This is a genomic window from Pollutimonas rozaliensis, assembly GCF_048751585.1.
Classification (GTDB): domain Bacteria; phylum Pseudomonadota; class Gammaproteobacteria; order Burkholderiales; family Burkholderiaceae_B.
Map to the genome: position 1 here is coordinate 1 of NZ_JAZHOB010000004.1, position 54,861 is coordinate 54,861.

The window sequence follows — 54,861 nt, forward strand, 5'->3', positions numbered from 1 at the left end:
AAACGAGATTATGAAGCAGTTTTTTAAGCTTGTCAAGTTGGGGTGTGTCGCGCTGGCCTCAAGACCTAAACCGCCAACCCCCTACCGAACCGCCGCTGCCGCATGATCCGCTGCGCCCTAAAACCCTTTCGGGTCGCTGCAGCCAAGCCCGTAAGCTTACCACAATTTAAGGCGCCGCATCGCTGCGCTTCGCACCACCCTTACCCCAACAAAAGACCGTGAAATCAAGGACTTGAACCGGGTGCGTCGCTAGGGAAAACCCTAGTGCCGTGTGCTGCGAAGAACAGAACTATAGCACCGCTTTTTAGCCCGCGCAAATCGAAATCGGCCCAAAACGCCCGGCCACGTCCCTCAGGGGCCCCACCCCGCGCGCAAGGCCTTGAAATCCCACTGAAATATTTTTTTAAGAAAAATGAAATAGTTTCCGCCAAACCGGGGAATCAGAGGGAAAACAATCCATATGCCCCCGCTTCAGCACGGCGAACACGCTGTTTTTCGTCCCGATCTTGTTCGACACAGATCCCAAAACAGCCAATGCGAGCCGCAGATGCGACGTGATCCGTAATCTCCGCTGTCCATTCCATCGGGAAAGCCTATCCAGCAACCATCCAGCCAGCGCCCACATTTATCCATCTGCCCACCTATATATATAGACATAAGGAAGCGCCCTCTATATGGAAACGGCATCCTTCATCTACAAGAAAGAAAGGGAGTCTCCGTACCTATCTATATACAGAAGAGCGGCCATCCTGGCTATAAGACCATGGATCATGGCACGCAGCCTACCTACGCGCCGGGCTCTGCGCCTGGTCCGGCGCTACACGGAGATGACCGTTGTCTCTTTAATGTGCTGCAAGGTAAAGCTGGACCGCATGTCGACCACGGCGGGATGCTGCATCAGCTTGTCCATGGCGAAGCGGGAAAATTCAGTCAGGTCTTTTACCTGCACTCGCAGCAAATAATCCATGTCGCCCGACATGGCGTAGCACTCCACGACCTCCGGCCAGGTCTGGACGTCGCGGGCAAAGTCGGAAACCGGCGAATGGCTGGCCCGAAATACCTTGTTGAGCCGTATGGTCACATAGGCCAGAAGCTTCAGGCCCACCTTGTCGGGATTCACCAGGGCCACATAACTGTCTATATAGCCTTCCTCCTCCAGCCGCCGGACGCGCCGCAAGCAGGGGCTGGGGGAAAGCGACACGCGGTCGGCCAGCTCCTGATTGCTCAGGCGGCCGTTACGCTGCAATTCCATCAGAATTTGCCGGTCTGTCCGGTCCAGATCATTTTGCGCCATGAAACACCCAAATTTATTTCAATGACGCTATTAAATTGCCGAATCAAGATAAATTCAAGCCATTTTCGCAATCGTCTGCCCGCGCTTATTTCCTACAATTTCCACATCTAAATCGATTATTGGCCCATATCAAAATTCTGGAGCAAAGACATGAGCACCCCTTTTCAGCCCTGGGACAATCCCATGGGCACCGCCGGCTTTGAGTTCATTGAATATACGGCGCCCGATCCCGTCGCATTGGGCAAGGTATTCGAAACGCTGGGCTTCAAGGCCATCGCCCGCCATCGCAACAAGAACGTCACCCTTTACCGCCAGGGCGGCATCAATTTCCTGATCAACGCCGAACCCGATTCCTTCGCTCAGCGCTTTGCACGCCTGCATGGCCCCTCGATCTGTGCCATCGCCTTTCGTGTGGACGATGCCGCCAAGGCCTATAAGCGTGCCATCGAACTGGGAGCGTGGGGCTTCGATTCCGGCAGCGGTCCGATGGAGCTGAATATCCCCGCGATCAAGGGCATCGGCGATTCGCTGATCTATCTGGTCGACCGCTGGCACGGCAAGGCCGGCCACGGCGGCATTGGCGACATCAGCATCTATGATGTGGATTTTGAGCCTATCGACATCGAGACGGCCCAGACCGACCTGGCGCACCGCGGGGCCGGCCTGTCCATCGTCGATCACCTGACTCATAACGTGCACAAGGGCCGCATGGCGGAATGGGCCGAGTTCTACGAGCGCCTGTTCAACTTTCGCGAGGTGCGCTATTTCGACATCGAAGGCAAAGTTACAGGCGTGAAATCCAAGGCCATGACTTCGCCTTGCGGCAACATCCGCATTCCCATCAATGAGGAAGGCACCGAGGAAAAAGGGCAGATCCAGGAATACCTGGACCTGTATCGCGGCGAAGGCATTCAGCACATTGCGTTGGCCAGCGACGATATCTATGGCACGGTCGAACAGTTGCGGGCATCCGGCCTGAAGTTTCTGGACACGCCCGATACCTATTACGAACTGCTGGACCGCCGCCTGCCCAACCATGGCGAAGACGTGGACAGGCTGCAAAAGAACAAGATCTTGCTCGATGGCGCGGCCGAAGGCGGCTTGCTGCTGCAAATTTTCACCGAAAACCAGATCGGCCCCATCTTCTTCGAGATCATTCAGCGCAAAGGCAATGAAGGCTTCGGAGAAGGCAATTTCAAGGCCCTGTTCGAATCGATCGAGCTGGATCAAATGCGTCGCGGCGTGCTGAAAAGCGCGGAGTAAAAGCCCCGGACGGGCCGCCTGCCGACAGACGGCCCGTAAGCAGATAGAATCCCTTCTTTATGCAAAGAAACGGAAGCGGAAGGGATACATCGATGCAGGCGTACATTATGGCGCTGCTACAGCGCAGCTGGCGGATGTTCGCCACCGTGACCAAAGTCATGCTGCCGGTCATGGTAGCCGTGCAAGTGGCCGAACAGTTCGGCCTGGTGGATGGGATCGGACGGCTGATCGCGCCGGCCATGGCCTTGCTGCATCTACCGCCCGAAGCCGGCATCATCTGGGTCACCACGCTGTTTGTCGGCATATATGGCGGCCTTGCCACGCTGGCGGGTCTGGCGCATACGCTGGATATGACGGCGGCGCAGTTCAGCGCCCTGTCCGCCATGATGCTGATAGCGCACGCCATTCCCGTGGAACAATCAATCGTCCGCCGCGCAGGGGCGGGCTTCAGCGTAACGGCCGCTTTGCGTATCGGGACCGCCATCGTCTACGGCGGCGCGGTTTCCTGGGGCTGCCACCTTACCGGTGTCCTGGCCGACCCCTTGTCCTTCGAATGGCTGCGCGGCTCGTCCTTGCTGCCCCAAGGCGGAACAACGGGCTATATCGGCTGGATACAGGCAACCGCGTTTTCCTTGATGCTGACCTTCCTGATCATTGCCGGCCTGGTCCTGGCTCTGGATGCGATGGATCGCCTGGGCATCACCCGGCGCATTACCGCCGCCATGATGCCGCTGCTGAAAGTATCGGGGCTGAACGCCCAGGTGGCGCCGGTTACGACCGTGGGCGTTTTGCTTGGGCTGACCTATGGCGGCGCGCTGATCATCGAGGAAGCGGAAAAGCAGAATTTCTCGGCGCGAACGCGCTTCCTGGCCCTGGCCTGGCTGTCGTTGTCGCACTCGCTGATCGAAGACACCTTGCTTTTGGTGGCCCTGGGCGCCGATGTCTGGATCGTCCTGGCCGGCCGGGTGGCCATAACACTGGCCATTGTGGCGATTCTTGCGCGGCTTACCGATAGAGGCAGCTGGCGCAGGACCGCCGTGACCGGACAGCAGTCCTAGCCTGCCAACAAAGACGCATAGCGCTTGCGGAATTTCGCCAGCTTGGGCGAGATCACTGCCTGGCAATAGCCCTGATAAGGATTGCGCAGATAGTAATCACGGTGATAGTCCTCGGCGGGCCAGAAGCGCTCCGCGCCCAGCAGGCGGGTGACCACGCGCTCGCCCGTCTCCGCTTCCACCTGGCTTATTACTTTCTGTGCAATGTCCTTTTGCCCTTCGTCCTGGCAAAAAATGGCCGATGCATATTGCGGACCGACATCGGCCCCCTGACGATCCAGCGTGGTGGGATCGTGAGTGGCGAAAAATACCTGCAGCACGGTTTCGAAGTCGATGACATCCGGGTCGAACTCGACCCGCACCACCTCGATATGGCCGGTGGTCTTGGCGCATACCTGCTCGTAGCTGGGATTATCCACATGCCCCCCGCTGTATCCCGGCTCGACCGAGATAACGCCGCGCAAGGATTGGAAGACCGATTCTGTGCACCAGAAACAACCGCCTCCCAGAATTGCAGTTTCAGACATGCTGGCTCCTTTATTGATTGGCCGCGGCTTTGCCGTCGGCCAACGACAGTATCCAAGCCGCAAGCAGCTTGGCGTCGGTGGGACTGACTTGTGGCTGCGCGGGCATGGGCACGGCGCCCCAACGGCCGCGCCCGCCATTGCGTATGGCGCCGGCAAGATAGGCATCGGCGCCCTCTTGCCCCGCGAACCGCTGGGCGATCACAGTGAACGCCGGGCCGACCCGTTTCTTGTCGACCTGATGGCAAGCCAGACAATTGTTGGACTTGGCCAGGTCAACGCCGGCAATCTGCCCGAAAGCCGCCGACGAAAAAGCCAGGCCAGCCAGGCAAAGCAGTGCGGGGAAAAACCTTGAATACATAAACCAGACCTGCGTGTAAATGAAAAAAACAGCCGTTCGGATATCGGCTTGCCGATGCGTGCATACAGGGTATTATCGACGATATTCCATCACCAAGACATCATCCCATGCTTCACTATCCCCAAATAGACCCTGTCGCTTTGCAACTGGGCCCCGTGGCCATCCATTGGTACGGCCTGATGTATCTCATCGGCTTCGGCCTTGTCTGGCTGCTGGGCCGATGGCGCATACAGCAAGGCAAGACCGATCTGTCCATGCGCGATCTGGAAGACTTGATCTTCTATTGCGTCCTGGGGGTGGTGATCGGCGGGCGGATGGGTTATGTGCTGTTCTACAAGCCCGGCGACTACCTTGCCCATCCCTTGGAAATTTTCTATCTATGGCAAGGCGGCATGTCCTTCCACGGCGGCCTAATCGGTGTTATCACGGTCCTGCTGCTGTTCGCACGCAAGCGCGGCAAGTCGCTGTTCGAGATCGGGGACTTCATCGCGCCCATGATCCCGCTTGGCCTTGCCGCGGGACGGCTGGGCAATTTCATAAACGGCGAACTGTGGGGACGCCCGACGACGGTGCCATGGGGCATGGTGTTTCCACAGTCGGGCGACGGCCTGGCCCGGCATCCATCGCAGCTTTACGAAATGGGCCTGGAAGGTTTTGTTTTATTCGCCCTGGTCTGGTGGTTTTCCAGCAAACCCCGCCCCAGCGGCCAGGTCAGCGCCGTATTCCTGATGGGCTACGGCGTATTCCGCTTTCTGGTCGAATTCACCCGCGAGCCCGACAACTTCCTGGGCCTGCTCGCGGGCGGCTTATCGATGGGGCAGTTGCTGTCGCTGCCCATGATTCTTGCGGGAGCGATTATTTTTGCGCTGAGCGCAAAAAGATCGAACCCTGGATCGACACGCTGACTGTCTCGGTGCCGCCTTCCAGCGGCACGCTGGCCTTGTCGGCGGCCATGGCCATCATGCGCGGCGCGGCTTCGTAGCGCGCTCCCGAGCCGCCCAGGTTGACTTCTTTGATGTCGTAGCCGGCATAGCCGAAAGCATCGGCCAAGGCCTTTGCGCGGTCACGAAACGCCTGGGCAGCCTGTGCCAGCAAGGCCTCTTCCTGTTTGGCCCGAAGCCGCGGAGACACTGAAAACCTGAGGTTGGCGATGGGCATGCGATCGCTCAGGGTGGAGGCCAGCTCGGACGCGGCGGCAAAATCGGTGGACTCCAGAAGGATTTCACCACGCCCCCGCCAATTGGATATCTTTCCGTCTTTGTCATTCATGGGCCAGATGCGGTAATTGCCGCTAGTCGCCTTGACCTTTTCATGGCCCTTGGCTTTTTTCATGACCTCTTCAAGCGTCTTGCTAAGCGCACTGGCCACCGCTGACTGCGATGCATCGCTGATTTCAGTGGCCAAGGTTATGGTGACGGTGTCCTGCGCGACCTCTGTCACGGCTTCGGCCTGTAGCTGCGCCTGCGGCCATTTTTCCTTATGCCGGCCCTCGCCGGAATCATGCGCCAAAGCGGGCGCGGCAAAGCTTGCGCCCGCCGCAGACAGGACCAGCGCTAACAGCCATTTACTATTCTGCTTGAACAGATACATGTTTATCCCCATAAAGGAAAAGCTCGTCCGAGGACGAGCTTTTTTTTAAATTGCCCCGCCTGTGCCGTCTAGGCCGGCATCCTGGAACCGAGGGTTCAAGGTGGTCGCCTTCAGTCAAGCTTCGGGTTTTCCAAGAATGGAAAGCACACCTACTTGTCAATCCAGCAACCTGCATGCCATAAGCATTGGTTCAAGGAATGTATGGCCAAGTCACGAACACGGCAGGGACTAACTGATGAACGCGCATTGCCTGCGCATCCGGAAAACTATCTTGCACACCTACCTTTGATTTTGAGCGGCAGGTCCAACGACTTGATCGAGCAAATCGTTCATGTCATCAATTTTACGCTTGAAATCGCCCAGCGCAACATTACTGAGTGGACCATCCGGCGCGCGCATGGAAAGCAGCTCTGCGGCGATCTGTATTGCAGCCATGACGGCAATGCGTTCGTTACTGGAAACCTTTCCCGATCCTTTTACACCGAGCATGCGCTGATCCACATGGCGCACGGCAGCCAGCAATGACTCCCGTTCGGCAGGCAGGCAGGCCAGGGAATAATCGCGTCCCAATATGGACACGTCGACGCGTTCCATGTTGTTCTACTCCCGAGGAGCGCCTGGCAGGCGCATTAATATTGAATCGATCTGTTCCTTGGCCTTGTCGGCAACCTGGCGCAGACTGAATGTGTCGGCCTGGCTGGCCGCCAGGCGCTGTTTGAAAGACTCCGCCTCGGCGCGATAGCGGGCCACATCGACTTCCAGCGTGGCCTGGGCCGCCTGCGCTTCGGCCTGATGGGAATGTATCCGGGCCTCGTCAGCGGCCGCGCGTTCGATGGCGGATGAGTATTCGGCTTCGCGGCGCTGCAGTTGGTCGCGCAGGGCGTCGCGCTCCTGTTCGAGGTTCTTCAGGCGAGCCTGCAACGCAGTGCGCTCGCTTTGCAATTGGCGAGTGAACTGCACCATTTGCCCGATGCGGGCAGCGAGAGAGTCAAGATCTTGCAACATGGGCGTTATCGTAAACCATCAAGCCATCAGGTGGATAGAGAAAAGTAAAAAGCGATGATAACCTTTCACGGCTCTTTCCAATTCCTTTCAGTATTCTTTCAATTCGACCTGTCGCAGGTCTGTCATGTCGCTGCAATATGTAATAAACGGAGAGTTCGCGGGTAAACCCTAGACAACTGAGGGGAAATCGGGGTTTTCAGCTTACCCCTCGTCCATTACCATTCCTCACCTTTTGGTAATACGAAAATGCTACGGCCCGGGCCGGTTCCAACCGCCCCCATCCATGGCATCTTTGAATTACTGGTTCCATCATGCTGTCAGGGAGATTTCGTCAACATGCAGCTCAAAAATAAACAGGACTTCTGGTCCGGTATTATGTTCGTCGCCTTGGGCGTCGGATTTGCGTTGGGCGCAAGCAACTATTCAATGGGCACCGCCGCCCGCATGGGTCCAGGCTATTTTCCATTCTGGCTCGGCGTCCTGCTTGCGCTGCTCGGGGCCGTCGTCGCGCTTGGCGCCATGTCACCAAAAGCCGACGACGTCGAGATGGAAAAATTCGATTGGAAGATTGCCATCATCATCATCGGTTCGGTGGTTGGCTGCGGCGTCATCTTCGATTATCTGGGCGTTTACATCTCGGTCTTCCTGCTGGTCTTCATCAGCAGCATGGCCAGCCATATATTCGACTGGAGAGTGGCTGGAGCTACAGGCATTGCCCTGGTTCTCTTCACCTGGCTCGCCTTTGTAAAAGGCCTGGGCTTGATCTTCCCGCTGTGGCCTGTCTTTCTAGGCAATTAAAGGAATCCCGAAAATGGAATTGTTTGATCACCTTGCTTTGGGGTTCTCGGTTGCCTTGTCGGTCGAGAACGTCGCGTACTGCTTGCTGGGCTGTCTGCTTGGCACCCTGATCGGCGTGCTCCCGGGCATCGGACCGGTGCCCACCATTGCCATGCTGCTGCCCATTACCTATGTGCTGCCTCCCGTGGCCGGCCTGATCATGCTGGCCGGCATCTACTACGGCGCCCAGTACGGCGGCTCGACCACCGCCATCCTGGTCGCCCTGCCGGGCGAAACCTCCGCCGTGGTGACCGTGCTCGATGGACACCAGATGGCGCGCAACGGACGGGCCGGTGCGGCCCTGGCCATTGCCGCCATGGGTTCGTTCTTTGCAGGCTGCTTCGCCACGATCTTGTTGGCCGGTTTCGCGCCGCCCCTGGCTGAAGTCGCCTTCAAATTCGGGCCCGCCGAGTATTTCTCGCTAATGGTCTTGGGTCTGATCGGCGCTGTGGTGCTGGCTTCCGGCTCCCTGCCTAAAGCCATCTGCATGATCTTGCTTGGCCTGCTGCTGGGCATGGTCGGCACCGACGTGAACTCGGGCGTGGCACGCTACGACTTCGGTATTCCGGAACTGCAGGACGGCATCGACTTCGCGGTCGTGGCCATGGGCGTGTTCGGCTTCGCCGAAATCATGACCAACCTGGAACTGAAGGACCAGCGCGTGGACATCACCGGCAAGGTGGGTTCGCTGTATCCCAACAAACAGGAGTTCAAGGAAGCCTGGCCGGCCAGCGTGCGCGGCACGGCATTGGGCTCGGCACTGGGCATTCTGCCCGGCGGCGGCGCAACGCTCTCCTCGTTCGCTTCCTACACGCTGGAAAAGAAACTGTCCAAGAACCCCGAGCGCTTCGGCAAGGGCCATCCGGCCGGCCTGGCTGGTCCTGAATCCGCCAACAACGCCGCTGCGCAGACGTCCTTCATCCCGCTGCTGACCCTGGGCATTCCGGGCAACGCCGTAACGGCCCTGATGATCGGCGCGATGACCATCCACAACATCCAGCCCGGCCCGCAGGTCATGACCAGCCACCCGGACCTGTTCTGGGGCCTGATCGTTTCGATGTGGATCGGCAACCTGATGCTGGTTGTGCTGAACCTGCCGCTGGTCGGCCTGTGGATCAAGCTGCTGAAAGTGCCTTACCGCATCCTGTTCCCGGCCATTCTGGTGTTCTGCACCATCGGTGTGTACTCGTTGAACTACAACGTGTTCGACATCTGGATGACGGCGGCCTTTGGTCTGGTCGGCTACATCTGGGCCAAGCTCAAGTGCGAAGGCGCTCCGCTGCTGCTGGGCCTGGTGTTGGGCCCCATGATGGAAGAAAACTTCCGTCGTGCGCTGCTGCTGGCTCGCGGTGACTACACCACCTTCGTGACGCGGCCGCTGTCCATGTCGCTGCTGATCGCCGCGGCGCTCCTGGTGGTCATCGTGGCCTTGCCATCCATCAAGAAGAAACGCGAAGAGGCATTCGTCGAGGAAGGCTAATACCTTTCGCCGCCGCGACGCCTCGGCAGACAGAAACCCACCGCAACGCGGTGGGTTTTTTAATGGCCTTCCTAATTGTTGTAATCTTATGGGCGGAGCACCACGCAAACACCAACCAACGGAGAATAAAGAGATGTCATCCATCAATGCCAGGCCCTACGAATCGCAATCCGCAACCGAAGTCGCCTTTCTTGGCCTGGGTGTCATGGGCTACCCCATGGCCGCCCACTTGGCCAAAGCCGGGCACAAAGTCACGGTATACAACCGGACCTTCGCAAAAGCCGAGGCATGGGTCAAGGAATTCGGCGGCACCGCGGCGCGCACACCCAAAGAGGCGGCCCAGAACGCACGTGTCGTATTCAGCTGCGTCGGCAACGACGACGATCTGCGCAGCGTGATGCTGGGAGAAAACGGCGCGCTGGCGGGCATGGCGGCCGGCGCCCTGCTGGTGGATCACACGACGGCATCCGCCGAGGTCGCGCGCGAGCTCTATGGCCTGGCCAACAAGAAAGGCGTCGGCTTTGTCGACGCCCCCGTATCGGGCGGGCAGGCCGGCGCCGTCAATGGCAAGCTGACCGTGATGTGCGGCGGCGAGCAGGCGCATTTCGACGTCATCCAGCCTTTGGCCTATAACTTTGCACAGGCTGTCACTTTGCTGGGCGAACCTGGAGCCGGTCAACTGGCCAAGATGGTTAACCAGATCTGCATCGCCGGCCTGGTGCAAGGGCTGTCCGAAGCCATCGCATTCGGCCAGGCTGCCAAGCTGGACATGAAGCAGGTGCTGGATGTGATCAGCAAAGGCGCAGCCCAAAGCTGGCAGATGGAGAACCGCGGCGCCACGATGGTCGACGACAAGTTCGATTTCGGATTCGCGGTCGACTGGATGCGCAAGGACCTGGGCCTGGTGCTGTCCGAAGCGCGCCGCAATGGCGCGCGCGTACCGGTAACAGCCCTGGTCGATCAATTCTATGCCGACGTCCAGCAAATGGGCGGCAATCGCTGGGACACCTCCAGCCTCATCAAGCGCCTACGCGGCAAATAAGCAGTCCGGATCAGGCCGTATACCTGGGCAGCTTCAAGGTGGCGCACAGGCCCACTCCGCCCCCCGCGGAGGGGTCGCCATCCTTAAGCACGATGGTCCCGCGATTGCGCTCGGCATAGGCCAGCGCTATGGCCAGCCCCAGGCCCGATCCGCCCCCGCGCATTCCCTTGCGGGCCGAGCCGCCCCGATCAAATCTCATGAACACGCTTTCGCGCAACGAGGGATCCAGCCCGACGCCATTGTCGCAAACGCTGACCCATGCAGTGTCTTGCGCAATGCCGGCCGACACCGTAATGGTGCAGCCTTCTCCGGCATGATTGATCGCATTGTGCACCAGGTTGGCGATGGACTCGTGGATCTCCGCATCGCTTCCCAGAACCCAGGCTTCCTGCGAGTCCTCTTGGGTATCGGCATCGCCGCCATCATCCACCCAGCCCAGATCCTGATGCCTTTCGCGGGCCAAAGGCAAATATTGCAGCACGACCTCCCGCGCAAGCGCATTCAGGTCCACCCTGGCCTGCGGCGCCATATCGTTGCGGCTGGCGTGCGCCAGGGACAGCAACTGTTCGGTCAGGCGCGAGGTTCGCCCCAATTGACCGATGATGGCTCCCAGCGTTTCCCGCATGCGCCCGATATCCGGCTCGCGCTTGGCGTATTGCGCCTGCGTCCGCATGATGGCCAGCGGCGTGCGCAACTGGTGGGATGCGTCAGCCAGGAATTGAGCCTGCTTGTCGAGCACCCGGCGGTACAGGTCGATGTGGTGATTGACCGCCTTGACCAGCGGCACGACCTCGTGAGGAACCTGGTCCGCGTCCAGCGGCATCAGGTTGTCCACCGCGCGCGCCTTGATTTCGCGCCGCAGCTCGCTAAGCGGGCGCAAGGCCCATTCAACGCTGAACCACACAAGCAGAACCGCCAGGATGAGCATGCGTCCGTCGCGGAACAGGCCCAGGCGCCAAGCCTCCTGCTGGGTGCGCAGGCGCATGTCTATGCTTTCGCCCACCAGCACGATGACTTGCCTGTGCACGCCCTCGTAGTGCAGGTCGCGCCATAGCGCGACCATGCGGACTTCATCGTTGCGGTACATGGCGTTGTAGAAAATGGGCATGCCTTCGTTGTCGGCCAGCGCCTCGGGCCTTGGCAGGCCATGCATGCCCAGCAAGGTGTTGCCCTTGATCTGCCTGGCAGGCGAGCCGGCCAGGCTGAGCGCGAGGGGCGTGACCTCTTCCACCCTGAAGTATTTTCGATTGCCGGCCCGCGATTCCAGCATGACCTGCGCATAGAAAGGCGGGTCGATGCGCAGCGTACCGTCCGGGTTGAACTCCACGCTGGTTTCCAGCACCTTGGCCGGCTCCAGCAAGGCGCTGTCGTAAACCTCTTCCGTGACGGCCTTCAAGGCATCGTAGTCGTTCCAGCTATCGATCAGCAGCAGCGTAATGATGCCTGGAATAAGCAGCGCCAGCAGCCAGAACCGTATGCTGCCTCGCGGCTTCTGTGTCACCCAGACCATGCGTCAGGCGTCTTCGCCGAGGCTTTCGAGCATATAGCCCAGCCCTCGGACCGTGACGATGCGCACATCGCTGCCCGCCAGCTTCTTGCGCAGGCGATGCAGCACAACCTCGATGGCGTCCAGGCTTGCGTCGCTGTCGTGGTCGAACACCCTGCTGTACAGTTGGTTCTTCTCTACCGGCAGGCCGCTGCGCGTGACCAGCACGGCCAGCGCCGCGTGTTCGCGCGGCGTCAGGTGCAGTATGGCGCCATCCAGGGAAAAAGCGCGGCTTTCGCTATCGTAGATCAGCGAGCCGCATTGCATGCGGGGCGCCTGCCGGCCGCGGCTGCGCCGCACCAGCGCGGTCAGCCTGGCTTCCAGCTCTTCGAGCGCAAAAGGCTTGGTCACGAAATCGTCGGCGCCCAGGTTCAGGCCGCGCACACGATCCTGCAAGGCGCCTTGCGCCGTCAGGATGAGCACCGGCGTCACGTCGCCCCGATTGCGCATTTCACGCAAAAGGACCAGGCCGTGCTTGTCGGGCAGGCGCAAATCCATGATGACCGCATCGTAGTCGGCCGCGGCCAGCAAGTGCTCGGCCGTCTGGGCGTCGGGAGCGTGCTCCGGCACGAAGCCGCTCTGTGCCAGGGCGCGCTCGAGCCAGGCGGCCATCTCGCGCTCGTCTTCAACCAATAGTACGCGCATGGCCCTTGCTGTCCAAAGTCGGCTGGGAGGCGCGCTGGTTCTGAACCCGCTGCCGGAGATAGCGGGTTTCCTGCCCCCGCTTGAACAAGATGCCCGCCAGTTCGTTCAGCGCCAGGGTGTAGACCTCGCGCTTGAACTCGATAACGGCTTCGAGCGGAACCCAATACGGGCTCCAGCGCCAGGCGTCGAATTCCGGGCTGTGGCTGGCGCGCAGGCTAACATCCGAATCGCGCCCAACAAGCCTCAACAAAAACCAGATCTGTTTTTGCCCCTTATAGTGGCCACGCGAATCGCGCCGAACAAAGTTGCTCGGCACGTTATAGCGCAGCCACTCACGCGTCCGGCCTAATATGCGCACATGCTCGGGCTGCAAGCCCACTTCTTCGTGCAGCTCGCGGTACATGGCCTGAATGGGACTTTCCCCATACTTGATGCCCCCTTGCGGAAACTGCCATGCATGCTCCCGAATGCGTTTACCCCAGAAAACCTCGTTTTTCTGATTTACGAGGATAATGCCGACATTAGGACGGTAGCCTTCACGGTCTAACATGGGCCACCCCAAAGCGAATTCAATACAATTACTGTTGATTATACGTATCTGTCGAGATCCTCACCATGCATGCAAGCAAGTATCACATCAATACACTGAAAGAAGCGCCTGCGGAAGCCGAAGTCAAGAGCCATCAGCTCATGACGCGAGCCGGAATGATCCGCAAGGCCGCCGGAGGAATCTACACCTACATGCCGTTGGGGCTGAAGGTTTTGCGCAAGATAGAAGCCATTGTCCGCGAGGAAATGAACCGGGCCGGCGCCATCGAGCTTCTGATGCCGGTTGTACAGCCCGCCGAGCTCTGGGTCGAGTCGGGCCGCTGGGAGCAATACGGCGCCGAGCTGCTGCGCATCAAGGACAGGCATCAGCGCGATTTCGTGCTGCAGCCGACATCGGAAGAAGTCATTACCGACATCGCGCGCAACGAAATACACAGCTGGCGCCAGCTGCCGCTGAACTTCTATCATATCCAGACCAAGTTCCGCGACGAGCGCCGGCCCCGATTCGGCCTGATGCGCGGCCGCGAATTCACCATGAAGGATGCTTATTCCTTCGACCGCGACGAGGCTTCCGCCCAGGCCAGCTACGACACCATGTACGACGCCTACATGCGCATCTTCAAGCGGCTGGGCCTGGAGTTCCGCGCCGTGGCCGCCGATACGGGCTCGATAGGCGGGTCGCGCAGCCATGAATTCCAGGTGATCGCCGATACCGGCGAGGATCTCATCGTCTACAACCCCGACTCCGATTACGCGGCCAACATCGAGCTGGCCGAGGCGGCCTGCCTGATACCGCAGCGCGGATCCGCAAGCGAAGAATTGTTCAAGGCGGCGACCCCGTCCGCTCCCAAATGCGAAATCGTGGCCGGGCAACTGAACAGGCCGCTGACCGACACCGTCAAATCCATCGTCTTGGCCACCGAAAGCGCCGATGCCGCGGGACAGGCCAGGATATGGCTGCTGCTATTGCGCGGCGATCACGAATTGAACGAGGTCAAGGCCGGCAAGCTGGCTGGCCTGGCCGGCTACCGTTTCGCCACCGAAGACGAGATCATGGCAACCTTCGGCTGCGTACCCGGCTATCTTGGCCCCGTGAACCCCACCGGGCCGGTTACGGTGATCGCCGACCGCACCGTCGCCAACATGAGCAATTTCATTTGCGGAGCCAATCAAGAGGGCTTCCACTACACCGGCGTAAACTGGGGACGCGACCTGCCGGAACCCGAAGTCGCCGATTTGCGCAATGTGGTTGCCGGCGATCCCGATCCCCAAGGCGGGCAATTGGCCATACAACGAGGCATCGAAGTGGGCCATGTCTTCTTTCTGGGTGACAAGTATTCCAAGGCGCTTGGCGCGACCTTCCTGGAAACCGACGGGAAGCCGGCGGTCTTGCAAATGGGTTGCTACGGCATCGGCATCAGCCGCATCGCGGCCGCCGCCATCGAACAGAACCACGACGAGAAAGGCATTGTCTGGCCCAGGGCGATCGCCCCCTTCGAAGCCGTCATCTGCCCTATGGGCTGGCATAAAAGTGAAACAGTCCGCAACGTTGCGCAAACACTTTACGAATCGCTCAGGGCGCAAGGCGTGGACGTCATGCTGGACGATCGCGATACCCGCCCCGGCATCATGTTCGCCGACTGGGAGCTCATAGGCGCTCCATTGCGCATCACGATCGGAGACCGCGGCCTGAAAGATGGGATCGTCGAAATCCAGACGCGGCGCCAGGAAGCGGCTGACAAGGTGGCCGTCGCCGACGCGCTCGCCCACGCGCTGGAGCAGTTAAAATCGCTATAGCGCACTCGGGCCGGCCAGCCGGCCCGATCTCTTTATGACATCCGGAGCGGCTGGCCGGCGATGTCACACCACTTAACGAAAGACATGTCCACCGAAACACCCGATTCATTTTCCTGTCTGGATATTCGCGTATATTACGAAGACACGGACGCGGGCGGCGTAATGTATTACGCTAATTACCTGAAGTTTTTTGAACGGGGCCGGACAGAATGGCTGCGGCGGCTGGGGGTTGATCAGTCCAGGCTGGCCGAACAGGAAAAACGCATATTCGTGGTAAAGGACGTTGAAATACAATATCGCAAACCTGCAAGACTTGATGACTTGCTTGCCATACGCAGCACAATCACCCGTGTTGGTCCCGCATCCGTCAATTTCAGACAGTCCGCCCTGCGCGACATGGAACTGCTTTGCGAGAGCAATATCCAAGTGTGTTGCGTCGAGGCCCAGTCATTCCGCCCTGCCAAGCTACCGAACCAACTCAGAACCCTACTGGAAAAGGCCAAGAAATAACCATGCAACCCACTAGCGACCTGTCGTTGCTTACCTTATTAGTCGATGCCAGCATTCCCGTGCAGGTCGTCATGCTTATCTTGCTGGGCATCTCGATACTGTCCTGGACCTATATTTTCAGCAAGCGCGCCACCCTGAAACGCGCCAATGAACAAACGCGCCGCTTCGAAGATGATTTCTGGGCGGGCGGCGACCTGTCGGTTTTGCAGCAGGCCGTTGCCACGCGCCGGACCGAACATGGCGCCCTGGCACGGATCTTCGACGCCGGCATGACCGAATTCATCAAGGCCCGCCGCAACAACGGAGGGGGAGAAGCCTTGCTGGACGGCCCGCGCCGCGCCATGCGGGCCACTTACCAGCGGGAAATGGACAGCCTGGAATCGCACCTGAACTTTCTGGCTTCGGCCGGATCGGTCAGCCCCTATATCGGGCTGTTGGGCACGGTATGGGGCATCATGCATGCCTTCATCGGCCTATCTTCGATGCAGCAAGCCACGCTTTCCGCCGTCGCCCCCGGTATCGCCGAGGCGCTCATTGCCACGGCGATCGGTCTGTTCGCGGCGATCCCGGCGGTGCTTGCCTACAACCGCTACACCAACGAGATAGACCGGCTGTCCATTCGTTTCGATAGCTTTATCGACGAATTCCTGAACATCTTGCAACGTCAGGTGCGCTGATGCCATCCGTCCGCGGCGGCAATGGCCGCTCCCGCCGTCTGAAGAACGAGATCAACGTGGTGCCCTACATCGACGTCATGCTCGTGCTGCTGGTGATCTTCATGGTGACCGCGCCCATGATCACCCCCGGGCTTATCGAGCTGCCCTCCGTGGGGCAAGCCGCCGAAGTGCAGTCCAAGCCCGTGGAAGTACAGATAGAGGAAGACGGCGCCATTTCCCTGCGCGTGCGCGACGCCGGCGCGGGATTCGAAAAGATCAACAGCCAGGACCTGGTGACCGAAGTGCGCTCCCGTGCGACCGCGGACACCCCGGTCGTTATCGCCGCCGACGGACGAGTGCCGTACGAAACGGTCATGAAAATCATGGATCAGTTGCGCAGCAGCGGCATCCAGCGACTGGGCTTGCTGGTCGACCAGAAATCGAATCCAGAACAGCAAAACAGATAAGGCTGCGCCAGCGGGCTTTCCCGCAGGACTTCACGCGACGCAATGAAGCAGACACAGAAAAACATCCGCAGTACCCAGCAGCCGACTCCCGAACAACGGGATGAGCGTCGGGCGCTGGGCTATGCGCTGGCCATACACGGTGCCCTGATCCTGTTCATGCTGTTCGGTTTCATCGCTTCGCCCAGCAATCCGAACCCCGTGCAGGTGGAGCTATGGGCAGACGGCACGACGCCTACCGCCGCGGAACCGGACACCGAACCTGAAACAGCGGAAGAAGCCAGCACCCCGCCCGAACCCGCACCGGAGCCGCCACCCACGCCCGAGCCCGAGCCTCAGCCCGCTCCCGAGCCGCCTCCACCGCCTCCGCCTCCGCCGCCACCCCAGCAAAAGGCGCCGGTTCCCGAACCCGAGCCGGAAATAGATCCGGACATTGCCCTGGAGAAAGTCCGCAAAGAGCGCGAGGCGAAGGAAAAAGCCGCCCAGGAAGCCGCGGCAAAGGCAGCCCAGGAGAAAGCCGCGGCTGAAAAAGCCGCCGCCGAGAAGGCGGCAGCCGAAAAGAAAGCCAAGGAAGAAGCCGCCAAAAAGGCCCAGGAAGAAAAAGCGGCGGAGCAAAAGGCCCGCGAATTGGCAGCCGAAAAGGCAGCGGCCGAAAAGAAGGCCAAGGAAGAAGCGGCCCGGAAAGAGGCTGCGGCAAAGGCTGCAGCCGAGAAAGCCGCCGCCGAAAAGGCGGAGGCCGAGAAAAAGGCGGCGGAAGAAAAGAAAGCCAAGGCAGCCGCTGAAAAAGCGGCGGCCGAGAAAGCCGCGGCTGAAAAAGCCGCGACCGAGAAGGCTGCGGCCGAGAAAAAGGCCAAGGAAGCGGCAGCCAAGAAAGCGGCAGCCGAAAAAGCGGCGGCCGCCAAGCGTGAAGCCATCCGCGAAGCCATGCGCAGCGACGCCTTGGGCGCGGCGGGCATACCGGGCGGTACCGCCGACCGAAACCAGTCTGGCGGCGGAGGCAGCGACAGCGGCTATGCCGCCAAGGTGCGTGCCTGCGTTCGCCCGCGTGTCGTATACAACGTGCCGCCGCAACAAGGAAACAGCAACCCGACAGTACAATACAGGGTACAGCTCAAATCGAATGGCATCGTCGAAAACGTCGATATCAGGCGCTCATCGGGGAACCCCCGTTTCGACGAAGCGGTCAGAAAGGGTATTCAGGCCTGCTCGCCCTTCCCCAAACCGCCATCAGGCAAATACCCCTCGGAAATCGAGGGCGACTACCGAATGTACGATTAACAGGAGATAGTAGATATGACAGCCGTCACTCCAGCCAAAACCGCCGCGCCCAGCCTTTGGCGCGCCTGGGCTTTCGGGATACTGGCGCTCGCCGCCGGCCTGCTTGCCGCAGGTCCCGCCCAAGCCCAGCTAAGGGTCGACATTTCGGGGGTAGGCGCCACCCAGTATCCCATCGCCATCGCCGATTTTGCCGGCGACGCGCAAGGCCAGGCCGTGGCCGAAGTCATACGCGCCGACCTTACCCGATCAGGCCAATTCCAACTGATCAATGCCACCGGCGCCGGCCTGAATCTGGAAAGCTCCATCGCTTACGACCAATGGCGCAATCGCGGCGCCGATTATCTGGCTTATGGCGCCATCACGCAGTCCGGCGGCCAATACAACGTCAGCTACCGCTTGGTGGATTCGGTTCGCAAGACCCAACTCGACGGCGTCGCGTTCACCGGCACCGAAAAAGAGCTGCGCCGCATTTCCCATCAGATAGCGGATCGCATCTACGAAAAAGTTACCGGCGTGCGCGGCGTCTTCTCGACGCGTATTGCCTACGTGTTGCAAACGGGCAACAGCTATGAGTTACAAATTGCTGACGCGGACGGACAAAATCCGCAAGTGATGCTGCGCTCGAAGCAGTCCATTATTTCACCGGCCTGGTCGCCCGACGGCAAACAACTGGCCTATGTCAGTTTCGAATCCGGCAAGCCGGTTGTCTACGTGCAGACCCTGGCGTCGGGCCAGCGCGTTCCGCTGGCCAACTTCAAGGGCAACAACAGCGCTCCGGCATGGTCGCCCAACGGACAGCAACTGGCCATCGTTCTTTCGCGCGACAGCATCTCGCAAATCTACACCATCAATGCCGACGGATCCGGACTGCGGCGCATCATGCGTTCACCCCTGATCGACACCGAACCGCAATACACACCGGACGGCGGATCCATCGTTTTCACCAGCGATCGCGGCGGCAGCCCGCACATTTACAAAGTCCCTGTCAGCGGTGGGGATGCGCAACGCATTACCTTTAACGGAAGTTACAATATCTCACCGGCCCTGTCGCCCGATGGAAACAACCTGGTGTACGTTACACGTAGAAATGGTGCTTTCCGGGTTGCAATACAAAACATGGGGTCCGGTTCCGAACAGTTGCTAACCGCCGGACCCGATGACGAGTCACCAAGTTTTGCACCGAACGGAATGCAAATCCTTTATAGTTCTGTACAAGGCGGCCGTAGTGTTTTAGCTGTTACTTCTGTTGATGGCCGCGTACGTCAAACGCTCTCAGCGCTTAACGGCAAAGTACGCGAACCGACCTGGGGACCATTTACTAATTAATTTTCAGTGTGACTCTTTTTCAAAGGAACTTAAATGAGCTCGCGCATCGCAAGAAGCCTCACAATAGCCGTATTTGCAGCCAGTTTGGCTGCATGTAGCTCGGTGCCTCTAGACCAGTCCGGCAGCGGAACTGGCAGCGGCAACGGCTCGGCCAGTTCGGGGCAGATTATGGACCCATTCAATCCGCAAAGCCCGCTCGCCCAACAGCGTTCGGTCTATTTCGATTTCGATAGCTACACCGTCCCTGATCAATACCGCAGCCTGGTGGAAATGCATTCTTCCTACCTCACCGGCCATGCTCAGCAAAAGATCCGCATCGAAGGCAACGCCGATGCCCGTGGCGGCTCCGAATACAACCTGGCCCTGGGCCAGCGCCGTTCGGACGCTGTTGCACGCATGATGACTTTGCTTGGCGTGAACAGCAACCAGATCGAAGCCATCAGCTTCGGCAAGGAGCGTCCAAAGGCATTGGGTAACACCGAAGCCGACTACGCTGAAAACCGCCGTGCAGATATTGTTTATCAAAAGTAATATCTGAACGCGTTTCCCTGCAACGCCGTGGCGGCATTCCGCCGCGGCGTTTTCATTTGAACGGAACCGAAAATGAGCGTTTATCCTACGTCCCTGCGCACCGTCGTACTCGCCACCAGCCTCTCCCTGTTTACGGCATTTGCCGCCCCCGCACAGGCATTTTCCGACGATGAGGCGCGTCGCGCCATTCTGGAACTGCGCGAACAGATCAAACAGTTGACCGATCAGAACCGGCAAGCACGCTTGCAACTGGCCGATCAGATGGAAGTCCTGCAGCATGAAATGGCCAGCATGCGCGGCCAACTGGAACAATTGAACTGGCAGGCCGATCTTGAGAAACGCTCCAGCCAGGATCAATCGGGCGGCAACACCACCAAAGTGGCCGATCCGCAAGAGCAGGCCGCGTATGAAACGCCCATGGGCCTGTTCCGCGCCGGCAAATACAAAGAAGCCGCAGCCAGCTTCGCGACCTTCCTGGAAGCCTACCCGGACAGCCAACTGGCCCCTGAAGCGCGCTTCTATCAAGGCAGCAGCCGCTATGCCAGCAAGGATTTCAAAGGTTCCATCCAGGGCCTGACCGCCATGGTCAAGGCCACGCCGCAAGACCCGCGCGCTCCGGATGCCCTGCTGGTCATCGCCGCCAGCCAGATCGAACTGAATGATATGGCCGGCGCCAAGGCCAGCCTGCAGAAAATCGTCAAGGACTACCCGCAAACTTCGGCCGCCGAAACGGCCAAGAGCCGCCTGAAGCTACTGCAGTAATGTCCGCCAGCATGTCGGCCGGCGCCGCCTATCGGCAAGCATGGAGGCGCCGCAAGACGTTTCTGGCGTTGCTCGTCGCCGCCATCGCCTGCCTGGCCGTCATCGACTTGACGCTGGGGCCGGCCGACATAAACCTGCCGGCGCTTGCGCAGGCGGTGTTGTCTCCCGGCTTCGCCGACCCAACCACACAAGCCATTATCTGGGAAATACGCCTGCCGCAAGCCTTGATGGCGGTGCTGGTCGGCGCCTCGCTGGGACTGGCTGGCGCCGAAATGCAAACCGTGCTGAACAATCCGTTGGCCAGCCCGTTCACCCTTGGCGTTTCGTCCGCCGCCGCCTTGGGCGCGGGCGTTACCTTGGTGTTCGATTGGCATTTTCCCTTCATGCCCACGCAGTACGCGCTGGTCTTCAATGCCTTTGTCCTGGCGCTGCTATGCACGCTGCTGCTCGATGCCGTGGCGCGTCGGGCGCGGATCGGCGCCGCGGCCATCGTCCTGTTCGGCATTGCACTGGTGTTCACCTTCAACGCCCTGCTGTCCCTGGTGCAATTGACGGCCAATGCCGCCTCTTTGCAGGATCTGGTGTTCTGGATGATGGGCAGCCTGGCCCGCAGCGACTGGATCAAGCTTTCCATGATGGCGGCAGCCCTGCTGCTCACCCTTCCCTTTTCCCTGCGCCGCGCCTGGCAGCTTACCGCCCTGCGTTTCGGCGACGATCGTGCCGCCGGCTTCGGTGTCGATCCGCAGCGCATCCGGCGCGGCGCCTTATTGCGGGTAAGCGTACTGGCCTCGCTGGCGGTTGCCCTGGTCGGGGTCATCGGCTTCATAGGGCTGATCGCTCCTCATATCGCCAGGAGACTATGGGGCGAGGACCACCGCTGGTATTTGCCCGCCAGCGCGGGCATAGGCGCAGCCATCCTTGCCGGTGCTTCGGTCGCGGCAAAGCTTATCAGCAGCCATGCCGTGATTCCCGTGGGCATCGTCACGACGCTGGTGGGCATTCCGTTCTTCATTCTTGCCCTGATGCGCCGGACCGTGCATTAGCATGAACAGCCCGCCACTATCCCCTATCCTTCACGTAGAAGGCCTGTCATGCAAGCTGGGCGGCAATCAGGTCCTGCGGGAGCTGACGCTGCCGCCCTTGCGCGGCGGCGAACTGGTTGCGCTGCTGGGCCCCAACGGCAGCGGAAAATCGACACTGCTCAGAAGCATTGCCGGACTGGCTCCGGCCCGCTTCGATGCCCTGGCACTGAACAAGTTGGATTTGCGCGGGCTGCCCGCCAGGTCGCGTGCCGAAACCGTCCGCTACCTGCCGCAGTTCCTGCCCGACTCCATACACCTGACCGTCACCGAAGCCTTGCTTGTTGCGCTGAACGCCCGCGGCGCCCTGGCCCCGGCCGTCTCCATGGCGCGCACCGAGGCTGTGCTGGACAGCCTGGGCATAGGCAGCCTGGGGCCGCGCTTCCTGGACGAGCTTTCCGGCGGGCAAAAGCAATTGGTCGGATTGGCGCAGGCTTTGGCCGACGAGCCGGCCGTGCTGCTTCTGGATGAACCGCTGGCATCGCTGGACCTTAACTTCCAGCATCACGCCATGCTGCTGCTAAAGCGGCTGGCCGCCGATCGCGGCCTGCTGGTGGTGATCGTTGCGCATGACTTGAACATCGCCCTGCGCTACGCCGACACCGCCCTGCTGCTGCATCAGGGGCGGCTGCTGGCTGCCGGGGAACCGCTATCCGTCATTACGCCCGCATCCATTGCCCAGGCCTTCCAGGTCCGCGCGCGCGTCGAATCGTGCAGCCTGGGCTACGCCAACGTCCTGGTGGACGACCTTATCCAACTCTAGTCTGATCCCATGCAGCCCAACCTTGAACCCCTGCGGCATACCTTTGCCCATCCCGACCATCCCCTGCACTATATCGAGGCCGGCAGCGGCGAAACGCTGCTGCTGATACATGGATCCTTGTGCGATTACCGCTATTGGCGCTGGCAACTGCCCGCGCTATCGGGCCAGTATCGGCTGGTCGCGCCCAGCCTGCGCGGATACTGGCCGGACGCCTTCACCGCCGAGGACCCCAGCTTCAGCATAGAGCGGCATACCCGCGATCTGGCCGCCTTTATCCGGCAGATCGATGATGGCAGGCCGGTTCACATTCTGGGGCATTCGCGCGGAGCGCAGGTGGCGCTGGAGCTGGCCTGCGCGGCTCCAGCGCTGACGCGCAGCCTGACCCTGGCCGATCCCGGATTCCAGCTGGATGGAGAACCGCCGGCCCCCTCTTTCCATGGCGAGGTCGTCCAGCTGCTGCAAGACGGGCAGATCGAACTTGCCTTGTCCCGCTTCGTGGATGCGGTCAATGGCCCGGGAACATGGAAGCAAATGGTCGGATGGTTCAAGACCATGGTCAAGGACAATGCCTACACGCTGCTGTCGCAGTTTCGGGAAGTCAATCTGTGCGTCGACCTGGACCGTGCAAGCCGCCTGCAATGTCCGGTGCAACTGATAGGCGGGGCAAACAGCCCCGCCCGTTATGGCGGCAGGCTGGATGCCCTGGAGAAAGCCATAGGCCAGGCAAGCCGCACGACGATCCCGCTGGCGTCGCACGGCATGAACCTGGCCAATCCCAAAGCCTTCAACCAGGCGGTCGCCCGATTCCTGGAATCAACGCACAGCCCCTGACGGCCTTAATGCGTTTTGGTATTGGCCGGCTTGACCTCGCACTGCGCGCTGGCCTTTTCCCCCGTGTCGAACAGGAAGTTCATGCTTACGCTGCTGCCCACGGCCGGCGCGGCGGCCGGCTTCTCGAGCATGGCGTGATAGCTGCCGGGCTTGAACTCCAGCTGGCCGCCGGCCGGAATGACGATGTCATGCGTTTCCGACATTTTGCTCATGCCGTCCTGATGAGTGGTCTGGTGCAGCATGACCATGCCGTAAGTGGCCGACGCCGCGCTTTGCAGTTTGACGGGCTTGCCGCCGGTATTCTTTATCAGAAAGTAGCCGGCGGACGGCGCCGGCGCGGGCAGCGAGCGGATCCAGCAAGCCGAAACTGACAGCGTCGAAGAAGTCTTGGCCTTGGCCGCGGCCTGCGCCTGACCGCCCATGTCGTGGCCGTGCGCGGCGTGCGCATGGCCTGCGTGGGCCATGGGCATCGCGGCATCACCCTGCTGGGCTTGAACACTCGCAGCCTGTGCGGACAGGGCTGGCAACGCGCCGCCAAAAGCCAGAAGGCAGGTCAAAATTATTTTTTTCATCACGAAATCCTAAATCATGGAATTGGTTCTATTCGATTACTCGAACACAATACGTTCGAAATTTCCGGCCATGCCTGATACGGATCAAACCCGGCCGGAATCGTACGCGGCGCTTGCGGCGCCGGGCTTCATGCGCGGTAGGGGGGAGCTCGCGAGCCCAGCGGCGGCCCGCGCACGATATGCGCTTGCACCATCGCGGCCGGCATGATGAAAATGGCGTAGGCAAGGTAGAAAACCGCCGGCGTCAGCGCCGGCGCGGCCAGCGGCAGAACCGCCTGGCTTGCCGCGGCGCTGAAGACACAGTGAAGTATTGGCGCCTCGGTGGGCGCATTCGATTTTCGGGGTACCGCATTTTGCGCCACGCCGGCGGGCAGGCCGGCTATGCAGAAAGTCATGCCCGGGATGCCGGCCTGGCCGTTCGCCTGCGCCGGCATGAAGCCCGACGGGATCACGGCGCGCAACAGAAACACCAACAGCAGCACGCCCGAAAAAGCGCGCCACCGTGCTCCCGAAGAGAAAATACGCATAGGCCTATCCATCGAATCGAAGTGTACTATGTCGAAAGACCCGCCACTACCGCACCCAGCATGAACACCACCGCGCACGCCGACACGCCCAAAATCACGATTGCCGAATTCGAACAGCTTCTGGATAGCCATCACCCCTTCGCCGGGGTATTGGAGATCGACATCCTGGAAATCGGCGCGGGCAAGTCGATATTGCGCCTGCCTGAACGCCGCTCCCACCAAAGGCTGGGCGGCATGATAGCCGGGCCCATGCTGATGGGCCTGGCCGACCTGGCGCTCTATGCCGCCATCGTCGGAGGCACCGGAAATCGTGACGCGGTTACCGCCAGCCTTAGCATGAACTTCCTGCGCAAGACGCCGCCCGGAGGCGTGCTGGCCCATGCCACCATCCTGAAAACCGGCCGCATGGCCGCCGGCGAGGTCCTGTTGGTGCCCGAGGCGGGGGGTGCGCCCGTGGCTCAGGCGATCAGCACCTGGGCGCTGCCCCGCAACGCCTGAGGCCGGTTTCCAGGCGACATTTATCGATGGGCCACTCAAACGAGAACACCAGGAAAACCGAGACGGCCGGGGCATGGATAAGCGAAGTCCGTGCGTCGCTGCGGCTGGGTTGGCCGCTGATCTTCACCAATCTGGCCCAGATAGCGCTGCTGACCACAGACCTCATCTACATGGGCAGGCTGGGCGCCGACCAATTGGCGGCCGGCTCGCTGGCCGTCAGCCTGTATCACACCCTGATGATTTTCAGCATGGGCCTGGTATCGGCGACCATGCCCATGCTGGCCGCCACACTCGGAAGGCGCAGAAACGCCGTACGCGAAGTGCGGCGCACTGTGCGCCAGGGCCTATGGTCGGCGCTGCTGATCTGCCTTCCCATGTGGTTGATATTGTGGCAGGCCGAGCCGGTTTTGCTGCTGATGGGACAGAGACCGGCCATGGCGGCCGATGCGGCCAGCCTGATGCGTACCCTGCAATGGGCGTTGTTGCCTTACCTGGGCTATATCGTATTGCGTTCGGTCCTTGCCGCCATGGAACGGCCCGCCTGGACGTTGCTTGTGGCCGGCGCGGCCATTTTGCTTAACGCCCTGGTGGGCTGGCTGCTGATTTTCGGGCACTGGGGGTTCCCGGCTCTGGGGCTCAAGGGCGCCGGCATTGCAAGCACATGCTCCAGCATCGCCATGTTTCTTGGCATGGCCCTGGTGTTGACGCGCCACAAGCGATTTCGCCGATACCGGCTCTTTGGCCGCCTTTGGCTTGCGGATTTCACGCGCTTGGCGGAACTGTGGCGGCTGGGCATTCCCATCGCCATCACGTTCACGCTGGAGACCCTGGTGTTCTACGCGGCCGTCATGATGATGGGGATGATAGGCAAGACCGCGCTGGCGGCGCATGCCATCGCCATGCAGATCGCCTCGATTTCTTTCATGGTTCCATTGGGCTTCGGGCAAGTCGCGACCATACGAGTCGGTCTGGCCGCCGGCCGACGGCAATTGCCGCAGATGCTGCGCGCGGGCTGGACCTCTTATGCGATGGGAGTCGGTTTCATGGGCCTCGCGGCGCTGGTCATGTGGCTTTCCCCTCATACGATTATCGGCCTGTTCATCGACACCGAATTGCCCTCCAATAAAGAGGTCGTGGCGCTGGCCATACAGTTTCTTGCCCTTGCCGCCTTGTTCCAGCTGGCCGATGGCGCGCAGGCCGTCAGCGCGGGCATGCTGCGCGGCCTGCACGACACCCGCGTACCGATGCTGCTTGCCGCTTTCGGCTATTGGATATTGGGCGTGCCCTTCGGCGCCTTCCTGGCCTTCGGCGCGGGTTGGGGCGGCCAAGGCGTTTGGGTCGGCCTGGCGACCGGCCTGAGCGTGGTTGCCGTGCTGCTAACCGTGCGCTGGGTGCGCCACAGCCGGCGAGTCGGATTCCGCCACTGAAAAAGACCCCAGGTGATCGACCAGCAGCCTGGCGGCGGGCGTCAGCGCCTCTTCCGAGCGGAAGCACAGGGCGAATCTCCGGCTGGCCCATTCGTCGGTAAGCGGAATGACGCGCAAGGCCTGTACATTGGCATAGGCCTGTGCCACCTCTATCGGCAGCACGCTGATGGCCAGTTTGGCCAGGACAACGCGCAGGACGGCATTAAGATTCGAAACGAATACGCGTTCGATCAATTGCTTGCCGGCCAGGCTTGCCTGGCGCTTGAGCATGACCTGGACGGCGCTGGCCGACGATATGCTGACCTGCTCGTAATCCAGGGTCGCTTCGAACGGCAGCGCCTTGAAGCCCGCCAGCGGATGGTCGGGATGCATGACGATGGCCAGGCGGTCGGTCCGGTAGGGGCGGGTAAGCAGACCCTGGAAGTCGGCGACATCCCAGCAGATCCCCACGGATGCCACGCCTTCCTTGATGCCACGCACGACATCGACGCTCAAGCGTTCCTCGATGTCTATCTGTATGTTGCGGTAATCGGGATCTTGCAGAAAAACCGCCAGGTCTTCGGGCAGCTTCTCCGCCAACACCGAAACGGTCGCCAATACCCTGACCTGCCCTTTCACGCCTGACGCATACGACAGCATGTCGCGCCGTATGCGATCGGCGCTGGCCAGCATGGCACGCGCATGTTCCAGCAAGGTTTCGCCCGCGGGCGTCGGAGCTACCCCATGCCGCCGCCGAATCAGCAGCTTCACGCCGACGGTTTCTTCCAGCGCCGACAGGCGCTTGCTGATGGCCGAGCCGACAATGCTGGACTGTTCGCCCGCCCGGGCGATGCTGCGCAACTCGCAGACGGCGACAAACAATCGCAGCGTGGTCAGATCCAGATCTCGCACAGCAGTGGCTCCAGGACGAAATAATTAAAACGCGGGGATGATGGAAACCTATGATATTCCAAAATGGAACTTATATAGTTCTAAAACTGCGCTTTTCATATTTTTCAGAATACCTAAAATAAGGCTTCCCCAGCTTTCCAGCGCAAGCTCGACATGACAGTCACCGAAACCCGCCACACCGCCCCTTTGTGCAAGACCTGGCCCGAGCGCGTCGTTGTGCGCGAAGTGGGCTTGCGCGACGGCCTGCAAAGCATCGCCCGGACTCTTCCAACCGAGCGGAAAAAGGAATGGATCGCGGCGGCCCATGCCGCGGGCCAGCATGAAATCGAGGTCGGTTCATTCGTCCCCGCGCGCCTGATGCCCCAACTGGCCGATACCGGCGAGCTTGTCGCCTTTGCGAACACATTGCCTGGACTGCGGGCATCGGTGTTGGTGCCCAACCTGAAAGGCGCCGAACACGCCATGGCGGCCCAAGCCCACCTGATGATCGTGCCGCTTTCAGCCAGCCACGCTCACAGCCTGGCCAACCTGCGCAAGACACCCGACGAAGTGGTGGCCGAGGTGGCCCGAATCAGGGCCGCCCGCGACGCGGCGGGGTCCAGGACGATTATTGAAGGCGGCGTCGGCACGGCGTTCGGCTGCACTGTGCAAGGCCATGTCGAACCCGCTGAGGTCCTGCGGCTGGCGCAAGCCTTGCTGGACGCCGGCGCCGACCGCATCAGCCTGGCCGACACGGTCGGCTATGCTCACCCCGCGGCGGTGGACAGCCTGTTTACCCAAGCTATGCGCATTCTGGGCGACAAGCTGTGCTGCGCGCACTTCCATGACACGCGCGGCCTAGGGCTGGCCAATGCCCTGGCCGCGCTGGAAACCGGCATTACCCGGTTCGATGCCTGCCTTGCGGGCCTGGGCGGATGCCCCCACGCGCCGGGCGCCAGCGGCAACGTCACCACCGAGGACCTGCTCTTCATGCTTGAAAGCATGGGAATCGATACGGGCTGCGATATCGAAGCCGTGCTGGCGCTGCGCGGACAGATCGCGCAGTGGCTCTCGGGCGAAATCTTGCACGGCGCCTTATGGCAGGCCGGAATGCCGAAGGCGCCGATCTCGGCGAATCGGCCCGGCCAAAATAATTAACAGGAAACGCATGTTGTCGCTCAATCAGCCTTCTCCGGCTCAAACCGAAAGCCAGTCCGCCGTAGCCTCAAAACGGCGCTTGCCGCTGACCGGGCTTCGAGTCGTCGAGTTCACTCATATGGTCATGGGTCCAACCTGCGGGCTGGTGCTGGCCGACCTGGGCGCGGAAGTCATCAAGATAGAGCCTGTCGAAGGGGACAGAACGCGCCACCTTCTGGGCGCGGGCGCGGGCTTCTTTCCCATGTTCAATCGGAACAAGAAAAGCATAGGCCTGAATCTTCATACCCCCGAGGGGGTCGAAATCGCGCGCAAGCTGGCCGGGTCGGCCGACGTGGTCGCCGAAAACTTCCGGCCCGGCATGATGCGCAAGTACGGGCTGGATTACGCCGCGCTCAGCGCCGCCAATCCACGCCTGATCTATGCCAGCCTGAAAGGCTTCCTGCCCGGCCCCTACGAATTGCGCACCGCCCTTGACGAAGTCGTCCAGATGATGGGCGGGCTGGCCTATATGACCGGCCGTCCAGGCGACCCCTTGCGCGCCGGCACCAGCGTCAACGACATCATGGGCGGCATGTTCGGGGCGATCGGCATCATGGCGGCCCTGATAGAGCGCGGCATCACAGGCAAGGGGCAGGAAGTCCAGTCGGCCCTGTTCGAGAACAATATCTTTCTGGTCGGCCAGCACATGCTGCAATACGCCATTACCGGCGTTGCCGCCGCGCCCATGCCGGAACGAATCTCCGCCTGGGCCTTGTACGATGTTTTCACGGTAAAGGATGGGGAACAGATATTCCTGGCGGCCGTGAGCGATGCCCAATGGGTGACTTTCTGCCGCGCACTGGGCTTCACCGATTTGCTGTCCCGGCCCGAGCTGGCCACCAACAACGATCGCGTCCGTGTAAGGCCGGCCCTATTGGACGACCTGCGCGCCAGGCTGGCGGGCTTCAGCGCCGAGGAGCTATCGGCCATCTTCGAAAAAAACGGCCTGCCCTTCGCCCCCATCGTCAAACCCGAGGAATTGTTCGACGACCCGCATCTGAAAGCCACGGGCGGCCTGGCCGACATACGCCTGACTGACGGAGAACGCGCGGGACACACCGCCCAGGCCGCCCTGCTGCCCCTTAGCATGTCGGGCGAGCGCCTGGGCGTGCGCCTGAATCCGCCCGCCCTGGGACAGCACACCGGCGAGCTGCTTGCCCGGCTGGGCTATTCCAAAGAAGAAGCCGAACACCTTATTGCGCAAGGCGCGGTTGCCTAGCGCCTTCCCGCCAAGCATTCAAACCCGTCAATAAAAAATGGAGACAACATGACAACATCAAACATGAATCCGACCCGCCGCCAGATCCTGGCCGCATTCGGCGCCGCGGCCGCCATGCCTTTTTCGGCATTTTCGCAAAACGACCGGCCGATCAATCTGATATTGCCGGTCGGGCCCGGTTCCGGCGTGGACACCATCGTGCGATCCGCCAGCCAGGCATGGGCCAAGGCGGCCGGGCGCACCGTGGTCATCGAAAACAAGCCAGGCGCGGGCGGCATACTGGGTACCTCGGCCCTGGTCAAATCGGTCCCGGACGGCCACACGCTGGGCGTCGTGTCCAACAACCACGTCATCTTCCCCAGCGTATACAAGTCGGTGCCCTTCGATCCCATCGCCGACATAACGCCCATTTCAGTCATCGGCACCACGCCTTTACTGCTGGTGGTCAATCCGAAGAAGCTGCCGGCCGACAATATCAAGGAACTGATTGCCTTGCTGAAGGCCAAGCCGGGCAGCTACAACTTTGCCTCGTCCGGCAACGGAACCATACTGCACCTGGCAGCCGAAATGTTCGTGGATCAGGCCGACGTCCAGGCCCGCCATATTCCCTACAAGGGCGTAGGCCCCATGATGACCGACCTGATCGGCGGCCAGGTGGACTTTGGCGTGCTTTCCCTGCCTTCCGTTCTGTCGCAACTGAAAAGCGGCAGCCTGCGCGCCGTCGGCCTGGGAGGAAAAAAGCGCATACCGGCCCTGCCCGATCTGCCCACGATAGCCGAGCAGGGCCTGCCCGATTACTACGTCGAAGGCTGGTTTGCCGTCATCGGTCCGGCCAAGCTGCCGGCCGACAAGGCCAAGGAAGCCTACAGCCAGGTGTCCAGCGCCTACGCCGATCCCGAGGTCAAGAGAAGCATGACCACCCAGGGCAATACCATACTGATGATGAATCCCGACGATACGGCCCGTTTTTTCCAGGCGGAATTGGACAAGTACGCCAAGGTCGTGAAAGCGGCAGGCATGGAATTGAAGTAAGCAGCTCCGTCGTCCTTCTTTATGCTAACTTTGCGGGATAAGGATACCCCCCGTTCAAAGCAAGCCATCACAAGAAGGACGACCACCATGCATTACAGACGCCTCGGCGCAAGCAACCTGCGCGTTTCCAATCTTTGCTTGGGCACGATGATGTTCGGCGATCAAACCGACTATGCGGAAGCAAAAAGCATGGTCGATTCAGCCCGCGAACACGGCATCAACTTCATCGATACCGCCGACACCTACACCAAAGGCGCATCGGAAGAAATGGTGGGCAAGCTGATCAGCGCGAACCGCCACGATTGGGTGCTGGCCAGCAAGCTGGGCAATGCCATGAGCAAGGCGCCCAATCAATCGCATTATTCGCGGCACTGGATGATGCACGAGGTGGATCAAAGCCTGCGCCGCCTGTCCACCGACCATCTGGACATCCTTTACCTGCACCGCGACTTCCACGAGGAAAACCTGGACGAAGCCGTGCGCGCTCTGGGCGACCTTATCCGCGCAGGCAAGATCCGCGCCTTCGGTCTATCCAACTTCCGTGGCTGGCGCATCGCCGAATTCATTCGCCTGTGCCAGCAAGCCAATGTGCCGCAACCCGTGGTTTGCCAGCCCTATTACAACCTGCTCAATCGCGGGCCCGAGGTCGAAATACTGCCGGCCTGCGGGCACTACGGATTAGGTGTCGTGCCCTACAGCCCCATCGCACGCGGCGTGCTTACCGGAAAATATCGGGCCGGCCAGACGCCGCCGCGGGAAAGCCGGGCGGGACGCGGCGACAAGCGCATGATGGAAACGGAGTTTCGCGACGAGTCGCTGGCCATTGCGCAACGCCTGCAAGAGCATTGCGAGCAGCGCGGAATCAAGCTGGCGCATTTCGCCACCGCCTGGGTCCTGGCCAACCGCCATGTCAGCGCGGTCATCGCCGGCCCGCGCACGCTGGCGCAACTGGAAGACTACTACCCCGCCGTCGATGTGCAAATCAGCCCAGAGGAGGAAGCGCTGGTGGACGGCCTGGTAACGCCGGGCCATGCATCGACGCTGGGATACAACGACCCCAGCTACCCCTTCTTCGGACGATAAGGGCTGGTCCCGCAACGGAAAGAATGGGGCCGGATCTTGCAATCATGGGAGATTGCAAGACCCGGCCCCATGTGCTTACAAAGGCCCGGCCTGAAGTAGCGCCATGCAGGCTTACTTGGTGGGAAGCTTGCCCGCCACGCCTTGGACGTAGTAGTTCATCTTGTTCAGGCCCGCATCGTCCAGAACACCGGATTCCAGGCGGACCTTGCCTTCGTTGTCCTTGATGGGTCCGGCAAACGGCGCCAGGGTTCCGGCGACGATTTCAGCCTGTTTTTCCAGCACCAGCTTCTTCACATCGTCAGGCACGGCGGGACCGAATCCTTCGATCGCGGCCATGCCCTGCTTGATGCCGCCCCATGTGCTGTCCGGCTTCCATGCGCCATTCAATACGTCCTGGGCTTCCTTGGTGAAGTACTTGCCCCAATGGTGGGTGACTGCCGCAAGCTGGGCATTCGGCCCGAATTTCTTCATGTCGGAATGGTAGGCCACGGCGTACTTGCCTTTCTCTTCGGCGGCCTGGACCGTGGCGGTCGAATCGGTATGGTGGGTAACGATGTCGGCGCCCTGGCCGATAAGCGCCAAGGCCGCATCGCGTTCCTTGCCGGGATCGAACCAGCTGTTCACCCAGATGACGCGCACTTCGGCATTGGGATTGACGCTGCGCATGCCGCGCGTAAAGGCATTAATGCCTTGCAGTACTTCGGGAATCGGGAAAGCGCCCACATAGCCCGCGACGTTCGACTTGGTCATCTTGCCCGCCAGAATGCCGGCCAGGTAGCGGGCTTCGTAGAAGCGGGAATTGGTGGTGGCCACATTGGCGGCCGTCTTGTAGCCGGTGGAATGCACGAATTTCACATCGGGAAACTGCTTTGCCACCTTGAGCGTGGGATTCATGTAGCCGAAGGAAGTCGTGAAAATAAGCTTGTTGCCCTGCTGGGCCAGGTCGCGTATGACGCGCTCGGCGTCGGCGCCTTCGGGAACGTCTTCAACGAACTGGGTTTTGATCTTATCGCCCAGGGCCTGCTCCATTTCCTTGCGCCCGATGTCCTGCTGCCAGGTCCAGCCGGCCTCGCCGATGGGGCTGACGTAGACGAAACCTATCTTCAGCGGCTCTTGCCCGGCTGCCGCGGCGGCGGAAGCGGAAAAAGCGATCGCGGGCGCAATGACCGCGGCACACAGCGCATGGCGTAAAAACTTTGCAGACATGATTATCCTTAGGAGTTCGGGTTAAAGTGTTTGCCCAGCGAGGCAGGCATGTTCAGCCTGATCCAGTTTGCGTTTCGGGAAATAAGGACCAGCACCACTATCGTTGCAAGATAGGGCAGCATGGAAAGCAGCTGCGACGCTATGGGAACCCCCAGCGCCTGCATATGATAGGTAAGAATGGTGATCCCGCCAAACAGATAGGCGCCCACCAGCACGCGCAACGGCCGCCATGTGGCAAAGGTCGTCAGCGCCAGCGCAATCCAGCCTCGGCCCGCCACCATGCCCTCCACCCACATGGGCGTGTAGGCCAGCGACATAAAGGCTCCCGCCAGGCCGCAGCAAGCCCCGCCGAACAGCAAGGCGGAAAGCCGTATGCGCCTGACCTTATAGCCCAGGGCATGGGCCGACGAGGGGGATTCGCCCACGGAACGCAAGATCAGGCCCGCGCGAGTCCGGTTAAGGAACCAGACTATGCCGGCGCACAGCAGCAGCGATAAATACACCATGGGGTGCTGCTGGAAGATGGCCGCCCCAAGAAAGGGGATGTCCTGAAGGAAAGGCAGGCCGAAATGGTTGCCCTGCAAGGTGGCGCCTACATAATCGATGCCGATGTAGGCCGAGGCGCCGACGCCGAACAGGGACAAGGCCAGGCCCGTGGCCACTTGATTGGCCCCCAGCCAGACCGTGAGCCAGGCAAAGAAACCCGCCAGCGCCATGCCGGCCAGAGCTCCCGCCAGGAAGCCCAGGGCCACGCTGTCGGAATGGATGGTGACGGCGAAACCGATGACGGCCGCCACCAGCATCATGCCTTCGGAGCCCAGATTGATCACACCGGACTTTTCATTGATAAGCAGGCCCAGCGCCGCCAGCATGAGCGGCGTGCCCGCGTTGATGGCCGATGCGATCAGGGGAGCCAATGCGTCCATTATTTGCTCCAGCGCAGTCGATTATTGATCAGGACATCGCAGGCCAGCAGGGAAAACAGCAGGATGCCCTGGAAAATCCCGGTAATGGCGCTAGGCATCCCAAGCCGGCTTTGCGACAGCTCGCCGCCGATATACAGCAAGGCCATGATGAAACTGGAAAAAATCACGCCTATGGGATGCAGGCGCCCCACAAAAGCCACGATAATGGCCGCAAAACCATAGCCCGGGGAGATCGACGGCGTCAGTTGGCCGATGGGTCCCATGATCTCCGATGCGCCCGCCACTCCCGCCAGGGCGCCGGACACGCACAAGGACGTCCAGAGCGAGCGGCTCGAGGAAAACCCCGCATACCGGGCCGCCAGGGGCGCCATGCCGCCAACCTGCAGCTTGAAACCGGAAAAGCTGCGCGACAAGTACAGCCAGCCGATCACCGAGGCCAGCAGGGCCAGCACGATGCCCAGGTGCAGGCGCGTTCCAGGCAAAACCACGGGCAGCAGGAAACCGTCCGAAAAAAGCCGCGACTGAGGAAAGCCGAAGCCGTCCGGATCAATCAATATGCCATGCACCAGATAGCTCAGCAGCAACTGGGCGACATAGACCAGCATCAGCGAAACCAGGATTTCATTGGCGTTGTAGCGATCGCGCAGCCAAGCCGTGATGGCGGCCCAAAAGGCGCCCCCCACCGCTCCGGCAGCAAGGGCCAACGTCATCAGCCCGAAACCGCCATTGGTCTCGTCGTCGAAATACAGGATGACGGAACCCGCGGCAATGGCCCCCATGACCAATTGGCCTTCCGCGCCGATATTGAATACGTTCGCGCGAAAGCACAGGGACAGGCCGACAGCGATCAGCAACAGCGGCGCGACCTTGACCCCCACCTCGGACCAGCCTCGCAGATCCTTGATGGGTTCATAGAAGAAGACCGAAAGGCTGGCCAGCGGATCCTTGCCCACGGCAAGAAACAAGGCCACGCCGCAGAGCGCCGTCAGCAACACCGCCAGCACCGGTGAAAGCCAGGACATCCAGATGGACGGCTGCGCCCGCGGCTCAAGCCTGAACATGCGCCGCCTCCGTAACATTTCCCGTCCACAGCCCGCTCATCCACCGGCCGATCAAATCATTGTCGGCCTCCATGGCCTTGACGGACGGGGACATCCTGCCCTTGGACATGACCACCAGCCTGTCGGATATCTCGAACAATTCGTCCAGTTCCTCGGAAACGACCAGCACGGCGCAGCCCGCATCGCGCAAGCTCAGCAATTCAGCCCGGATTTGAGCGGCCGCGCCGACATCCACGCCCCAGGTGGGCTGCGCCACCAGCAATACCCGGGGATTGCGCGCCACTTCGCGGCCGATGATGTATTTTTGCAGGTTGCCGCCCGACAGGCTCGCGGCCGTCGCCCAGGGTCCGGCCGTCTTGACCCGGAAGCGCTCGATGATGCTTGCCGCCAGGCGCCGGGCGGCGGTCCGCCTGATAAAGCCGCGCCGGACCGTGGCGTCGTCCTGGTGCGAAAGCAGAACGTTCTGCGCCAGGCTCAGTTCGGGAACCGCGCCGCGCCCCAGGCGCTCCTCGGGGACAAAGGCCATGCCATGCCCCCGTCGCCATGCGGCCGAGCGCCGCCCTATGGCCAGGCCTTCCAGCATGATGGCGTCCGCGTCGGCGCGGGTATCCTCGCCGGACAACACCGCCAGCAATTCCTGCTGGCCATTGCCCGATACGCCCGCCACCCCCAGGATTTCGCCGGCACGGATCTCGAAATCTATACCGGCCAACTCGGTGGCGAACGGATGCGCGCGGGGCAATGCAAGATTGCGCACCGTCAGCATGGTTTCGCCGGCAGGCTTTTCCCGGTACACGACGGGCGGCGGTTCCGTTCCTATCATCATGCGCGACAGGCTGGCTTCCGATTCGCCGCGCGGGTCGCACACCCCGGTGACCCTGCCGCCGCGCATCACTGTGCACGCGTGGCACAAGGCCCGGATTTCATCTAGCTTATGACTGATATAGAGAATGCTGCAGCCCTCGGACGCCAACTTGCGCAAGGTCTCGAACAGCTTGCTGACGGCCTGCGGCGTCAACACCGAGGTGGGTTCGTCCAGGATAAGCAATTGGGGCCCGCCCAGCAGGGCTCGCACGATCTCCACCCGCTGACGCTCTCCGACGGACAAGGTATGCACATGCCGCCGGGGCTCCAGGTCCAGGCCGTATTGATGAGCGGTGTCGGCAATACGGCGCTCCAGCGCATCGATGCGCGTGCCTTTGGGCAAGCCCAGGGCAATGTTCTCGGTCACCGTCAGCGTGTCGAACAGCGAGAAATGCTGGAAAACCATTCCGATGCCCAACTGCCTGGCAAGCGCCGGACTGCCGATGTCCGTTTCGACGCCGTTCCAAAAAATCCGGCCGGAGTCCGGGCGGGTTACCCCGTAGATGATTTTCATCAGGGTCGACTTGCCCGCCCCGTTCTCACCCAGCACGGCATGGATTTCCCCGGCCTTCACGCTCAGGTCGACCCCGTCATTGGCTACAACGGCCGGATACCGCTTGGTGATCTGCGTTAACGCAAGGCGTGCAGCCATGTTCTTTTCGGGAATCATCGTGAGCCGGCGCGATGATGCTAGCGCTGCGACAATGCCTTTTCGATTTTCTTGTCCGTCTTGTATTGGCTAAGCGCGTAGACCGCCCAGATCGTGGCGGGCAGCCAGCCAATAATCGTAATCTGAAGAATCAGGCACAGGATGCCGGCAATCGGACGCCCGATCGTGAAGAAAGTCAGCCAAGGCAACAACAGGGCGATGATAAGTCTCATGTTTCAACCGTTCTTGTGTATATGGAAAGCCTGCTATTCTAACCTCTGCCTCATCTTGGGATATCCGAAATGACCGAAATCGCGACACAGGTATGGCTGACCATCGTCCAGGAGTTTTCCGATATCCCCGATGCGGAGCAGGCCACCCGCATCGTGCTGCGCCTTGCCATGGCGATTTTACTGGGCGCCGCCATCGGCTACGAGCGCGAACTTCAGGGCAAGGCCGCCGGCCTGCGCACGCATATGCTGGTGTCCCTGGGCGCCGCCATCTTCGTGCTGGTGCCTTTGCAAAGCGGCATGCAGATAGCGGACGCCAGCCGCGTGCTTCAGGGCGTCATAGCCGGTATCGGCTTCCTGGGAGCGGGAGCCATCATCAAGCATAGCGACAGTCACGAGATAAAAGGGCTGACCACCGCCGCCAGCATATGGGTGGCGGCCGCCGTCGGCATCGCGGCCGGCATGGGCCGTGAAGCCACGGCGGTCGTCAGCACCCTGGCCGCCCTGTTCATCCTGGCCGTCGTCAAACGCATGGAAATCGGCATCGACAGCGACGAGGACGATGTTCAGCGGCTACCGGAGGCGCCCGGCCGCGATGGCGGGCCGTCCAAGGTCGGCCGAGACCCGGCCGGCGGCCAGCCGTAGGGCGCGGGCGACATCGCCATTCCAGCGATGATCGAAATTGGTTTTGTAGTCCAGGACCGTCATGGCAAGCACCAGGCGCCCGCGGTCGTCGTAAACCGGTGCGGCGAACGCGCTCATGCCGCTCATGAAATCGCCCTCGGCCCGCGCCATGCCCCGCTTGCGCACCTGCTCCACGGTTTCCTTGTTGCTTTCGCGGCGGTCCAGGCTGTCGGCGGAGTCCATATAGGCCTGGATCGCCTCGGCATCCATGAAGGCCGCGAAAACGCGGCCGGTGGCCGATCGATAAAGCGGAAATACAGACCCCAGCCCGACATTCACCATGACGGGGCGATTGGGCTGCTCCCATCGGACCACCGTGGGTCCGAAGCTGCCCCATACCGAAATGGCCACCGTATGGCCGACTTCCAGGCACAGGCGCTCCGCTTCCTTCGTGGCCAGGGAAATAGGCTCGATGGTTGCAAGGCACGACAGGCTGAACTCCAGCGCCACCCTGCCCATGCCGTATAGCCCGGTTTCCGCGTCCTGCGTAATGAAGCCGGTGCGCATGAAACTCACCAGGTAGCGATGCGCCTTGCTGGGCGCGATGCCGGCTTTTTCCGCAATATCGGTGATCTTCATCGGACGCCGGTTGTGGGCGACGATCAGCATGAGGTCAAGGCCGTTCTCGACGGACTGAACGCCCGCCTGCATAGGTTTGCTCATCTTCATTTTCCGTTTTGCCGCAAGCGCCTCTATCAAAGGCTACGACTGTACAACATGGATACATCCGACGCAAAAGAATTGACACTGGAGAAAGCACATGTTTATGATTAGCGTAAATTATTTCCATAATTCAGAAAAGGCAAAAAATGCTGACTGGAGACATGCTGCGCCGCTCCGCAGGGCGCTTCCCCCATAAACAAGCCATCATTTACCGAGGGCCGGACAAGCGCTCGAGCCTGAGCTATTCGCAGCTCGATGCCTTGTCCAATCGCCTTGCAAATGCCCTGCTGGGGCTCGGGCTGGCAAAAGGCGCCAAGGTCTCGATGCTTTCGCGCAACCTGCCCGAGTATGGCGCGGTGTTCTTCGGAGTGGCCCGAACGGGCTATGTCCTGAACAACGTTTCCATCCTGTACGCCCCCGACGAGCTGGCCTGGACGCTGAACAAGTCGGACACCGAAGTCCTGATTTTCGACGCGGCGCTGGCGGAAAAGGTGGCGGCGGTGCGCGCCTCATGCCCGCAAATCCGCCAATACATCGTCATCGGGCAGACCGATCTTTTCGATGCGCTGCCCTTCGAGCGCTTCATCGAAAACAGCCCAAGCCAGGAGCCGGGCGTGCAGCTGGATGAACGCGATCCATTTTGCATGACCTATACAGGCGGCACGACGGGGCGTCCCAAAGGGGTGCTGGTGGACCATCGCGCACGCGACGTCACCGCGCATACCGTGATGGTCGAAGAGTCGATAGGGCCGCTCGACCTGGTCGCCATCGTCACTCCCCTATTCCACGTCGCGGCGCTGAACATCATGTTCCAACCGGCCATATTGGCGGGGGCCAGCACGGTTTTCATCACGCCCTGGTCTCCGGACGCTTTCCTGCAGGCCATAGAGGAAGAAAAAATTACCGCTACGTTCATGGTTCCCACCCAGGCCAACGCATTGGCCACCCTGCCCGGCCTGGAAGAAAGAAAACTGGAATCCTGGACCAAGCTCTCGTTCGCCGGCGCACCGATGCCGGACTGGGTGCAAACGGAACTGATGAAACGCCTGCCCCAGCTGCGCCTGACCCAGATCTACGGCCAATCCGAAGTCGGCGTGATCGCGGCGCTGCCCTGGCATCGACTGCCCGAAAAACTGGGCAGCGTAGGACAGCAGCCCTACAACGTCGACGTTGCCGTGCTGCGTCCCGATGGCAGCCGCGCCGCTCCCGGAGAGATGGGCGAAGTGGCATCACGGGGCGACAATCTTATGCTTTGCTACTACAACGAGCCCGAGCAAACCGCCGGCTTTTTCAAGCTGGGCCAGGGCTGGGGGCTGACCGGCGATATCGGCGTGGCCGATGCCGAGGGCTACATAACCCTGGTCGATCGCGCCAAGGACATGCTGATCTCCGGCGGCGAGAACGTCTATCCGAAAGAAATCGAGGACGTGCTGTACCTGTTGCCCGAAGTCGCGGAGTGCGCGGTATTCGGCGTTCCGGACGAAAAATGGGGTGAGGTGCCCGCCGCCTATATATTGCTCAAGTCGGGGCGGACGCTGACCGAAGAGCGGGTGATAGCGCAATGCGAAGCCAGACTCGCGCGGCTGAAGCGCCCCAGGGTGATCAAGTTCGTCCAGGACTTTCCCAAGACGCCCATCGGCAAAATACAGAAGAACATCCTGAAAGAGCCGTACTGGCAAAACAGAAAGAAAATCTAGGAAAAAGGAAACCCCATGGCAAACCCATCGCCCTATGAACACTACCAATCCTTGACGCTGACGCGCCACGACCACGGCATTCTTGAAGTCGTGATGGGCGCCGCCCAAAGCGCCAACAAGAAGCTTTCCACCGCCGACCATAATCTGCATCGCGAACTGTCCACCATCTGGAACGATATCGATCGCGACCCGGACACCCGGGTGGCCATCATACGAGGCGAAGGCAGGGGCTTCTCCGCCGGCGGCGACCTGGGCCTGGTCGAGGACATGGCCAATGACTTCAATGTTCGCGCGCGGGTATGGCGCGAGGCGCGCGACCTGGTCTACAACGTGATCAACTGCTCCAAGCCCATCGTGTCGGCCATGCATGGCCCCGCCGTGGGGGCGGGCCTGGTGGCCGGCCTGCTGGCCGACGTGTCCATTGCCGCGAATAACGCGCGCATCATCGATGGCCACACCCGCCTGGGCGTGGCCGCCGGCGACCACGCCGCCATCGTTTGGCCTTTGCTGTGCGGCATGGCCAAAGCCAAGTACTACCTGATGCTGTGCGAGTCGGTGTCCGGCCAGGAAGCCGAGCGCATCGGCCTTGTGTCGCTGGCGGTGGACGAAACCGAACTGCTGCCCAAAGCCTTCGACGTCGCCCAGCGCCTGGCAATGGGGTCGCAAACCGCCATACGCTGGACAAAGTACGCATTGAACAACTGGCTGCGTCTTGCCGGCCCCAGCTTCGATGCATCGCTGGCATTGGAATTCATGGGGTTTTCAGGACCCGACGTTCACGAAGGGATCGCCTCGCTAAGGGACCGCCGCGACCCGAATTTCAATCCATCCTGCCCCTTCTAGGAGCCGTCATGAACCTTGGCATCGAGGGACGCACCGCACTGGTGCTGGGCGGAACCCGCGGATTGGGCTGGGCCTGCGCGCAGGCGCTGGCCAATGAGGGCGCGCGGGTCATTATCAATGGCCGCGACACATCGCAGGGAGAACGCAGCGCCGCCGCTTTGCCGGGCGGGCATTTTGTGGGCGGCGACATAGGCCAGGAGCAAGAGCGCCGCAAGCTGATCGACGCTGTCCATGCCATCGCCAGCCCGGACATCGTCGTTACCAATGCCGGCGGCCCACCGGCGGCTCCGTTCGAGGAAACCGATGCCGCGCTCTGGCGGCAATGCTATGAAACCAACGTGCTGGGTCCGCTCGAGGTCGTACGGGCCATGCTGGCATCGATGCGCCAGAGGCAGTTCGGACGCATCATCAACATTACTTCTTTCGTGGTCAAGGAGCTGTATCCGAACATGGCCTTGTCCAACAGTCTGCGCATCGGACTGACCGGGGCCATGGGCTCTCTGGCCCGCGAAGTGGCCGCATCGGGCATCACGGTCAATGGGCTGCTGCCCGGCCTCATGGACACCGGGGCCTTGCAGCGGGTCATCGACGACCGATCGAAACGCGGCGGGATCAGCGAACAGGAAGTACGCGAACAGATGGCAGCCGGGATCCCCATGCGGCGCCTGGGCACCGCCGCCGATTTCGGCGCCATGTGCGCCTTCCTGGCGTCGCCGCATGCCGCATACATAACGGGACAGAATATTTGCATCGACGGAGGCTTGGCCCGCAATTCGATCTGAAGCAAAAGAAGGCAAAACCGCGCGCAACGATCGCGCCCATACCAACAAAGGAGACAAAATGACATCAACCCGCAAATCCGCAGCGCTGGCGCTATCCGCCCTGACGCTGTTCGCTTTCACGCAGGTCAAGGCCGCATCGGTTTCAGACGAGGTGGTACGCGTGGGCGTCATTACCGACATGAGCAGCGCTTTGGCGGACTTGTCCGGCCAAGGGTCCATTACCGCGGTCAAGATGGCCGTCGAGGACTTCGGCGGCAAAGTGCTGGGCAAGCCGATCGAGGTGCTGAGCGCCGATCATCACAGCAAGCCCGATGTGGCCTCTTCAACCGCCCGAAAATGGTTCGACGTCGAGCACGTCGACATGATCACCGACCTGACCAACTCCGCCGCCGCGCTGGCGGCCGTGGACATCGCGAAAGAAAAAAACCGTATCGCCATCATCAATGGCGCCGGGACTACGCGCATCACCAATCAGAATTGCACGCCCAATAGCATCCACTATGCATGGGATACCTATGCCATGGCGCACGGGGCGGCCAAGGCCATCGTGAAGAATGGCGGCGACACATGGTACTTCCTGACCGCCGATTATGCCTTCGGCCACCAGATCGAACGCGACGTGACAAGCGTGGTCGAACAAAGCGGCGGCAAAGTCGTGGGCAGCGCCCGGCATCCCTTCAACGCCAACGATCTTTCCTCATTCATATTCAGCGCGAAAACCTCCGGGGCGAAGATCATCGGACTGGCCAACGGCGGCAGCGACACCATCAACTCCATCAAGGCGGCTCGGGAGTTCGGCGTTGACCCGGCCAAGCAGAACCTGGCGGGACTGGCTGTCTTCATCACCGATATACATGGCGTGGGCCTGGAACAGGCGCAAGGGTTGATGCTGACAGCAGCCTTCTATTGGGATCTGAACGATGAAACACGCAAATGGTCCAAGCGCTATTACCAGCGCATGAACAAGATGCCCACTGCCATCCAGGCCGCCAACTATTCATCGACGCTGCACTATCTGCGCGCCGTGGAAGCCGCCGGCACCGATGAAACCGCAGCCGTCATGGCGAAAATGAAGTCCATGAAGATCAATGACTTCTTCACCCGTAATGGCGTTATTCGTGAGGACGGCCGCATGGTGCATGACATGTACCTGATGCAGGTGAAAACACCGGCCGAGTCCAAATACGACTGGGATTACTACAAGGTCGTCGCGACTATTCCAGGCGACGAAGCCTTTCAGCCGCTGGAAAAATCCACTTGCGCATTGATCAAGAAATGATCCGCCGGCTTCGCGGACGGATCATGGGCGCGGCGGGAAAGCGGACAAGGCCTATCCGCTAAGGCAAGGCCTGCGAGGACGGCCAATTGGCGCGGTCCTCATCCGCCCCGCCGGCCATGGGTCCATTCTTGCGCGCGGCCTTGGGCTTGGCCTCGGTGTCCTTGGCTGATTCCCCCGGCGGGGGCGCCTTGGGATCCTGGCCGGCCTTTGCCATCAAGGACGTGCAATTCGCGGAATCGTCCGTTCCCACGTTCAACAGCGGCAGGAGCGCGGCGAAGGGCGTGGCAACGATGCCCAGTGCCACCGCCGCGCCGGCCCGCGCAATCAGCGGCCCCTTTTGCACGCCCACGTCCGGATCCTTGAAAGTGCCCTTGGCATACAAAGGGGAACGTAGCGTGAAGACCCGCAAGGTCTTGTTCGCGGGCCGGATATCCAGATCCAGCCTCTCGGTCGCCAGATTGATTTGTCCGGTGATGTCCACGATAGTGTCGTCGGTTTCCAAGCGAAAGGCTCTGGTCCGCATGACGCCATCCTTCACGTCGAAATCGCTGGCCATGCAATTGAGCATAATCTGCTCATCGCCAAACAGCTTTACGATCACCATATTGGCGACGTTCAGGCCGGCTGCCTCCAGCAGGAACTGGCTGATCGTGCCGCGGCTGACCAGCGCCTTGACCTCGCCGTTGGAATGGGCCAGCAGTTCCGCGATGGAACTGCCTTGCGCCGAGAGTTCGGCATCGCCGTGGAGTTCCCCGAAGCTGGCGTCCATGCTTTCGGCTCCCGGAAACAGTTTTTTCAATTTCAGATGGCGCGCCTCGGTCCTGAGTTCCGCCTTGATCTTGTCGCTATTTCCGTCCAGCTTCAGGGTATTGCCCAGGGTGCCACCCGCCACGCCGAAGTTCAGCGGCGTAAATGTCAGGACCTTGTCCACCAGCTTCACATGCGCCTCGATATTGTCCAGCGGCAAATCCTTGTTGCGCAAAATCTTGCGGCCCCTGAACCTGACGTCGGCATCCATGACGCCCCAGGCCTTGGTGCCGATGGGCGCCGCCGGCAGCACCTTGCCGGCCGGCTGCTTCGCCCTGTCCTTCCTGGACTCGCCGGACTTTACATCGCTGGTGTCAGCGCCGATCAAAGGCCCTAGATCCTGGAAACGCAAAAGCCTGGACTCCACCTGCCCGCTGAGCAGCGGCCGAGGTTCGCGCATCTGATACACCAAGGTGCCCTCAAGATCGCTTTCGCCCACGACACCCTTGAAATCCTCGTAGCGCCATGTGTCGTCCTCGCCCTCCAGCATGCCGATTAGGTGCCCTTCGGTGCTGTAGGGCGGAGTATTGGGCAGGGCCACGCCTATGAGCGGCAGCAGGTCGGCCATGGTGTCGCCCTCGAGTTTCAGCCTTACGTCCAGAGCGGCCAGGGCTTGCGGCCGGGTCACCGACCCTTCCAGCCCGATCCGCGTTTTACCGATGGCGACATTCCCCCTCAAGGGAAAAGGGGCGTCGCCTTGCCTGAGCGAAAGCACGCCGCCCGTCTTGCCTTCGCCTTTGATGTCAACGCCGTTATAGCTGCCGCTGGCTTTCCAGCCCATGCCATAGCCTTCGGGGCCGCTTTCTTCGAGCGTGTCCAGATCGGCCTTCATGTTCAGCTTGCTTGCAGCGTCGGCGACCTCGGCGCGCACGCTCTTTAGCGACACCTTCTGCAGGTCGAAGGTCCATTTTTTAGCTTGAGGGTCGGAATTTTCCTTGCGGACGAATGTCCAGTTGGCTGCGCCATCGGCCTGGCGCTCCAGGAACAATTGGGCATTCTCGATTTCAAGATTGGCTATCTGGACCTTGCGCGCCAGCAGGGCCAGGGGGTTGATGACCACGGTCATGGCGGAAACCCGCGCCATGCTCTTGTCGGGCGCCACTCCCGCGGGATTGCCGACGACCAGATCATGGGCGGTGATTTCGGGCCAGGGCACCCAGCCGCGCCAGCCGGTGTCTGCTCCAGCCTGGGGCCTTATCCAGTCCAGCTTCAGGTCGCCCTGTATCGCCACCGGCCGGCCGGCCAGCTCGGTCGCCTGCTGGTTTATCCATGGCCGGGCCCGGTTCCAGTCCATCGTGGCCAGCACGGTAAACGCCAGAACAAAAGCCAACAGCAGGCCCAGGCCCGTCCACAGTATTATTTTTAAATAGCGTGGCATATCGGCTCCCGGATGCATGGTGGCGACAACGCGGCAAAAAGCATTGTTTCATTGTAGAGGCAAGGCCACCAACACATGCAACGGGAATCTACCAAAAGAAACCGGGATATTCCTTATGACGGCTACAGGAGCTCTTTACGAAGTTGTTGCGGGGTTTTCGGCGACAGCAAGCCGGGAGCTACGTCGAATACGCTATGCGCCCCCACAGCGCCTTGCCGGCTTAGCCGGACCGCCGCGCGCGCATAAGCCACCAGTACACTCGAGGTGAACTCGGGATTGCTTTCCAGCTTAAGCGAATATTCCATGACTTGTGCCCTGGCACTTTCAGCCCCGGTCTTGCCGCTGCGAATGACGAAGCCGCCATGGGGCATCGCGCTGTGGTCGCGTTGGAGTTCGTCTTCACCGATGAAGTTGACCGTGGTGTCGTAGTCGGCGAAGTAATCGGGCATGGTCTTGATGGCCGTTTCCACCGCCGCGCCATCGGCGCCTTCTTCCAGGACTACATAGCAGTCCCGGGTATGTTTGTCGCGGGTCGACAGGCTGGGCAAAGCACCGCTGCGTACGCGATTCACGGCGTCTTCCACCGGTATGGTGTATTGCACCGCGGCCTTGACGCCGGGGATTCGGCGCACGGCGTCGGAATGCCCTTGGCTCAGGCCCTTGCCCCAGAATGTATAGGTCGCGCCTTGCGGCAGTACGGCTTCGCCGAACAGGCGGTTTATCGAAAACAGGCCCGGATCCCAGCCGACCGAGATAATGGCCGTATTGCCGCCCGCGCGCGCCGCCGCATCGACGGCGGCGAAGTACTCAGGAATTTTGGCGTGGGTATCGAAACTGTCGATGGTATTGAACCAGGCCGCCAATTCCGGGCCCTGGCGGGGAAGGTCGTTTTTTGACCCGCCGCACAGGATCAGGACGTCGATCCGGCTTTTGAAATCCTGTATGGAGCCAAGGTCGCGCACGGGCACTCTGCTATCCAGCAAGACGACTGCCTGGGGATTCCGGCGGGTAAATACAGCGACCAGTTCCATGTCGCCGTTCTGTGCAATCGCCGACTCCACGCCACGGCCCAGGTTGCCGTAGCCAACGATGCCTATCCTGATTTTATCTGTCATGCCTGTCCTCGCTTTTTAAATGGATGGATGGCGGAATTGTAGGCCAGGCCGGCGGAGCGGGCCGGCGTCAGGAATATCAACAAAAAAACACGCCGGCGCGGTCGAAACCGTGCCGGCGTGCAGCCCCTGATGCTCGCTATTAAACCGATACGGCTTCGGCATCGGCCGATACGTCTTCCTGATCCGACACCGAGCTTCGAATCAGGTGATCGAAGGCGCTAAGCGCGGCCTTGGCTCCATCGCCGGCGGAAATGACGATCTGCTTGTAAGGCACGGTCGTGCAATCACCCGCGGCAAACACGCCCGGCAAGGAGGTCTGGCCCTTGGCGTCGATCTCGATTTCGCCGTGGCGCGACAAGGCCAGGGTGCCCTTGAGCCACTCTGTGTTCGGCACCAGTCCGATTTGCACGAACACGCCCTCGAGTTCGATCTTGCGGGCCTGGTCCGTGACGCGGTCCTTGTAGGTCAGGCCGTTCACTTTCTTGCCGTCGCCGTGGATCTCGGTCGTTTGCGCCGAGACGATGATGGTGACGTTGGGCAGGCTCTTGAGCTTGCGCTGCAATACCGCATCGGCACGCAGGCTATCGCCGTACTCGATGAGCGTCACGTGGCTGACCAGGCCGGCCAGATCGATGGCCGCCTCGACACCCGAGTTGCCGCCGCCAATGACGGCTACACGCTTGCCCTTGAACAGGGGGCCGTCGCAGTGCGGGCAATAGGCTACGCCGTTGTTGCGATACTCGCGCTCGCCCGGCACGTTGATTTCGCGCCAGCGGGCTCCTGTCGCCAGAATGACCGATTTGCCTTTCAGCACGCCGCCGTTGGCCAGCTTGACTTCGATAAGCTTGCCGGCGGCAAGCCCTTGGGCGCGCTGCAGGTTCATGATGTCGACGTCGTAAGCCTTGACGTGCTGTTCAAGCGCCGTCGCGAACTTGGGGCCTTCGGTTTCGGTGACCGAAATGAAATTCTCGATCGCCATGGTGTCCAGCACCTGGCCGCCAAAGCGCTCGGCCACGATACCCGTGCGTATGCCCTTGCGCGCCGCATAGACCGCCGCAGCCGCGCCGGCCGGCCCGCCGCCGACGATCAGGACATCGTAGGGTTCGCGTGCGCTGAGCTCTTCCGCACGGCGTGATTCGGCGCCGGTATCCAGCTTGGCAAGGATCTCTTCCACGCTGGAGCGGCCTTGGCCGAAAACCCCGCCGTTCAGATACATGGTCGGAACCGACATGATCTGGCGGGCATCGACCTCGTCCTGATACAGCGCGCCATCGATCGCAACGTGCTTGATGCGCGGATTGATGATGGACATGACATTAAGCGCCTGCACCACATCGGGGCAGTTCTGGCAGGACAAGGAAAAATAAGTTTCGAATTCGTAATCGCCATCGAGATTACGGATTTGTTCGATAACGGCCTCATCCAGCTTGATGGGATGGCCGCCTACTTGCAGCAGCGCCAGCACGAGCGACGTGAATTCGTGGCCCATGGGTATGCCGGCAAAGCGCACGCCGATATCCGTGCCGCTGCGATTGATGCTGAACGAAGGTTTGCGTTTGTCGTCGCTACGTTCGGTCAAGGTGATCTTTTCAGACATCAGCTCGATTTCCTGGAGCAGCTCGCGCAGCTCCTGCGACTTGGCGCTATCGTCAAGGCTGGCAACGATCTCGACCGGAAGGGAGACCATTTCCATATAGGATTTCAACTGAGATTTAAGATTTGCATCCAACATAACGTATTGACCTTCTTGATAAGAGGAATGTTCAGGGGGCCGCGCGCCCGGCTTTTGGCCTTGCGCGCGGCGGCTAATTGGCAACCTGCTTACCGCAAGGGACTGTGGCTTAGATCTTGCCGACCAGATCCAGCGAAGGAGTCAGGGTCTTGGCGCCTTCTTCCCATTTGGCGGGGCAGACTTCGCCAGGGTGGGCGGCGATGTACTGAGCTGCCTTGACCTTGCGCAGGAGTTCGGAAGCCACGCGGCCAATGCCGTTATCGTGCACTTCCATGACCTTGATTTCGCCTTCGGGGTTCACGACGAAGGTGCCGCGCAAGGCAATGCCTTCCTCTTCGATCAGGACTTCGAAGTTACGCGCCAGGACATGGGTGGGGTCGGCGATCATGGGGTATTGGACTTTGCCGATTGCGTCGGACGTGTCGTGCCATGCCTTGTGCGAGAAATGCGTGTCAGTCGAAACGCTATAAATTTCAACGCCGATCTTCTTGAATGCTTCGTATTGCTCGGCCAGGTCTTCTAGCTCGGTGGGGCATACGAAGGTGAAGTCGGCGGGGTAGAAAACGAAGACCGACCATTTGCCCGCAACGGTTTCATCGCTGACGTCGATGAACTTGCCATTATGGTATGCGGTTGCTTTAAAGGGTTTGATTTTGGTGTTGATCAGGGACATTGCGTTTCCTTTTTTCGGTTAAAGAAATTGAACACAAGGCCAGTATAGGCAAACCACCGTGATTTGTAAAATTGATTAATATTATTGATCGAATAGTTTTACGCTATTACACGGAGCTAAAAAAACGCCAGGTCCGGCCTCGTATTTTTATTGCTTGCGAAGCTTACGGCCCGGCAAGGGCCATAAGCTTCACGTGCTCCATTCTACTTGAAAAGATTGTTCAATTCTTCATCCGAGCTGGCGCCGTCCGATGCCGGGGCCGCATCGGCGCCGGGCGGCAGGGCATCGTCTCCATACCGGGCATCGCCGCCGTAGGCCTTGTCCAAATCGATCACGATGGACTCGGGATTCACGCCTGTAGCGTCATGCCGGTAGTGCGTGACCATGCCGGGAAACGTCAACACCAGTGCAACCATCAGCAATTGGATCACGATGAAAGGCACCGACCCCCAGTAAATCTGACCCGTGGTGACCTTGGCAATGGTCTTGCCCGTGATCCTGTCCCGGTAATCCTCCTTGGGCGCCACCGAGCGTAGATAGAACAAAGCGAATCCAAAAGGCGGATGCATGAAGGACGTCTGCATATTGACGGCCAGCAGCACGCCGAACCAGATCAGGTCTATGCCCATCTTGTCGGCAACCGGACCGAGCAAGGGCACAATAATGAAGGCCAGTTCGAAGAAATCCAGAAAAAAGGCCAGCACGAAGGTCATCAGGCTGACGACGATCAGGAAACCCATTTCGCCGCCGGGCAGGCCGATCAGCAGATGCTCCACCCACAGGTCGCCGCTGACTCCGCGGAAGGTCAGGCCGAATACCGTCGACCCGATCAGGATGAACACCACGAAGCATGACAGCGTCGAGGTGGTGTCCATGGCCTGGCGCAGCAAGGACCAGCTAAGCCGCTTGCGGATCACCGCCATGATGATGGCTCCCACCGCGCCCATGGCGCCGCCTTCCGTCGGCGTGGCGACACCGATGAAGATGGTTCCCAGCACCAGGAAGATCAAGGCCAGCGGAGGAATCAGCACGAAGGTCACGCGTTCGGCGATCTGCGACAGCAAGCCCAGGCGCAACACCTTGTTGACCGCGGCCAGCACGAAGGCGACCGCTCCCCAGACCAATATTCCAAGAACGACTTTTTCATCGACCGGCGCGTTGTCCCGCATCAGGAAGATAATCCAGCTCAGGGCGGCCGAGACGGCGACCGCCATAAGCGCGAGCAGCGACGGAATGCCGCGGCTGCCATTGGGCTCGATGAATGTACGCGCTTCTTCCGGGATGGCCGGCGCCGCCTTGGGGCGCAGCCACGACAGCACAATGACATAAAGTATGTAAAGCCCCGTCAGCGCGAAGCCCGGCACAATGGCGCCGCGATACATATCGCCAATGGAACGGCCCAATTGATCGGCCAGAATGATCAGCACCAGGGATGGCGGAATGATTTGCGACAGGGTGCCCGATGCGGCAATCACGCCAGTCGCAAGCTTGCGGTCATAGCCGTAGCGCAACATGATGGGCAGCGAGATCAGCCCCATCGAAATGACCGACGCCGACACTACCCCCGTGGTTGCGGCAAGCATGGCGCCCACCAGCACGACGGCGATGGCCAGGCCGCCGCGCAGCGGTCCGAACAATTGCCCTATTGTTTCCAGCAGGTCTTCCGCCATGCCGGAACGTTCCAGGATTAATCCCATGAAGGTGAAGAACGGTACGGCCAGCAGCGTATCGTTGGCCATGATGCCGAAGACGCGCTGCGGCAGGGCCTGGAATAATGCTGGAGTAAACAGGCCCAGCTCGATGCCGATCAGGCCATAGAAGATACCGTTGGCGGCCAAAGCGAAGGCCACGGGAAAGCCCAGCAGCAGGAACACGACCAGCGTCGCGAACATGATCGGGGCCATGTTGACAATGAAAAATTCCATGATTAGCGCCCCGCCACGTTATCGGATTTGGCTTGAGCCGCCACGCGGGCCTCGGCATCGCGCGCGATCTCTTCGGCCAGGAGTTCCTCGGCCGTTTTTTCAGCAAGCTTTTCGGTGGGATCCGGCGCCGCGCCGGCCAGGAAAGCAAGGCACTTGATCAAATGGGAAATACCGGCGGCGATCAGCAGGGCGAAACCTATGGGTATCAAAAGCTTGGCGGGCCAGCGCAGCAAGCCACCCGAATTTGAGGAATACTCATGGGTAAGCCAGGAGTCCATGAACATCGGCCAGGACAGCCACATGATAAGCACGCATGCGGGCAGCAGGAAAAACAGGACGCCGAAAATTTCGATCTTGATCTGCGTACGGCGGGAGAACCGCTGCGCAATCACGTCGACCCGGACGTGCTCGTTCTTGAGCAGCGTATAGCCGGCCGACAGCAGGAAGATGGCGCCGAACAGATACCACTGCAGCTCCAGCCAGGCATTCGAGCTGATATTGAATACCTTGCGCACGACGGCATTGCCGGCGCTGACAAGCACGACGATCAGGATGAGCCAGGTAACGGCCCGGCCCACGCGCCGATTGACGCCGTCAATCAGGCGCGATAAAGCAAGTAAGGTTTTCATCGCTAGGTTTCTTGAGACAGGAAAAGAAGGGGCACACGCGGAAAACGCCGCGTAGGGAAATTCATTCCTTACGCGGCCGATCCGGGAAGCCGGCAGCGGCTATGCCCCGCAGACTATGGAGTGCTTAGCGACGGGATGACGTACTGGCCATGAACTGGTCGAAGCTGCCTTCCGCAACGCGGAACCAGGGGATCTCGTGATCACGGAACTCCGAATAGGCTTCATACAATTTCTTGAAGACGGGATCCTTGGCGGAGAACTCGGCATAGACCTTGTTGGACTCGTTGTAGCAGGCTTCCATGACGGCCTTGGGGAAGGCGCGCAACTTGGCGCCTTCGGCGATCAGGCGCTTGAGCGCACTGGGGTTTTCGGCATCGTAGGTCGCAATCATCTGATTGTTGGCCATGGCGCTGGCCTGAGCCAGCACAGCCTGATAGTGCTTGGGCAGACTGTTGTACTTGTCCTGATTCACGTACAGCGAGACCTGCAGCGTGCCTTCCCACCAGCCGGGAAAGTAGTAGTAAGGCGCCACGCGATGAAAACCCAGTTTTTCATCATCGTAAGGGCCTATCCATTCCGCGGCGTCGATGGTGCCTTTTTCCAGCGAAGGATAAATATCGCCGCCGGCGATTTGCTGGGGCACCACGCCCAGGCGAGAAAGCACCGCGCCGGCGAACGCGCTGCAACGGAACTTCAGCCCCTTCAGGTCTTCGACGGACTTGATTTCATTGCGGAACCAGCCGCCCATCTGCGTGCCGGTGGCGCCGCAGGGAAAATTGACGATGTTGTATTGCTTGTACAGCTCGCGCAGCAAGGCCAGGCCGCCGCCATGATTCACCCAGGCGTTCATCTGACGGGTGTTCAAGCCAAATGGGACAGCGCTGTCAAAGCACAGCGCCGGATTTTTACCGAAGTAGTAATAGGAAGCGGTGTGGCCGCATTCGATCGTGCCGTTCTGCACGCCGTCAAGAACAGCCAGCGCGGGTACGATTTCCCCGGCGGGAAACGCGCGAATGGAAAACTTTCCATCCGTGGCTTCCGAGACGAATTTTGCAACGTTCTCGCCGCCGCTATAGATCGCATCGGCACTGCGGGGAAAGCTGGACGCAAGGCGCCAGTTGATGGTTGGCGCCTGCTGTGCGAAAGCGGGTGCTGCCAATGTGGCGCCACCGGCGACGGCACCCAATGTAGCGTTCTTAAGAAACGAACGGCGTTGCATAAATACTCCTTGTGGGAATGGTGAGGTAAGCCTTGCGCGCTCCGTCCTCTTGGGCGGAAACGAAAACCGGGCGGATCATGCGCTTAAAGAAAAAATGTCTCTACTAGTAGTACTACTAGGTCTGAAAACCCTTTTCTCAACGTGGGTTTACAGCGTCATCGGGCATCCCGCCGTCTAGGGCGCTGAAAAATATAAAGTTCCGGCGCCGGCCGCCGAATCAAAGCCTGAAAGCCGCAGTAGCTTTTCATATCTTTTGGAAATAAGAATATATTTATAAGTTGATTAAAAAAATCTGAATTCTTTCGACTGAGGCGGCCGCGCCACAGAATATTTTCCCGCGCGCCCAGGCTCTGAACGGTACACTTCACGGATCGCATGCACGCGGCAGCCATCCACCGGAGTCCCTATGAGTTCACTGTTCGCTTTCCTGCACCACATGGCCGCCTTTGCCCTTGTCGCCGCGCTGGCCGTGGAGTTCGTGCTGATCAAGGAAGCCCTTACCGTGACCATTGCACGCAAGCTGCTGATCGCCGACATGGTATTCGGCGCGTCGGCCGGCGCCGTGCTTGTCATTGGTCTGCTGCGGGTTTTCTTCTTTGAAAAAGGCGCGGCCTTTTATTTCACGAACATTCCTTTCCTGGCCAAGCTGGCGCTCTTCGCGCTGATCGGCCTGATGTCCATCCGGCCGACCAGGGAATTCCTTTCCTGGAGAAGCGCTGTAAAAGCCGGCCAGGCGCCCAAGGTGGATGAGGCCACACTGCAAAGGCTGCGCACCGCCATCCATGCGGAATTGGCGGCGGCAACCGTCCTGATCCTTTGCGCCGCCCTGATGGCGCGCGGCATCGGAAGCCTGGGTTGATGCCGCGCGCCTAGCGCAGGCACACCACACCATATGCCACCCTCCTCAGCAGCGACAGACGTGACCGCCTCGTGGTTGAAGTGGGCTCCCGCTCTGTTTCTACTACTTTGGTGTTTCGGATTCGTCTTCCTGAAGATGGGTCTGGCGTATTCCGATCCCTTGACTTTCCTGGCGCTACGATATGCCTGCGTCCTGGCCATACTCATCGTCCCGTTTCTTTGGCTGCGCCCCGCTTTGCCGGCAACGCCAAAAGCATGGCTGCACCTGGCCATGGTTGGCCTGCTGTTGCAGGCGGGCTATTTCTCGTTTGTTTACTTGAGCCTGAAGCTGGGCATATCCGCCGGCGCCGTGGCGCTGATCACTTCGCAGCAGCCCATTCTTATCGGTTTGCTGGCCCCCGCCATCGCCCGCGAACGGGTCAGCGCAACGCGCTGGCTTGGGCTGCTCATGGGCGTGGCGGGGGCGGGCATCGTCATCCTGTCCAAGTCCGCAATAGAAATTGCTTCGCCGGCCGCGCTGCTGTTTGCCGTCATGGCCCTGTTCTCCATGACGGGCGGCACGCTATGGGAAAAGCGCTACGGCGTCCAGACGCATCCGGTGACCGCCAACATGGTGCAATATGCGGTCGGGCTGGCCGTTTCCGCGCCGCTGGCTTTCCTGCTGGAGCCGATGCAAATCCAATGGACCGCGGAGTTCCTGCTGTCGCTGACTTATCTGGTCGTATGCAATTCCATCGTGGCGATTTCATTATTGCTGGCCATGATACGGCGCGGAGAAGCGTCGCGCGTCTCGGCCCTGTTCTTCCTGGTGCCGCCGGTAACAGCGATGATTGCCTTCCTGATCCTGGACGAGGCGCTGCCGCCGGCCGCATGGCCGGGAATGATATTGGCGGCCGCCGGAATCTATCTTGTCATGCGCAAACCGCCGGCGTCGGGCGCGGGCTGATGTCGCGCGATCAAGCGCCCGGGTCGGCCGCCCTTGCCTGGCTGCGCGCTTTGACCAGCATGGCGCGGCCCGCGCCCCATCCATTAATGGCCGCAGCCACCCCCAGGGCGGCAAACAGCCAGGCGGACGCATCGTAGCTTCCGGTCGCGCTATGCAGCATCCCCACCAGCAAAGGGCCGAAGGCGGCCAGCACATAGCCCACCCCTTGCGCCATGCCGGATAAGTGAGCGGCCACATGCGAATCGGGCGAACGCAGCACAATCACCGTCATGGCTATTGCAAACAAGCCGCCCTGCCCAATGCCTTGCAGAACGGCCCAAGCCCATACGGTGGACAAGGGAGCGAAAAGCAATCCTACCAAGGCAGCCCCCGCAATCAAGGCCAGCGCCGCGTTGAACATGCGCTGATCCTTGCAGCGAACCGCCAGGGGCGGCACCAGCAGGCACGTGAACACCTGCACGATGATGGATACCGAGACCACCAGTCCCGCTTCGATCCCATCCATGCCGCGATCGCGCAATATGGGAGCCATCCAGCCCATGACGCAATAGGCCAGCGCCGACTGCAACCCCATGAAAAAAGTGACCTGCCACGCCAGCGGATCGCGCCACAAACCGCTGACGCTGCGCCTGGCCTGCCGCGAAGCGTGTTCCGCGCGCAATGACTGCGGCGCCCAAACCAGCAACACCAGGGCCGCGGGCAACGCCCACACCGCAAGGCCTGCCGTCCATGACTCGTCGAAATAATGCGCAATGGGCAAGGTAAAGGCCGCCCCCGACGCCGCGCCGCCGCACAAGGCCATGGTGTATAGCCCCGTCATCAATGCCGCTTGCTGTGGAAAATCGCGTTTGACCACGCTGGGCAGCAGGACGTTGCCCGTGGCGATGGCCGCGCCGCCCAGCGCCGAGCCGATGAACAGGGAATACATATCCCCCATGCCTCGCAACGCCGTGCCGGCCATCAGGAAGAAAAGGACGGCAAGCAAGGCTCTTTCCGGCCCTATGCGTTGGGAAATCCTGGGCGCCAGCGGAGCGAACAGCCCCAGGCACAACACGGGCAGTGTCGTCAGATAGCCGGCGCCG

At 60.7% G+C, this 54,861-nt stretch carries 56 protein-coding genes and 1 other RNA gene (1 of these 57 only partly in view); 30 read left to right on the forward strand and 27 right to left on the reverse strand.

Translation table 11 applies throughout. The features are described 5' to 3' along the window. Nucleotides 1-817: 817 nt before the first annotated feature. Nucleotides 818-1,294, reverse strand: coding sequence for an Lrp/AsnC family transcriptional regulator (locus tag V0R37_RS08140; RefSeq protein ID WP_420374048.1), 477 nt, complete (start codon nt 1,292-1,294; stop codon nt 818-820). A 150-nt stretch (nt 1,295-1,444) separates the two neighbouring features. On the opposite strand from V0R37_RS08140, the gene hppD reads away from it, so the two are divergent. Both hppD and V0R37_RS08150 read left to right on the forward strand, forming a co-directional pair. Further along, on the forward strand, nt 1,445-2,557 hold the full coding sequence (gene hppD / locus V0R37_RS08145) for a 4-hydroxyphenylpyruvate dioxygenase (RefSeq protein ID WP_420374049.1): 1,113 nt from the start codon (nt 1,445-1,447) through the stop codon (nt 2,555-2,557). Nucleotides 2,558-2,664: 107 nt separating this feature from the next. Next, entirely contained in the window at nt 2,665-3,615 is a 951-nt protein-coding gene (locus V0R37_RS08150) for a nucleoside recognition domain-containing protein (RefSeq protein ID WP_420374050.1), read from the forward strand. Here the strand turns inward: V0R37_RS08150 and msrA are convergent. After that, nucleotides 3,612-4,139: a peptide-methionine (S)-S-oxide reductase MsrA gene (msrA, locus tag V0R37_RS08155; protein ID WP_420374051.1), complete on the reverse strand. Its 528-nt coding sequence runs from the start codon at nt 4,137-4,139 to the stop codon at nt 3,612-3,614. The genes V0R37_RS08150 and msrA overlap by 4 nt on opposite strands. A gap of 10 nt (nt 4,140-4,149) precedes the next feature. Beyond that, nucleotides 4,150-4,497, reverse strand: a complete 348-nt coding sequence (locus tag V0R37_RS08160) for a c-type cytochrome (RefSeq protein WP_420374052.1) — start codon at nt 4,495-4,497, stop codon at nt 4,150-4,152. A gap of 107 nt (nt 4,498-4,604) precedes the next feature. Between V0R37_RS08160 and lgt the strand changes: the two genes are divergently transcribed. Next, the gene (gene lgt / locus V0R37_RS08165; protein WP_420374053.1) at nt 4,605-5,402 is read left to right on the forward strand and encodes a prolipoprotein diacylglyceryl transferase; all 798 of its coding nucleotides are present in this window, start codon (nt 4,605-4,607) and stop codon (nt 5,400-5,402) included. On the opposite strand, the gene V0R37_RS08170 is transcribed toward lgt, so the two are convergent. From V0R37_RS08170 to V0R37_RS08185, 4 genes are all read right to left on the reverse strand, one after another. Next, entirely contained in the window at nt 5,353-6,087 is a 735-nt protein-coding gene (locus V0R37_RS08170; RefSeq protein ID WP_420374054.1) for an SIMPL domain-containing protein, read from the reverse strand. The two genes, lgt and V0R37_RS08170, sit on opposite strands and share 50 nt — an antisense overlap. Before the next feature lie 48 nt (nt 6,088-6,135). After that, nucleotides 6,136-6,318, reverse strand: a non-coding RNA gene (ssrS, locus tag V0R37_RS08175) — 6S RNA. Nucleotides 6,319-6,366: 48 nt separating this feature from the next. Beyond that, complete coding sequence (locus V0R37_RS08180) at nt 6,367-6,681, reverse strand: cell division protein ZapA (protein ID WP_420374055.1); 315 nt, start codon at nt 6,679-6,681, stop codon at nt 6,367-6,369. A 6-nt stretch (nt 6,682-6,687) separates the two neighbouring features. Further along, nucleotides 6,688-7,092 carry a hypothetical protein gene (locus V0R37_RS08185; RefSeq protein WP_420374056.1) on the reverse strand — a complete coding sequence of 135 codons (405 nt, stop codon included), beginning with the start codon at nt 7,090-7,092 and terminating at the stop codon, nt 6,688-6,690. Nucleotides 7,093-7,428: 336 nt separating this feature from the next. On the opposite strand from V0R37_RS08185, the gene V0R37_RS08190 reads away from it, so the two are divergent. From V0R37_RS08190 to V0R37_RS08200, 3 genes are all read left to right on the forward strand, one after another. Continuing rightward, nucleotides 7,429-7,890, forward strand: a complete 462-nt coding sequence (locus tag V0R37_RS08190) for a tripartite tricarboxylate transporter TctB family protein (RefSeq protein WP_420374057.1) — start codon at nt 7,429-7,431, stop codon at nt 7,888-7,890. Between the two features lie 13 nt (nt 7,891-7,903). After that, on the forward strand, nt 7,904-9,409 hold the full coding sequence (locus V0R37_RS08195) for a tripartite tricarboxylate transporter permease (protein ID WP_420374058.1): 1,506 nt from the start codon (nt 7,904-7,906) through the stop codon (nt 9,407-9,409). 88 nt (nt 9,410-9,497) lie between these two features. After that, a complete protein-coding gene (locus tag V0R37_RS08200; RefSeq protein WP_420374059.1) occupies nt 9,498-10,451 on the forward strand; it encodes an NAD(P)-dependent oxidoreductase in 954 nt (317 codons plus the stop codon). 10 nt (nt 10,452-10,461) lie between these two features. On the opposite strand, the gene V0R37_RS08205 is transcribed toward V0R37_RS08200, so the two are convergent. Genes V0R37_RS08205 through V0R37_RS08215 form a run of 3 tightly spaced genes read right to left on the reverse strand, consistent with a single transcriptional unit; the run spans nt 10,462 to nt 13,192 of the window. Next, the gene (locus tag V0R37_RS08205; RefSeq protein ID WP_420374060.1) at nt 10,462-11,961 is read right to left on the reverse strand and encodes a sensor histidine kinase; all 1,500 of its coding nucleotides are present in this window, start codon (nt 11,959-11,961) and stop codon (nt 10,462-10,464) included. A 3-nt stretch (nt 11,962-11,964) separates the two neighbouring features. After that, nucleotides 11,965-12,642, reverse strand: coding sequence for a response regulator (locus V0R37_RS08210; protein ID WP_420374061.1), 678 nt, complete (start codon nt 12,640-12,642; stop codon nt 11,965-11,967). Continuing rightward, nucleotides 12,623-13,192, reverse strand: coding sequence for an RNA pyrophosphohydrolase (locus V0R37_RS08215; protein ID WP_420374062.1), 570 nt, complete (start codon nt 13,190-13,192; stop codon nt 12,623-12,625). Before V0R37_RS08215 ends, V0R37_RS08210 begins: the two co-directional genes overlap by 20 nt. Nucleotides 13,193-13,257: 65 nt before the next feature. Between V0R37_RS08215 and V0R37_RS08220 the strand changes: the two genes are divergently transcribed. The 11 genes from V0R37_RS08220 (at nt 13,258) to V0R37_RS08270 (ending at nt 23,188) form a co-directional block, all read left to right on the forward strand. After that, nucleotides 13,258-14,988 (forward strand): proline--tRNA ligase, encoded by a 1,731-nt coding sequence (locus V0R37_RS08220; protein ID WP_420374063.1) that lies wholly within the window; start codon nt 13,258-13,260, stop codon nt 14,986-14,988. A gap of 84 nt (nt 14,989-15,072) precedes the next feature. Beyond that, nucleotides 15,073-15,498, forward strand: a complete 426-nt coding sequence (gene ybgC, locus V0R37_RS08225; protein WP_420374064.1) for a tol-pal system-associated acyl-CoA thioesterase — start codon at nt 15,073-15,075, stop codon at nt 15,496-15,498. A 2-nt stretch (nt 15,499-15,500) separates the two neighbouring features. Next, complete coding sequence (gene tolQ / locus V0R37_RS08230) at nt 15,501-16,175, forward strand: protein TolQ (RefSeq protein WP_420374065.1); 675 nt, start codon at nt 15,501-15,503, stop codon at nt 16,173-16,175. Further along, nucleotides 16,175-16,621 (forward strand): protein TolR, encoded by a 447-nt coding sequence (gene tolR / locus V0R37_RS08235; protein WP_420374066.1) that lies wholly within the window; start codon nt 16,175-16,177, stop codon nt 16,619-16,621. Before tolQ ends, tolR begins: the two co-directional genes overlap by 1 nt. Before the next feature lie 42 nt (nt 16,622-16,663). Next, nucleotides 16,664-17,896, forward strand: coding sequence for a cell envelope integrity protein TolA (gene tolA, locus V0R37_RS08240; RefSeq protein ID WP_420374067.1), 1,233 nt, complete (start codon nt 16,664-16,666; stop codon nt 17,894-17,896). Between the two features lie 15 nt (nt 17,897-17,911). After that, the gene (gene tolB, locus V0R37_RS08245; protein WP_420374068.1) at nt 17,912-19,222 is read left to right on the forward strand and encodes a Tol-Pal system beta propeller repeat protein TolB; all 1,311 of its coding nucleotides are present in this window, start codon (nt 17,912-17,914) and stop codon (nt 19,220-19,222) included. A 33-nt stretch (nt 19,223-19,255) separates the two neighbouring features. Then, complete coding sequence (pal, locus tag V0R37_RS08250) at nt 19,256-19,753, forward strand: peptidoglycan-associated lipoprotein Pal (RefSeq protein ID WP_420374069.1); 498 nt, start codon at nt 19,256-19,258, stop codon at nt 19,751-19,753. 72 nt (nt 19,754-19,825) lie between these two features. Further along, the gene (ybgF, locus tag V0R37_RS08255) at nt 19,826-20,515 is read left to right on the forward strand and encodes a tol-pal system protein YbgF (protein ID WP_420374070.1); all 690 of its coding nucleotides are present in this window, start codon (nt 19,826-19,828) and stop codon (nt 20,513-20,515) included. Then, the gene (locus V0R37_RS08260) at nt 20,515-21,558 is read left to right on the forward strand and encodes a FecCD family ABC transporter permease (protein ID WP_420374071.1); all 1,044 of its coding nucleotides are present in this window, start codon (nt 20,515-20,517) and stop codon (nt 21,556-21,558) included. The genes ybgF and V0R37_RS08260 overlap by 1 nt, the downstream gene beginning before the upstream one ends. 1 nt (nt 21,559) lies before the next feature. After that, complete coding sequence (locus V0R37_RS08265; protein WP_420374072.1) at nt 21,560-22,357, forward strand: ABC transporter ATP-binding protein; 798 nt, start codon at nt 21,560-21,562, stop codon at nt 22,355-22,357. 9 nt (nt 22,358-22,366) lie between these two features. Then, the gene (locus V0R37_RS08270) at nt 22,367-23,188 is read left to right on the forward strand and encodes an alpha/beta fold hydrolase (RefSeq protein WP_420374073.1); all 822 of its coding nucleotides are present in this window, start codon (nt 22,367-22,369) and stop codon (nt 23,186-23,188) included. Nucleotides 23,189-23,193: 5 nt separating this feature from the next. Here the strand turns inward: V0R37_RS08270 and V0R37_RS08275 are convergent, their stop codons facing one another. Both V0R37_RS08275 and V0R37_RS08280 read right to left on the reverse strand, forming a co-directional pair. After that, nucleotides 23,194-23,760 (reverse strand): copper chaperone PCu(A)C, encoded by a 567-nt coding sequence (locus V0R37_RS08275; RefSeq protein ID WP_420374074.1) that lies wholly within the window; start codon nt 23,758-23,760, stop codon nt 23,194-23,196. Between the two features lie 128 nt (nt 23,761-23,888). After that, on the reverse strand, nt 23,889-24,287 hold the full coding sequence (locus V0R37_RS08280; protein WP_420374075.1) for a hypothetical protein: 399 nt from the start codon (nt 24,285-24,287) through the stop codon (nt 23,889-23,891). A gap of 60 nt (nt 24,288-24,347) precedes the next feature. Here V0R37_RS08280 and V0R37_RS08285 point away from each other — a divergent pair, with 60 nt between their 5' ends. Next, nucleotides 24,348-24,785: a PaaI family thioesterase gene (locus tag V0R37_RS08285; RefSeq protein WP_420374076.1), complete on the forward strand. Its 438-nt coding sequence runs from the start codon at nt 24,348-24,350 to the stop codon at nt 24,783-24,785. 26 nt (nt 24,786-24,811) lie between these two features. Next, on the forward strand, nt 24,812-26,212 hold the full coding sequence (locus V0R37_RS08290; RefSeq protein ID WP_420374077.1) for an MATE family efflux transporter: 1,401 nt from the start codon (nt 24,812-24,814) through the stop codon (nt 26,210-26,212). Here V0R37_RS08290 and V0R37_RS08295 read toward each other — a convergent pair. Then, nucleotides 26,162-27,103 (reverse strand): LysR family transcriptional regulator, encoded by a 942-nt coding sequence (locus V0R37_RS08295; RefSeq protein ID WP_420374078.1) that lies wholly within the window; start codon nt 27,101-27,103, stop codon nt 26,162-26,164. The genes V0R37_RS08290 and V0R37_RS08295 overlap by 51 nt on opposite strands. Nucleotides 27,104-27,256: 153 nt before the next feature. On the opposite strand from V0R37_RS08295, the gene V0R37_RS08300 reads away from it, so the two are divergent. The 4 genes from V0R37_RS08300 to V0R37_RS08315 all read left to right on the forward strand — a co-directional run bounded on the left by V0R37_RS08300 (nt 27,257) and on the right by V0R37_RS08315 (nt 31,613). Beyond that, complete coding sequence (locus V0R37_RS08300) at nt 27,257-28,240, forward strand: hydroxymethylglutaryl-CoA lyase (protein ID WP_420374079.1); 984 nt, start codon at nt 27,257-27,259, stop codon at nt 28,238-28,240. A 118-nt stretch (nt 28,241-28,358) separates the two neighbouring features. Beyond that, nucleotides 28,359-29,498: a CaiB/BaiF CoA transferase family protein gene (locus tag V0R37_RS08305; protein WP_420374404.1), complete on the forward strand. Its 1,140-nt coding sequence runs from the start codon at nt 28,359-28,361 to the stop codon at nt 29,496-29,498. A 48-nt stretch (nt 29,499-29,546) separates the two neighbouring features. Continuing rightward, entirely contained in the window at nt 29,547-30,530 is a 984-nt protein-coding gene (locus V0R37_RS08310) for a Bug family tripartite tricarboxylate transporter substrate binding protein (protein WP_420374080.1), read from the forward strand. 87 nt (nt 30,531-30,617) lie between these two features. Continuing rightward, complete coding sequence (locus tag V0R37_RS08315; RefSeq protein ID WP_420374081.1) at nt 30,618-31,613, forward strand: aldo/keto reductase; 996 nt, start codon at nt 30,618-30,620, stop codon at nt 31,611-31,613. 111 nt (nt 31,614-31,724) lie between these two features. Here V0R37_RS08315 and V0R37_RS08320 read toward each other — a convergent pair whose 3' ends face one another. From V0R37_RS08320 to V0R37_RS08340, 5 genes are read right to left on the reverse strand one after another with little or no spacing between them, the layout of a single operon-like run. Then, entirely contained in the window at nt 31,725-32,819 is a 1,095-nt protein-coding gene (locus V0R37_RS08320; RefSeq protein ID WP_420374082.1) for a BMP family ABC transporter substrate-binding protein, read from the reverse strand. Between the two features lie 8 nt (nt 32,820-32,827). After that, complete coding sequence (locus tag V0R37_RS08325) at nt 32,828-33,745, reverse strand: ABC transporter permease (RefSeq protein WP_420374083.1); 918 nt, start codon at nt 33,743-33,745, stop codon at nt 32,828-32,830. Then, nucleotides 33,745-34,806: an ABC transporter permease gene (locus V0R37_RS08330; RefSeq protein ID WP_420374084.1), complete on the reverse strand. Its 1,062-nt coding sequence runs from the start codon at nt 34,804-34,806 to the stop codon at nt 33,745-33,747. Before V0R37_RS08330 ends, V0R37_RS08325 begins: the two co-directional genes overlap by 1 nt. Then, nucleotides 34,793-36,322 carry an ABC transporter ATP-binding protein gene (locus V0R37_RS08335; protein WP_420374085.1) on the reverse strand — a complete coding sequence of 510 codons (1,530 nt, stop codon included), beginning with the start codon at nt 36,320-36,322 and terminating at the stop codon, nt 34,793-34,795. The genes V0R37_RS08330 and V0R37_RS08335 overlap by 14 nt, the downstream gene beginning before the upstream one ends. A 38-nt stretch (nt 36,323-36,360) precedes the next feature. Beyond that, nucleotides 36,361-36,552: a YqaE/Pmp3 family membrane protein gene (locus V0R37_RS08340; RefSeq protein ID WP_420374086.1), complete on the reverse strand. Its 192-nt coding sequence runs from the start codon at nt 36,550-36,552 to the stop codon at nt 36,361-36,363. A gap of 69 nt (nt 36,553-36,621) precedes the next feature. Here V0R37_RS08340 and V0R37_RS08345 point away from each other — a divergent pair, with 69 nt between their 5' ends. Next, nucleotides 36,622-37,194: an MgtC/SapB family protein gene (locus tag V0R37_RS08345; protein WP_420374087.1), complete on the forward strand. Its 573-nt coding sequence runs from the start codon at nt 36,622-36,624 to the stop codon at nt 37,192-37,194. Here V0R37_RS08345 and V0R37_RS08350 read toward each other — a convergent pair. Next, on the reverse strand, nt 37,123-37,896 hold the full coding sequence (locus V0R37_RS08350) for an IclR family transcriptional regulator (RefSeq protein WP_420374088.1): 774 nt from the start codon (nt 37,894-37,896) through the stop codon (nt 37,123-37,125). The genes V0R37_RS08345 and V0R37_RS08350 overlap by 72 nt on opposite strands. A 146-nt stretch (nt 37,897-38,042) precedes the next feature. Between V0R37_RS08350 and V0R37_RS08355 the strand changes: the two genes are divergently transcribed. The 4 genes from V0R37_RS08355 to V0R37_RS08370 are packed head-to-tail and all read left to right on the forward strand — an operon-like array spanning nt 38,043 to nt 42,497. Further along, the gene (locus tag V0R37_RS08355; protein WP_420374089.1) at nt 38,043-39,593 is read left to right on the forward strand and encodes a class I adenylate-forming enzyme family protein; all 1,551 of its coding nucleotides are present in this window, start codon (nt 38,043-38,045) and stop codon (nt 39,591-39,593) included. A gap of 15 nt (nt 39,594-39,608) precedes the next feature. Next, on the forward strand, nt 39,609-40,436 hold the full coding sequence (locus tag V0R37_RS08360) for an enoyl-CoA hydratase/isomerase family protein (RefSeq protein ID WP_420374090.1): 828 nt from the start codon (nt 39,609-39,611) through the stop codon (nt 40,434-40,436). A gap of 8 nt (nt 40,437-40,444) precedes the next feature. After that, complete coding sequence (locus V0R37_RS08365) at nt 40,445-41,218, forward strand: SDR family oxidoreductase (RefSeq protein ID WP_420374091.1); 774 nt, start codon at nt 40,445-40,447, stop codon at nt 41,216-41,218. Nucleotides 41,219-41,276: 58 nt separating this feature from the next. Continuing rightward, nucleotides 41,277-42,497 carry an ABC transporter substrate-binding protein gene (locus V0R37_RS08370; protein ID WP_420374092.1) on the forward strand — a complete coding sequence of 407 codons (1,221 nt, stop codon included), beginning with the start codon at nt 41,277-41,279 and terminating at the stop codon, nt 42,495-42,497. A 58-nt stretch (nt 42,498-42,555) separates the two neighbouring features. Here the strand turns inward: V0R37_RS08370 and V0R37_RS08375 are convergent, their stop codons facing one another. The 7 genes from V0R37_RS08375 to V0R37_RS08405 all read right to left on the reverse strand — a co-directional run bounded on the left by V0R37_RS08375 (nt 42,556) and on the right by V0R37_RS08405 (nt 51,975). Beyond that, complete coding sequence (locus V0R37_RS08375; protein ID WP_420374093.1) at nt 42,556-44,682, reverse strand: AsmA family protein; 2,127 nt, start codon at nt 44,680-44,682, stop codon at nt 42,556-42,558. Between the two features lie 122 nt (nt 44,683-44,804). Next, nucleotides 44,805-45,797 carry a diaminopimelate dehydrogenase gene (locus V0R37_RS08380; protein ID WP_420374094.1) on the reverse strand — a complete coding sequence of 331 codons (993 nt, stop codon included), beginning with the start codon at nt 45,795-45,797 and terminating at the stop codon, nt 44,805-44,807. A 139-nt stretch (nt 45,798-45,936) separates the two neighbouring features. Further along, a complete protein-coding gene (gene ahpF, locus V0R37_RS08385) occupies nt 45,937-47,529 on the reverse strand; it encodes an alkyl hydroperoxide reductase subunit F (protein WP_420374095.1) in 1,593 nt (530 codons plus the stop codon). Between the two features lie 109 nt (nt 47,530-47,638). Beyond that, nucleotides 47,639-48,202 (reverse strand): alkyl hydroperoxide reductase subunit C, encoded by a 564-nt coding sequence (gene ahpC / locus V0R37_RS08390; protein WP_420374096.1) that lies wholly within the window; start codon nt 48,200-48,202, stop codon nt 47,639-47,641. A gap of 203 nt (nt 48,203-48,405) precedes the next feature. Then, nucleotides 48,406-50,127 carry a TRAP transporter large permease gene (locus V0R37_RS08395; RefSeq protein WP_420374097.1) on the reverse strand — a complete coding sequence of 574 codons (1,722 nt, stop codon included), beginning with the start codon at nt 50,125-50,127 and terminating at the stop codon, nt 48,406-48,408. 2 nt (nt 50,128-50,129) lie between these two features. Beyond that, complete coding sequence (locus V0R37_RS08400; RefSeq protein ID WP_420374098.1) at nt 50,130-50,756, reverse strand: TRAP transporter small permease subunit; 627 nt, start codon at nt 50,754-50,756, stop codon at nt 50,130-50,132. A 124-nt stretch (nt 50,757-50,880) separates the two neighbouring features. Continuing rightward, nucleotides 50,881-51,975, reverse strand: coding sequence for a TRAP transporter substrate-binding protein (locus V0R37_RS08405; protein ID WP_420374099.1), 1,095 nt, complete (start codon nt 51,973-51,975; stop codon nt 50,881-50,883). Between the two features lie 406 nt (nt 51,976-52,381). Here V0R37_RS08405 and V0R37_RS08410 point away from each other — a divergent pair, with 406 nt between their 5' ends. Both V0R37_RS08410 and V0R37_RS08415 read left to right on the forward strand, forming a co-directional pair. Further along, nucleotides 52,382-52,834: a DUF2214 family protein gene (locus V0R37_RS08410; protein WP_420374100.1), complete on the forward strand. Its 453-nt coding sequence runs from the start codon at nt 52,382-52,384 to the stop codon at nt 52,832-52,834. A 33-nt stretch (nt 52,835-52,867) separates the two neighbouring features. Then, nucleotides 52,868-53,779 carry a DMT family transporter gene (locus V0R37_RS08415; RefSeq protein WP_420374101.1) on the forward strand — a complete coding sequence of 304 codons (912 nt, stop codon included), beginning with the start codon at nt 52,868-52,870 and terminating at the stop codon, nt 53,777-53,779. 10 nt (nt 53,780-53,789) lie between these two features. Here V0R37_RS08415 and V0R37_RS08420 read toward each other — a convergent pair whose 3' ends face one another. Beyond that, on the reverse strand, nt 53,790-54,861 hold the 3' portion of the coding sequence (locus tag V0R37_RS08420) for a CynX/NimT family MFS transporter (protein ID WP_420374102.1). 179 nt of this gene lie beyond the right edge of the window; the window shows 1,072 of its 1,251 coding nt (coding positions 180-1,251); its start codon lies beyond the right edge, outside the window — the gene reads right to left on this strand; the stop codon is at nt 53,790-53,792.

Excerpts from the sequence above, each read along its gene's own strand:
- V0R37_RS08140 (WP_420374048.1), bottom strand. The coding sequence starts at position 1,294 with ATGGCGCAAAATGATCTGGACCGGACAGACCGGCAAATTCTGATGGAA.
- hppD (WP_420374049.1), top strand. The coding sequence starts at position 1,445 with ATGAGCACCCCTTTTCAGCCCTGGGACAATCCCATGGGCACCGCCGGC.
- V0R37_RS08150 (WP_420374050.1), top strand. The coding sequence starts at position 2,665 with ATGGCGCTGCTACAGCGCAGCTGGCGGATGTTCGCCACCGTGACCAAA.
- msrA (WP_420374051.1), bottom strand. The coding sequence starts at position 4,139 with ATGTCTGAAACTGCAATTCTGGGAGGCGGTTGTTTCTGGTGCACAGAA.
- V0R37_RS08160 (WP_420374052.1), bottom strand. The coding sequence starts at position 4,497 with ATGTATTCAAGGTTTTTCCCCGCACTGCTTTGCCTGGCTGGCCTGGCT.
- lgt (WP_420374053.1), top strand. The coding sequence starts at position 4,605 with ATGCTTCACTATCCCCAAATAGACCCTGTCGCTTTGCAACTGGGCCCC.
- V0R37_RS08170 (WP_420374054.1), bottom strand. The coding sequence starts at position 6,087 with ATGTATCTGTTCAAGCAGAATAGTAAATGGCTGTTAGCGCTGGTCCTG.
- V0R37_RS08180 (WP_420374055.1), bottom strand. The coding sequence starts at position 6,681 with ATGGAACGCGTCGACGTGTCCATATTGGGACGCGATTATTCCCTGGCC.
- V0R37_RS08185 (WP_420374056.1), bottom strand. The coding sequence starts at position 7,092 with ATGTTGCAAGATCTTGACTCTCTCGCTGCCCGCATCGGGCAAATGGTG.
- V0R37_RS08190 (WP_420374057.1), top strand. The coding sequence starts at position 7,429 with ATGCAGCTCAAAAATAAACAGGACTTCTGGTCCGGTATTATGTTCGTC.
- V0R37_RS08195 (WP_420374058.1), top strand. The coding sequence starts at position 7,904 with ATGGAATTGTTTGATCACCTTGCTTTGGGGTTCTCGGTTGCCTTGTCG.
- V0R37_RS08200 (WP_420374059.1), top strand. The coding sequence starts at position 9,498 with ATGGGCGGAGCACCACGCAAACACCAACCAACGGAGAATAAAGAGATG.
- V0R37_RS08205 (WP_420374060.1), bottom strand. The coding sequence starts at position 11,961 with ATGGTCTGGGTGACACAGAAGCCGCGAGGCAGCATACGGTTCTGGCTG.
- V0R37_RS08210 (WP_420374061.1), bottom strand. The coding sequence starts at position 12,642 with ATGCGCGTACTATTGGTTGAAGACGAGCGCGAGATGGCCGCCTGGCTC.
- V0R37_RS08215 (WP_420374062.1), bottom strand. The coding sequence starts at position 13,192 with ATGTTAGACCGTGAAGGCTACCGTCCTAATGTCGGCATTATCCTCGTA.
- V0R37_RS08220 (WP_420374063.1), top strand. The coding sequence starts at position 13,258 with ATGCATGCAAGCAAGTATCACATCAATACACTGAAAGAAGCGCCTGCG.
- ybgC (WP_420374064.1), top strand. The coding sequence starts at position 15,073 with ATGTCCACCGAAACACCCGATTCATTTTCCTGTCTGGATATTCGCGTA.
- tolQ (WP_420374065.1), top strand. The coding sequence starts at position 15,501 with ATGCAACCCACTAGCGACCTGTCGTTGCTTACCTTATTAGTCGATGCC.
- tolR (WP_420374066.1), top strand. The coding sequence starts at position 16,175 with ATGCCATCCGTCCGCGGCGGCAATGGCCGCTCCCGCCGTCTGAAGAAC.
- tolA (WP_420374067.1), top strand. The coding sequence starts at position 16,664 with ATGAAGCAGACACAGAAAAACATCCGCAGTACCCAGCAGCCGACTCCC.
- tolB (WP_420374068.1), top strand. The coding sequence starts at position 17,912 with ATGACAGCCGTCACTCCAGCCAAAACCGCCGCGCCCAGCCTTTGGCGC.
- pal (WP_420374069.1), top strand. The coding sequence starts at position 19,256 with ATGAGCTCGCGCATCGCAAGAAGCCTCACAATAGCCGTATTTGCAGCC.
- ybgF (WP_420374070.1), top strand. The coding sequence starts at position 19,826 with ATGAGCGTTTATCCTACGTCCCTGCGCACCGTCGTACTCGCCACCAGC.
- V0R37_RS08260 (WP_420374071.1), top strand. The coding sequence starts at position 20,515 with ATGTCCGCCAGCATGTCGGCCGGCGCCGCCTATCGGCAAGCATGGAGG.
- V0R37_RS08265 (WP_420374072.1), top strand. The coding sequence starts at position 21,560 with ATGAACAGCCCGCCACTATCCCCTATCCTTCACGTAGAAGGCCTGTCA.
- V0R37_RS08270 (WP_420374073.1), top strand. The coding sequence starts at position 22,367 with ATGCAGCCCAACCTTGAACCCCTGCGGCATACCTTTGCCCATCCCGAC.
- V0R37_RS08275 (WP_420374074.1), bottom strand. The coding sequence starts at position 23,760 with ATGAAAAAAATAATTTTGACCTGCCTTCTGGCTTTTGGCGGCGCGTTG.
- V0R37_RS08280 (WP_420374075.1), bottom strand. The coding sequence starts at position 24,287 with ATGCGTATTTTCTCTTCGGGAGCACGGTGGCGCGCTTTTTCGGGCGTG.
- V0R37_RS08285 (WP_420374076.1), top strand. The coding sequence starts at position 24,348 with ATGAACACCACCGCGCACGCCGACACGCCCAAAATCACGATTGCCGAA.
- V0R37_RS08290 (WP_420374077.1), top strand. The coding sequence starts at position 24,812 with ATGGGCCACTCAAACGAGAACACCAGGAAAACCGAGACGGCCGGGGCA.
- V0R37_RS08300 (WP_420374079.1), top strand. The coding sequence starts at position 27,257 with ATGACAGTCACCGAAACCCGCCACACCGCCCCTTTGTGCAAGACCTGG.
- V0R37_RS08305 (WP_420374404.1), top strand. The coding sequence starts at position 28,359 with ATGGTCATGGGTCCAACCTGCGGGCTGGTGCTGGCCGACCTGGGCGCG.
- V0R37_RS08310 (WP_420374080.1), top strand. The coding sequence starts at position 29,547 with ATGACAACATCAAACATGAATCCGACCCGCCGCCAGATCCTGGCCGCA.
- V0R37_RS08315 (WP_420374081.1), top strand. The coding sequence starts at position 30,618 with ATGCATTACAGACGCCTCGGCGCAAGCAACCTGCGCGTTTCCAATCTT.
- V0R37_RS08320 (WP_420374082.1), bottom strand. The coding sequence starts at position 32,819 with ATGTCTGCAAAGTTTTTACGCCATGCGCTGTGTGCCGCGGTCATTGCG.
- V0R37_RS08325 (WP_420374083.1), bottom strand. The coding sequence starts at position 33,745 with ATGGACGCATTGGCTCCCCTGATCGCATCGGCCATCAACGCGGGCACG.
- V0R37_RS08330 (WP_420374084.1), bottom strand. The coding sequence starts at position 34,806 with ATGTTCAGGCTTGAGCCGCGGGCGCAGCCGTCCATCTGGATGTCCTGG.
- V0R37_RS08335 (WP_420374085.1), bottom strand. The coding sequence starts at position 36,322 with ATGGCTGCACGCCTTGCGTTAACGCAGATCACCAAGCGGTATCCGGCC.
- V0R37_RS08340 (WP_420374086.1), bottom strand. The coding sequence starts at position 36,552 with ATGAGACTTATCATCGCCCTGTTGTTGCCTTGGCTGACTTTCTTCACG.
- V0R37_RS08345 (WP_420374087.1), top strand. The coding sequence starts at position 36,622 with ATGACCGAAATCGCGACACAGGTATGGCTGACCATCGTCCAGGAGTTT.
- V0R37_RS08350 (WP_420374088.1), bottom strand. The coding sequence starts at position 37,896 with ATGAGCAAACCTATGCAGGCGGGCGTTCAGTCCGTCGAGAACGGCCTT.
- V0R37_RS08355 (WP_420374089.1), top strand. The coding sequence starts at position 38,043 with ATGCTGACTGGAGACATGCTGCGCCGCTCCGCAGGGCGCTTCCCCCAT.
- V0R37_RS08360 (WP_420374090.1), top strand. The coding sequence starts at position 39,609 with ATGGCAAACCCATCGCCCTATGAACACTACCAATCCTTGACGCTGACG.
- V0R37_RS08365 (WP_420374091.1), top strand. The coding sequence starts at position 40,445 with ATGAACCTTGGCATCGAGGGACGCACCGCACTGGTGCTGGGCGGAACC.
- V0R37_RS08370 (WP_420374092.1), top strand. The coding sequence starts at position 41,277 with ATGACATCAACCCGCAAATCCGCAGCGCTGGCGCTATCCGCCCTGACG.
- V0R37_RS08375 (WP_420374093.1), bottom strand. The coding sequence starts at position 44,682 with ATGCCACGCTATTTAAAAATAATACTGTGGACGGGCCTGGGCCTGCTG.
- V0R37_RS08380 (WP_420374094.1), bottom strand. The coding sequence starts at position 45,797 with ATGACAGATAAAATCAGGATAGGCATCGTTGGCTACGGCAACCTGGGC.
- ahpF (WP_420374095.1), bottom strand. The coding sequence starts at position 47,529 with ATGTTGGATGCAAATCTTAAATCTCAGTTGAAATCCTATATGGAAATG.
- ahpC (WP_420374096.1), bottom strand. The coding sequence starts at position 48,202 with ATGTCCCTGATCAACACCAAAATCAAACCCTTTAAAGCAACCGCATAC.
- V0R37_RS08395 (WP_420374097.1), bottom strand. The coding sequence starts at position 50,127 with ATGGAATTTTTCATTGTCAACATGGCCCCGATCATGTTCGCGACGCTG.
- V0R37_RS08400 (WP_420374098.1), bottom strand. The coding sequence starts at position 50,756 with ATGAAAACCTTACTTGCTTTATCGCGCCTGATTGACGGCGTCAATCGG.
- V0R37_RS08405 (WP_420374099.1), bottom strand. The coding sequence starts at position 51,975 with ATGCAACGCCGTTCGTTTCTTAAGAACGCTACATTGGGTGCCGTCGCC.
- V0R37_RS08410 (WP_420374100.1), top strand. The coding sequence starts at position 52,382 with ATGAGTTCACTGTTCGCTTTCCTGCACCACATGGCCGCCTTTGCCCTT.
- V0R37_RS08415 (WP_420374101.1), top strand. The coding sequence starts at position 52,868 with ATGCCACCCTCCTCAGCAGCGACAGACGTGACCGCCTCGTGGTTGAAG.